The 55191-nt window shown below is 72.9% G+C and carries 55 protein-coding genes (2 of these 55 running past the window's edge); 33 read left to right on the top strand and 22 right to left on the bottom strand.

All coding sequences use genetic code 11. The annotated features are described in order from the left end of the window. Positions 1-493, top strand: the 3' portion of a protein-coding gene (locus IEZ20_RS11645) for a glycosyltransferase family protein (RefSeq protein ID WP_189297293.1). The gene continues 5 nt to the left of window position 1, outside the view; 493 of the gene's 498 nt are visible here — the last part of the coding sequence; the start codon falls outside the window, past its left edge; its stop codon occupies positions 491-493. 35 nt (positions 494-528) lie between these two features. Here IEZ20_RS11645 and IEZ20_RS11640 read toward each other — a convergent pair whose 3' ends face one another. After that, positions 529-2499 (bottom strand): N-acetylmuramoyl-L-alanine amidase, encoded by a 1971-nt coding sequence (locus tag IEZ20_RS11640; RefSeq protein WP_189297291.1) that lies wholly within the window; start codon positions 2497-2499, stop codon positions 529-531. Between the two features lie 264 nt (positions 2500-2763). After that, positions 2764-3909, bottom strand: a complete 1146-nt coding sequence (locus tag IEZ20_RS11635; RefSeq protein ID WP_189297289.1) for an aminoglycoside phosphotransferase family protein — start codon at positions 3907-3909, stop codon at positions 2764-2766. A 288-nt stretch (positions 3910-4197) separates the two neighbouring features. Here IEZ20_RS11635 and IEZ20_RS11630 point away from each other — a divergent pair, with 288 nt between their 5' ends. Then, entirely contained in the window at positions 4198-5694 is a 1497-nt protein-coding gene (locus tag IEZ20_RS11630; protein WP_189297286.1) for a DNA-binding protein NsdB, read from the top strand. A 39-nt stretch (positions 5695-5733) separates the two neighbouring features. On the opposite strand, the gene IEZ20_RS11625 is transcribed toward IEZ20_RS11630, so the two are convergent. Then, positions 5734-7176 (bottom strand): PP2C family protein-serine/threonine phosphatase, encoded by a 1443-nt coding sequence (locus IEZ20_RS11625; protein ID WP_189297284.1) that lies wholly within the window; start codon positions 7174-7176, stop codon positions 5734-5736. Positions 7177-7550: 374 nt separating this feature from the next. Here IEZ20_RS11625 and IEZ20_RS11620 point away from each other — a divergent pair, with 374 nt between their 5' ends. Further along, the gene (locus IEZ20_RS11620; RefSeq protein ID WP_189297282.1) at positions 7551-7964 is read left to right on the top strand and encodes an SsgA family sporulation/cell division regulator; all 414 of its coding nucleotides are present in this window, start codon (positions 7551-7553) and stop codon (positions 7962-7964) included. Positions 7965-7982: 18 nt separating this feature from the next. Here the strand turns inward: IEZ20_RS11620 and IEZ20_RS11615 are convergent, their stop codons facing one another. Further along, the gene (locus IEZ20_RS11615) at positions 7983-9008 is read right to left on the bottom strand and encodes a Gfo/Idh/MocA family protein (RefSeq protein ID WP_189297280.1); all 1026 of its coding nucleotides are present in this window, start codon (positions 9006-9008) and stop codon (positions 7983-7985) included. Positions 9009-9088: 80 nt separating this feature from the next. Then, positions 9089-10186, bottom strand: a complete 1098-nt coding sequence (locus IEZ20_RS11610; RefSeq protein ID WP_189297278.1) for a baeRF3 domain-containing protein — start codon at positions 10184-10186, stop codon at positions 9089-9091. A 167-nt stretch (positions 10187-10353) separates the two neighbouring features. On the opposite strand from IEZ20_RS11610, the gene IEZ20_RS11605 reads away from it, so the two are divergent. Together IEZ20_RS11605 and asnB are read left to right on the top strand one after the other, a co-directional pair. Then, entirely contained in the window at positions 10354-11133 is a 780-nt protein-coding gene (locus IEZ20_RS11605) for an alpha/beta fold hydrolase (protein WP_189297276.1), read from the top strand. A gap of 276 nt (positions 11134-11409) precedes the next feature. After that, positions 11410-13251 (top strand): asparagine synthase (glutamine-hydrolyzing), encoded by a 1842-nt coding sequence (gene asnB / locus IEZ20_RS11600; RefSeq protein WP_189297274.1) that lies wholly within the window; start codon positions 11410-11412, stop codon positions 13249-13251. Here asnB and IEZ20_RS11595 read toward each other — a convergent pair. Further along, entirely contained in the window at positions 13244-13768 is a 525-nt protein-coding gene (locus IEZ20_RS11595; protein WP_189297272.1) for a DUF4232 domain-containing protein, read from the bottom strand. The genes asnB and IEZ20_RS11595 overlap by 8 nt on opposite strands. Before the next feature lie 242 nt (positions 13769-14010). Then, positions 14011-15615 (bottom strand): alpha/beta hydrolase, encoded by a 1605-nt coding sequence (locus IEZ20_RS11590; RefSeq protein WP_189297270.1) that lies wholly within the window; start codon positions 15613-15615, stop codon positions 14011-14013. A gap of 267 nt (positions 15616-15882) precedes the next feature. Here IEZ20_RS11590 and IEZ20_RS40585 point away from each other — a divergent pair, with 267 nt between their 5' ends. Both IEZ20_RS40585 and IEZ20_RS11580 read left to right on the top strand, forming a co-directional pair. Then, on the top strand, positions 15883-16557 hold the full coding sequence (locus tag IEZ20_RS40585; RefSeq protein ID WP_189297269.1) for a chaplin: 675 nt from the start codon (positions 15883-15885) through the stop codon (positions 16555-16557). 211 nt (positions 16558-16768) lie between these two features. Beyond that, positions 16769-17623: a GNAT family N-acetyltransferase gene (locus tag IEZ20_RS11580; protein WP_189297267.1), complete on the top strand. Its 855-nt coding sequence runs from the start codon at positions 16769-16771 to the stop codon at positions 17621-17623. 122 nt (positions 17624-17745) lie between these two features. Here the strand turns inward: IEZ20_RS11580 and IEZ20_RS11575 are convergent, their stop codons facing one another. Beyond that, positions 17746-19020: an MFS transporter gene (locus tag IEZ20_RS11575; protein ID WP_189297265.1), complete on the bottom strand. Its 1275-nt coding sequence runs from the start codon at positions 19018-19020 to the stop codon at positions 17746-17748. Positions 19021-19104: 84 nt separating this feature from the next. Between IEZ20_RS11575 and IEZ20_RS11570 the strand changes: the two genes are divergently transcribed. Together IEZ20_RS11570 and IEZ20_RS11565 are read left to right on the top strand one after the other, a co-directional pair. After that, positions 19105-19476 carry a MerR family transcriptional regulator gene (locus IEZ20_RS11570; RefSeq protein ID WP_189297263.1) on the top strand — a complete coding sequence of 124 codons (372 nt, stop codon included), beginning with the start codon at positions 19105-19107 and terminating at the stop codon, positions 19474-19476. A gap of 79 nt (positions 19477-19555) precedes the next feature. Then, entirely contained in the window at positions 19556-20332 is a 777-nt protein-coding gene (locus IEZ20_RS11565) for a GNAT family N-acetyltransferase (RefSeq protein WP_189297261.1), read from the top strand. Position 20333: 1 nt separating this feature from the next. Here IEZ20_RS11565 and IEZ20_RS11560 read toward each other — a convergent pair whose 3' ends face one another. After that, the gene (locus tag IEZ20_RS11560) at positions 20334-20597 is read right to left on the bottom strand and encodes a GlsB/YeaQ/YmgE family stress response membrane protein (protein WP_189297259.1); all 264 of its coding nucleotides are present in this window, start codon (positions 20595-20597) and stop codon (positions 20334-20336) included. A gap of 228 nt (positions 20598-20825) precedes the next feature. On the opposite strand from IEZ20_RS11560, the gene IEZ20_RS11555 reads away from it, so the two are divergent. After that, positions 20826-22274: a M6 family metallopeptidase gene (locus tag IEZ20_RS11555; RefSeq protein WP_189297257.1), complete on the top strand. Its 1449-nt coding sequence runs from the start codon at positions 20826-20828 to the stop codon at positions 22272-22274. Positions 22275-22338: 64 nt separating this feature from the next. Here IEZ20_RS11555 and IEZ20_RS11550 read toward each other — a convergent pair whose 3' ends face one another. Together IEZ20_RS11550 and IEZ20_RS11545 are read right to left on the bottom strand one after the other, a co-directional pair. Next, positions 22339-25089, bottom strand: coding sequence for a glycoside hydrolase family 2 protein (locus IEZ20_RS11550; RefSeq protein ID WP_189297255.1), 2751 nt, complete (start codon positions 25087-25089; stop codon positions 22339-22341). 106 nt (positions 25090-25195) lie between these two features. Beyond that, complete coding sequence (locus IEZ20_RS11545) at positions 25196-26380, bottom strand: ROK family protein (protein WP_189297253.1); 1185 nt, start codon at positions 26378-26380, stop codon at positions 25196-25198. Positions 26381-26495: 115 nt separating this feature from the next. Here IEZ20_RS11545 and IEZ20_RS11540 point away from each other — a divergent pair, with 115 nt between their 5' ends. Then, positions 26496-27953 (top strand): APC family permease, encoded by a 1458-nt coding sequence (locus IEZ20_RS11540; RefSeq protein WP_189297251.1) that lies wholly within the window; start codon positions 26496-26498, stop codon positions 27951-27953. Between the two features lie 63 nt (positions 27954-28016). After that, a complete protein-coding gene (locus tag IEZ20_RS11535; protein WP_189297249.1) occupies positions 28017-28553 on the top strand; it encodes a GNAT family N-acetyltransferase in 537 nt (178 codons plus the stop codon). 82 nt (positions 28554-28635) lie between these two features. On the opposite strand, the gene IEZ20_RS11530 is transcribed toward IEZ20_RS11535, so the two are convergent. Next, positions 28636-29070, bottom strand: a complete 435-nt coding sequence (locus IEZ20_RS11530; protein WP_189297247.1) for an SPW repeat protein — start codon at positions 29068-29070, stop codon at positions 28636-28638. 232 nt (positions 29071-29302) lie between these two features. Between IEZ20_RS11530 and IEZ20_RS11525 the strand changes: the two genes are divergently transcribed. Then, positions 29303-29479: a DUF8839 family protein gene (locus tag IEZ20_RS11525; RefSeq protein WP_189297245.1), complete on the top strand. Its 177-nt coding sequence runs from the start codon at positions 29303-29305 to the stop codon at positions 29477-29479. 193 nt (positions 29480-29672) lie between these two features. On the opposite strand, the gene IEZ20_RS11520 is transcribed toward IEZ20_RS11525, so the two are convergent. Beyond that, positions 29673-30722, bottom strand: a complete 1050-nt coding sequence (locus IEZ20_RS11520; RefSeq protein ID WP_189297243.1) for an acyl-CoA dehydrogenase family protein — start codon at positions 30720-30722, stop codon at positions 29673-29675. Positions 30723-30907: 185 nt separating this feature from the next. Here IEZ20_RS11520 and IEZ20_RS11515 point away from each other — a divergent pair, with 185 nt between their 5' ends. The 7 genes from IEZ20_RS11515 to IEZ20_RS11485 all read left to right on the top strand — a co-directional run bounded on the left by IEZ20_RS11515 (position 30908) and on the right by IEZ20_RS11485 (position 36646). Then, the gene (locus IEZ20_RS11515) at positions 30908-32230 is read left to right on the top strand and encodes an aldehyde dehydrogenase family protein (protein ID WP_189297798.1); all 1323 of its coding nucleotides are present in this window, start codon (positions 30908-30910) and stop codon (positions 32228-32230) included. A 216-nt stretch (positions 32231-32446) separates the two neighbouring features. Then, positions 32447-33154, top strand: coding sequence for a chitinase (locus IEZ20_RS11510; RefSeq protein ID WP_373303925.1), 708 nt, complete (start codon positions 32447-32449; stop codon positions 33152-33154). A 40-nt stretch (positions 33155-33194) separates the two neighbouring features. Further along, entirely contained in the window at positions 33195-34115 is a 921-nt protein-coding gene (locus IEZ20_RS11505; RefSeq protein WP_189297239.1) for an aldo/keto reductase, read from the top strand. Between the two features lie 252 nt (positions 34116-34367). Next, the gene (locus IEZ20_RS11500; protein WP_189297237.1) at positions 34368-34748 is read left to right on the top strand and encodes a BlaI/MecI/CopY family transcriptional regulator; all 381 of its coding nucleotides are present in this window, start codon (positions 34368-34370) and stop codon (positions 34746-34748) included. Next, positions 34745-34894 (top strand): hypothetical protein, encoded by a 150-nt coding sequence (locus IEZ20_RS11495; protein WP_189297216.1) that lies wholly within the window; start codon positions 34745-34747, stop codon positions 34892-34894. Before IEZ20_RS11500 ends, IEZ20_RS11495 begins: the two co-directional genes overlap by 4 nt. A 230-nt stretch (positions 34895-35124) precedes the next feature. Next, the gene (locus IEZ20_RS11490) at positions 35125-35520 is read left to right on the top strand and encodes a VOC family protein (protein ID WP_189297213.1); all 396 of its coding nucleotides are present in this window, start codon (positions 35125-35127) and stop codon (positions 35518-35520) included. 46 nt (positions 35521-35566) lie between these two features. Further along, a complete protein-coding gene (locus IEZ20_RS11485) occupies positions 35567-36646 on the top strand; it encodes an adenosine deaminase (protein ID WP_189297211.1) in 1080 nt (359 codons plus the stop codon). Here IEZ20_RS11485 and IEZ20_RS11480 read toward each other — a convergent pair. Further along, a complete protein-coding gene (locus IEZ20_RS11480) occupies positions 36643-37143 on the bottom strand; it encodes a mycothiol transferase (protein WP_189297209.1) in 501 nt (166 codons plus the stop codon). The two genes, IEZ20_RS11485 and IEZ20_RS11480, sit on opposite strands and share 4 nt — an antisense overlap. Positions 37144-37211: 68 nt before the next feature. After that, positions 37212-38102: a LysR family transcriptional regulator gene (locus IEZ20_RS11475; protein WP_189297206.1), complete on the bottom strand. Its 891-nt coding sequence runs from the start codon at positions 38100-38102 to the stop codon at positions 37212-37214. A gap of 111 nt (positions 38103-38213) precedes the next feature. On the opposite strand from IEZ20_RS11475, the gene mgrA reads away from it, so the two are divergent. After that, positions 38214-39206: an L-glyceraldehyde 3-phosphate reductase gene (gene mgrA, locus IEZ20_RS11470; RefSeq protein ID WP_189297204.1), complete on the top strand. Its 993-nt coding sequence runs from the start codon at positions 38214-38216 to the stop codon at positions 39204-39206. 222 nt (positions 39207-39428) lie between these two features. Here the strand turns inward: mgrA and IEZ20_RS11465 are convergent, their stop codons facing one another. Next, positions 39429-39812, bottom strand: a complete 384-nt coding sequence (locus tag IEZ20_RS11465) for a nuclear transport factor 2 family protein (RefSeq protein ID WP_189297202.1) — start codon at positions 39810-39812, stop codon at positions 39429-39431. 331 nt (positions 39813-40143) lie between these two features. Between IEZ20_RS11465 and IEZ20_RS11460 the strand changes: the two genes are divergently transcribed. From IEZ20_RS11460 to IEZ20_RS11440, 5 genes are all read left to right on the top strand, one after another. Beyond that, complete coding sequence (locus tag IEZ20_RS11460) at positions 40144-40554, top strand: hypothetical protein (protein WP_189297200.1); 411 nt, start codon at positions 40144-40146, stop codon at positions 40552-40554. A 238-nt stretch (positions 40555-40792) separates the two neighbouring features. Beyond that, complete coding sequence (locus IEZ20_RS11455; protein ID WP_189297198.1) at positions 40793-41338, top strand: hypothetical protein; 546 nt, start codon at positions 40793-40795, stop codon at positions 41336-41338. Beyond that, the gene (locus IEZ20_RS11450; RefSeq protein WP_189297196.1) at positions 41338-42381 is read left to right on the top strand and encodes a serine/threonine-protein kinase; all 1044 of its coding nucleotides are present in this window, start codon (positions 41338-41340) and stop codon (positions 42379-42381) included. The genes IEZ20_RS11455 and IEZ20_RS11450 overlap by 1 nt, the downstream gene beginning before the upstream one ends. A gap of 274 nt (positions 42382-42655) precedes the next feature. Beyond that, positions 42656-44308 (top strand): DUF6777 domain-containing protein, encoded by a 1653-nt coding sequence (locus tag IEZ20_RS39605; protein WP_189297194.1) that lies wholly within the window; start codon positions 42656-42658, stop codon positions 44306-44308. Between the two features lie 169 nt (positions 44309-44477). Next, positions 44478-44933, top strand: coding sequence for an ATP-binding protein (locus IEZ20_RS11440; RefSeq protein WP_189297192.1), 456 nt, complete (start codon positions 44478-44480; stop codon positions 44931-44933). A gap of 39 nt (positions 44934-44972) precedes the next feature. Here IEZ20_RS11440 and IEZ20_RS11435 read toward each other — a convergent pair whose 3' ends face one another. Next, positions 44973-45863, bottom strand: a complete 891-nt coding sequence (locus IEZ20_RS11435) for an RNA polymerase sigma factor SigF (protein WP_189297796.1) — start codon at positions 45861-45863, stop codon at positions 44973-44975. Between the two features lie 265 nt (positions 45864-46128). Here IEZ20_RS11435 and IEZ20_RS11430 point away from each other — a divergent pair, with 265 nt between their 5' ends. The 4 genes from IEZ20_RS11430 (at position 46129) to IEZ20_RS11415 (ending at position 48932) form a co-directional block, all read left to right on the top strand. Beyond that, entirely contained in the window at positions 46129-46521 is a 393-nt protein-coding gene (locus IEZ20_RS11430; protein ID WP_189297190.1) for a helix-turn-helix domain-containing protein, read from the top strand. Positions 46522-46762: 241 nt separating this feature from the next. Beyond that, complete coding sequence (locus IEZ20_RS11425) at positions 46763-47245, top strand: VOC family protein (RefSeq protein ID WP_189297188.1); 483 nt, start codon at positions 46763-46765, stop codon at positions 47243-47245. Positions 47246-47383: 138 nt separating this feature from the next. Beyond that, positions 47384-48178 (top strand): VOC family protein, encoded by a 795-nt coding sequence (locus tag IEZ20_RS11420; protein ID WP_189297186.1) that lies wholly within the window; start codon positions 47384-47386, stop codon positions 48176-48178. A 34-nt stretch (positions 48179-48212) separates the two neighbouring features. Next, positions 48213-48932: a ribonuclease H family protein gene (locus IEZ20_RS11415; RefSeq protein ID WP_189297184.1), complete on the top strand. Its 720-nt coding sequence runs from the start codon at positions 48213-48215 to the stop codon at positions 48930-48932. Here IEZ20_RS11415 and melC2 read toward each other — a convergent pair whose 3' ends face one another. Further along, a complete protein-coding gene (gene melC2, locus IEZ20_RS11410) occupies positions 48933-49754 on the bottom strand; it encodes a tyrosinase MelC2 (RefSeq protein WP_189297182.1) in 822 nt (273 codons plus the stop codon). Between the two features lie 34 nt (positions 49755-49788). Further along, positions 49789-50166, bottom strand: a complete 378-nt coding sequence (gene melC1 / locus IEZ20_RS11405) for an apotyrosinase chaperone MelC1 (RefSeq protein ID WP_189297180.1) — start codon at positions 50164-50166, stop codon at positions 49789-49791. A 338-nt stretch (positions 50167-50504) separates the two neighbouring features. Between melC1 and IEZ20_RS11400 the strand changes: the two genes are divergently transcribed. From IEZ20_RS11400 to IEZ20_RS11390, 3 genes are all read left to right on the top strand, one after another. Next, entirely contained in the window at positions 50505-51701 is a 1197-nt protein-coding gene (locus tag IEZ20_RS11400) for an FAD-dependent monooxygenase (RefSeq protein ID WP_189297178.1), read from the top strand. 238 nt (positions 51702-51939) lie between these two features. Continuing rightward, entirely contained in the window at positions 51940-52923 is a 984-nt protein-coding gene (locus tag IEZ20_RS11395) for an aldo/keto reductase (RefSeq protein WP_189297176.1), read from the top strand. Between the two features lie 52 nt (positions 52924-52975). Continuing rightward, positions 52976-53506: a DUF6328 family protein gene (locus tag IEZ20_RS11390; protein ID WP_189297174.1), complete on the top strand. Its 531-nt coding sequence runs from the start codon at positions 52976-52978 to the stop codon at positions 53504-53506. An 82-nt stretch (positions 53507-53588) separates the two neighbouring features. Here the strand turns inward: IEZ20_RS11390 and IEZ20_RS11385 are convergent, their stop codons facing one another. The 3 genes from IEZ20_RS11385 to IEZ20_RS11375 all read right to left on the bottom strand — a co-directional run. Further along, positions 53589-54014 (bottom strand): VOC family protein, encoded by a 426-nt coding sequence (locus tag IEZ20_RS11385; protein WP_189297172.1) that lies wholly within the window; start codon positions 54012-54014, stop codon positions 53589-53591. 171 nt (positions 54015-54185) lie between these two features. Further along, entirely contained in the window at positions 54186-54809 is a 624-nt protein-coding gene (locus IEZ20_RS11380) for a DUF2238 domain-containing protein (protein WP_189297794.1), read from the bottom strand. 125 nt (positions 54810-54934) lie between these two features. After that, positions 54935-55191 carry the 3' portion of an SsgA family sporulation/cell division regulator gene (locus IEZ20_RS11375; RefSeq protein WP_189297170.1) on the bottom strand. The gene runs 172 nt beyond the window's last position, so the window shows 257 of its 429 coding nt (coding positions 173-429); the start codon falls outside the window, past its right edge — the gene reads right to left on this strand; it ends in the stop codon at positions 54935-54937.

Raw genomic sequence — 55191 nt, 5'->3', positions numbered from 1 at the left:
GTTCCTCCGCCGCCGCAGCGCGACCCCTGCCGGACCCGACTTCGACGTGCTGGCCATGGACCCGGGCGACTGGCCGGGCAACCTCGGCGCGGGCCTGCTGCCCGCCCCCGACGGCACCTGCCAGGGCGTCTTCCTGCGCTACGACCTGTTCGGCGGACGCGGCCCCGCCATGATCATCGGCAATCTGCCGGAGGGCTCCCCGGCCCGCGACGTCGCCGACGGGGAGATCCCCTTCGAGGTCGGCCAGCTGCTGCTGGCGCTGGAGAACGACGAGGAGGTCACCGTCGTCGGCGTCGAGGACACCCCGGTGCTCCAGGGCGACAACCTCCTGATCGTGCGGCGGCTGAAGCTCTCCGAGAGCCGGATCTCCTGCGTCCAGTTCGACCGCAGCGACGGCGTCCTGGTGACCATCGCCGCCTGGGACCGCCCCATCACCGACGACCTGTACGCCCTGCTGAAGCCGCTCCCGGCGGAGCTTTTCCAGCAGGGCTGAGAAGACACGGCAGGGCTGAGAAGCCGCGGCCCGGACTAGCGGGCGGCGGCTTCGAGCGTGACGTCCGCCGCCCGGACGAACCCGACCCGGTGGCCGTACTGGATCTCGTAGTACAGGTCCTCGCCCACCACGACCCGGTGTGAGTCGGGGGTGAAGGTGACCGCGTAGTAGTACTCGCCCGGCACCTCGTCACCGACCACGTACCGCTGCCCGGCGGGGATCGTGTACGGCAGCGGCACCACCGACTGCGCGGGGACGCCCGCCGGGTAGGCCTCCTTCTCCGGATAGGCGCGGCCGTAGACCGGGATGCTCGCCCGTCCCTCCCGAGGCGTCACCACGAGGCCCCGCGCGGGCACGGCGGCCGGATCCTTGAGCGGGTTGCGGAACCAGGCCTTCTGCCCCAGGTACCAGATGGCCGTCCAGTCGCCCCAGCGGTCGGCCACCGCGTAACTCTGGCCGGTGGAGACCCGCGAGGACAGATCGTTCACCCCGTCCGTCGGGTCCGTCCTCAGACCGATGTCCCTGACCAGCGGAGCGGTCTCGTCGTGGTCCGTGTACAGCCGCACCTCGCTGGAGCCGTGCGCCGCGCACGGCTCGCCCCTGGTGGTGCAGCCGGTGTAGACGGGCCGGTTGGAGGCGTAGTCCGGCAGCACCGTCACCACCCCGGAGCGGGGGCCGGCCGTGCGCCGGAACGGGTGGCCCAGCAGCTGGAAGTAGTGCCGCCAGTCCCAGTACGGGCCGGGGTCCGTGTGCATCCCCGGGACGGAGGACGCGGTCGGCCCGGGCACGTTGTCGTGGCCCAGGATGTGCTGCCGGTCCAGCGGGATGCCGTACGTCCGGGCCAGGTACCGCACCAGCCGGGCCGAGGACCGGTACATCGCCTCCGTGTACCAGGCGTCCGGTGCGGCGAGGAAGCCCTCGTGCTCGATGCCGACCGACTTGGCGTTGACGTACCAGTTGCCCGCGTGCCAGGCCACGTCCTTGGCCTTGACGTGCTGGGCGATCAAACCGTCGGTCGAGCGAATCGTGTAGTTCCACGACACATAGGTGGGGTCCTGGATCAGTTTCATGACCCCCTCCCAGGCGCCCTCCGTGTCATGGATGACGATGTACCTGATGCTCTGCGAGGCCGGGCGGTCGCCGAGGTCGTGGTTGCCGTAGTCGTTGTCGCCGAACTCCTCGTACGGCGCCGGGACCGACTCGCACGACACCGACTTCGGGCATTCGGTGCCGTCCGCCGGCAGCGTGCGCAGCCCGGCCCGCCGCAGCGGGGCGGTGTCGGCGGCCAGCTCCGGCTGCGCGGCCAGGGTCACCAGCTGACCGTCGTCCGTGGTGCGTTCCTCGCCGGTGCGCAGTACGTCGTACACGTCGTCGGCGTACGCGGCGGCGGTCGCCCTGTCGTCGGCGCCGGAGAAGGTGGCCACCGCGCCGTACCAGTCGGCCGGGTCGGTGCTCAGCGGCTCGCCCAGTTCCTTCTGCGCGGCGGCGAGCAGGGCGGCGCCGCCCGCCACGTTCGCCGCCGGGTCGGTGCGCAGTGCCCCGGCCGGGAGGCCGGACAGCTCCGCGGCCCTCGGCAGCGTCTTCAGCCGGGCCGGAAGCGCCGACTCGGCCGGCGCCTCGGCGGTGGGACGCAGCGCGGCCCGGGCGGAGTCGCCCCGGGCGTCCTCCGTCCCCTCGGCGAGGTGCTCCGTGGCGGCGATCGCGGTGCGGGCGTCGGTCAGGTGCATCGGGCCGTAGCCGCCGGTCACGCTCGGTGCGCCGCCATGGGCGTCCCAGCGGGACTGGAGGTAGGAGACGGCCAGCAGAACGCTCTGCGGGACGTGGTACTCGGCCGCCGCGGCGGCGAACGCCCGCTGCAGCCGGTGCGTGGAGGAGTCCGTGGCGGTGTGGGCCGGGGCCGCGCCGAGCAGGGGCAGCAGCAGGGCCGCGGAGGCGAGCGGGACGGCGGTTCGCCGCAGACGTCTGTGGCCGGGTGTGGATGTGGGGTCGGTGGCGGATCCTCGCAATGCGGCCTCCTGTGACGGGCGGAGCGTGGCGGGGCGTGCGGCGCCGAGCTGGGTCAGTGGTACCGGCTTGCCGACGATCCGTCAATGATGCCCACAGAGAGGTGATTTCCCACGTCACGGAGGGTTTCCGGCGAGTTTCGCGGTGGCGGTGCGCGGGCCTGCGGAGCGTCACTGGCATACACCAGTGGACACCCGCTCCGGCGGCGAACACGAAGGTCCGCGGTGCGCCGCCGCTCAGGGCGCACCGCGGAGCCGTCGTCCCCGTCAGCGAGTGCCGACCGCCGCGCGGACGGCCCTGCGGGCCATCTGGCAGTCGTCGTGCAGCCGCCTGAGCAGCAGCCGCTGTTCCTCGCCGGACGGCGCAGCACCCGGGTGGACCGCACCCGGTGCCGCCGGGGCCGCATCGTGCATCGAACGCTGCACGGCCGTCTCGTACGTACGGATCTCCCGGGTCAGCAGGAGCATCAGGTTCACCAGGAACGCGTCCCGGGAGGCCGGGCCCGCCGACTGGGCGATCTGGCTGATCTGCCGCCGGGCCACCGGCGCGTCCCCGAGGACCAGCCACAGCGTCGCCAGGTCGTACCCCGGCAGATACCAGCCCGCGTGCTCCCAGTCCACCAGCACTGGACCGGCCGGTGACAGAAGGATGTTCGAGAGCAGGGCGTCGCCGTGGCAGAACTGGAGCATGCCGTGCCGGCCCACCTCGTGGGCGATGCCGTGCAGCAGCTTCTGCAGGTCGCCGAGGTCCCGGTCGGTGAGCAGGCCCAGTTCGTGGTACCGGGAGATCCGTGCCGCGTAGTCCAGCGGCATGTCGAAGGTGCCCGCCGGGGGCCGCCAGGCGTTCACCCGGCAGATCGCGCCGAGCGCGGCCCGGATGTCCGCGCGGGGCGGCGCCTCGGTGGGGTGCCGCTGGAACGCCGCCGTCCGGCCCGGCATGCGCTCGATCACCAGCGTGCAGTTGTCCGGGTCCGCCGCGATCAGCCTCGGCACCCGGACCGGCGGCCGGTGCCGGACGAACGAGCGGTATGCGGCTATTTCCTGACGGCTCCGCTCCACCCAGGCCGGCGAGTGGTCCAGGAGACACTTGGCCACGGCCGTGCTGCGCCCCGTCGTCCCGACGAGAAGGACGGACCGTCCGCTGCGCCGCAGGACCTGCACCGGGGCGAACTCCGGGCAGATCCGGTGCACCGCGGCGAGCGCGGTGCGCAGCTGCGCGCCCTGGGGGCCGGACAGGTCCAGCCTCCCGCTGAGCGGCTGGGCCCCGGGCTGGCCGGGGATCCGCCGGGGGCGGCCCGCGACCGGTACGGGACCGCTCGGGCGCGCCGCCGGGTCGAGGTACGGCCCGCCGCCCGCCGGGCGGGGGCGCGGCGGACGGGGCGGGGCGGACACGGAGGACGATGCTGCGTACATGGGAAAACAGATCCCTTCGTGTGCCTGCGGTGCCTGCCTGTGCGTCTCACGCGCAACCCGTCCCGGCCGCCCGGGCACACCCTGGGGAATGTGCCCGGCAGATGCCGTCCTGTGCCGTCACGCGCCCTCGGGTGGAAGGCGGCGACCGGGTCGGGGTGGCGCGTTCCTACCTGACACCCGATGCCCAGTGGCACACCATCTGGCGGACCCTGGCGAACCCTGGCGAATAGTCGCCCGGCAACCTCCACCGGGCTACTGTCAACTCAGCCGAGAACCTGGGGGCTTGACGTGAGCGGACAACCCAACACCCGACTGGCGGACCTGTTCGGCCTGGCCGGCTGGTCGAAGGGCGAACTCGCGAGACTGGTCAACCGGCAGGCGGCGGCCATGGGCCACCCCCAGCTGGCGACCGACACCTCCCGGGTGCGGCGGTGGATCGACATGGGAGAGATCCCGCGCGATCCGGTGCCGCGGGTGCTGGCGGCTCTGTTCACCGAGCGTCTCGGCCGTGTCGTGACCATCGAGGACCTCGGTCTGGTGCGGCACGGGCGTGCGGGGAAGCGGCAGACCGACGGGATCGAGGAACATCCCGAAGGAGTGCCGTGGGCGCCCGAACGGACCGCCGCGGTCCTCACCGAATTCACGGGAATGGACCTCATGCTCAACCGACGCGGCTTGGTGGGCGCGGGCGCCGCGCTCGCCGCAGGATCCACACTCAGCAGCGCCATGTACGACTGGCTGCACACCGACCCGGCCCTGAAGGCCGACGCCCCTGTTCTCGACGACCCCCTGCACGCGGACCCCGCCGGGTTCGACCGCTACGAGGCCGCCCCCATCGGGTCTCAGGAGATCGAGGAACTGGAGCGCTCGGTCGAGGTGTTCCGCGCCTGGGACGCGGCCCGTGGCGGCGGGCTGCAGCGCAAGGCGGTCGTGGGACAGCTCAACGAGGTGGGCGGCATGCTCGCCTACCACCATCCACCCCATCTCCAGCGGCGCCTGTGGGGCGTCGCCGCCAACCTCGCCGTCCTCGCGGGCTGGATGTCGCACGACGTCGGCCTGGAGCCCACGGCGCAGAAGTACTTCGTCATCGCCGCCCACGCCGCCAGAGAGGGCGGGGACCGCCCACGCGCCGGTGAGGCGCTGTCGCGGGCGGCCCGGCAGATGGTGCACCTGGGCCGGCCGGACGACGCCCTGGACCTGATGAAGCTCGCCCAGTCCGGGGCCGGTGACCGCCTGCAGCCGCGGACGAAGGCGATGTTCCACACCATCGAGGCCTGGGCGCAGGCGTCGATGGGCAAGGGCCAGGCGATGCGGCGCACGCTCGGGCAGGCCGAGGACCTCTTCGTCTCCGACCGGCAGGACGTGGAACCGCCGGACTGGATGCAGACCTTCAAGGACGAGGACCTGTACGGCATGCAGGCGCTCGCCTACCGCACCCTGGCGGAGTTCGACCCGGGCGCGGCCGCGCACGCGCAGTACTACGCGGAGAAGGCCCTCGCCCTGCGCGTCGACGGCCGGGAGCGCTCGAAGATCTTCGACCATCTGTCCATGGCGTCGGCCTGCTTCATCGCCGACGACCCCGAACAGGCCGACCGCTACGCACGGCTGGCCCTGATGTCGATGGGGTCGAACTCCTCGCGCCGTACCTGGGACCGGCTGCGGCAGATGTACCGGCTGACCGCGGAGTACGCCGGCTATCCGAAGATCCACCAGCTGCGGGAGGAGATCAGGCTCGCCCTGCCCAAGCCGAGGCCCAGGACCGACGGCAACAGCGCACAGGCATAGGGGGCCTGTGCGCTGTCCGGCCCGACGGGTCGGCTGCCGTCACGCGGTGACCTTGGCGACGAGCACGCACGCGTCGTCCTCGCGCCCGGCCCCGCCGAACTCCTCGACGATCGTCCGCACACAGTCCTGCGCGGTGCGCGCCGTGCCGAACCGTGGGGCGAGGCCGAGCAGCCGGTCCTCAGCCGCTGTCCTGTCGTGGCCCGGCATCAGCCCGTCGGTGTACAGGAGGAGCAGGTCGCCCGGGTGCAGGGGGACGACGGACTGTCCGTAGACGGACCCCGAGGACGCGCCGAGGAGGACGCCGTCCGGTGCGCTCAGCGGGCGCCCCGTCCCGTCGCGGTACAGCAGCGGGGCGGGGTGTCCTGCCTGCGCCCACACCAGCGTGCGGTCCTCCGGCTGGTAGCGGCAGCAGACGGCGCTGCCGAGGGCGGGTTGCACGGTGGTGTCGAGTAACTGGTTGAGCAGGGTGAGCAGGTGACCGGGCTCCGCGCCGGACAGCGCCATGCCGCGTACGGCGCCGAGCAGCATGGCCATGCCGGAGGCGACGGCCACGCCCTGCCCGGTGAGGTCGCCGACGGTGAGCAGGGTCTGGCCGTCGGACAGCTCCAGCGCGTCGTACCAGTCCCCGCCGATCAGTGTGGGGGCGGCGGCCGGGAGACGGTGGGCGGCCAGGTCCAGCGCGGCCGGTCCCTGGTGCGGGAGCCGCAGGGAGCCGCGCCATGGCGGTAGCACGGCTTCCTGCAGCTCTGCCGCGATCCGGTGCTCGGTCTGCTCCTGCCGGCGGTGGCGGTGCAGCGAGTCACGGGTCTCGCACACCGTCCGCTGGCTGCGGCGCAGTTCGCTGACGTCGCGCAGCACGGCCCACATGGAGGTCGTGCCGCCGTCGGCGCCGAGCACCGGTTCGCCCATCATGTGCACGGTCCGCACGGAGGCGTCGGGCCGTACGACACGGAACTCGCCGTCGATCGGCTTGGCGTCGACCAGGCAGTCCGTGACCATCGCGGTCAGCTTGGGCCGGTCCTCCTCCAGGACCAGGCTGGGGAGCTCGTCCAGGGTGAGGGCGGGGCGGGCCGGGTCGAGGCCGAGGATCTGGTACAGCTCCCCGGACCAGGTGGCCTCGTCGGTCAGCAGGTTCCACTCGGCGCTGCCGACGCGGCTGAGCAGTGAGCCGCTCGGGGTGTCGGCCGGTGCGGTCCGTTCGCCGGCCGACCCGGCGGACGGACCGCCCGGTTCGGCGGGGGCGGGGGAGGGGCCGTCCCGCAACTGCGCCAAATGGGCGTCGAGGTCGTCCAGTTGGTGCGCGGCGAGGTCGTACAGGGCGCGCTGCCAGCGTTCCTCGGGGTCCGTTCCGTCGCTCCGGGTGTCCCGCCGTACGGCGTCCACGTCACCCTTGAGCCGCCGTGCCTGCGTTATCAGCGCCTCGACCGAGCCGCGCCCGGGCGGCTGGGCGGCTGGGCGGTCCGCGGAGACTGGGGACGGCATGACGCACTCCGATGGGGGACGAAACGGCGGGGACGAAACGGCGGGACGAAAGGGCGGGGACGGCGGGGGACCGCTACGACTGTTGCACAGCCCGCGACGCGCTGTAAGGGATTTGGCAACACACGATACGGTGGTGCTTCTGGCATATGCCAGAGTCTTCCCGGGGTGTTCCGAACGGACGAATGACGTACGCGCGACGGCGGCCAAGTCGTAGGCCGCTTACGCGAGTTGAGTCAGTCGGGCGGCCCACGGCCCGGTGCTCACGCGTGTGTTCGTCGCTTCTCTGTTCCATGATGCCGCGCGGCGGCCGGTACCCGTCGAACTCTGACCGGAATTGGCGCCATGCGCGCGGCCCTCGCGGACTCCTAAAGGGCATGGACATCACCGTCGAACAGCTCGCCGAAGCCCGGCTCGTCACCGCCCAGGACCGGGAGGTCACGGTGCCTGCCACGCTGCGCTACAACGCCGACGACCCCCTCGCCGTGTTCGTGGACTTTCCCGCCGAGGCCGCGCTGCACGGCGAGGAGGTCACCTGGACCTTCGCGCGCACCCTGCTCGACCAGGGGCTGCGGGCCCCCGCCGGCCACGGCGACGTGCAGATATGGCCGTACGGCCGGAACCGCACGGTCGTGGAGTTCCACTCGCCGCACGGCATGGCCCTGCTGCTCTTCCCGGCCTCGGCGCTGCGGTGCTTCCTGGTGCGCACGTACGCGGTGGTGGCGTGCGGGCAGGAGGACGTGGCCGGGGTGGTGGAGCGGGGGCTGAGCGCGCTGTTCGGCGGCGTGTGAGCGGCACGTGGAGGCGCGTCAGCGGCTGACGGACGCGTACAGCTCCGGGCGCGGCGCGAGGTCGACGGCCACCCGGCGGCCCGTTTCGAGTGACCGCACCCCCGCCTCCGCGACGGCGGAGGCCGCGTAGCCGTCCCAGACGTCCGGGCCGGTGACCTCGCCGCGGCGGGCCGCGTCGACCCACGCCTGCACCTCACGGTCGTAGGCGTCGGCGAAGCGGACGAGATAGTCCTGGGCCACCTCCTCGCGGGCGGTGCCCGCGGTGGTGACCACCATGGTGTGCCCGTCGCCGATCCGGGCGCTGCCCGCCTCGCACACGGCCTCGCAGCGCACCTGGTAGCCGAAACCGCAGTTGACGAAGACCTCCACGTCCACCAGGGCGCCCCGCTCGGTCTCGAACAGCACGAACTGCGGGTCCAGCAGGCCCTCGGGCGCGCCCGGGGACGGTGTGGGCCGCAGCACGGTGACCGCCGTCAGCTCCTGCCCGAGCAGCCAGCGGGCCGCGTCGATCTCGTGCGAGACCGAGCTGTTGACCAGCATGGCGCTGGTGAAGCCGGCGGGGGAGGAGACGTTGCGGTGCGTGCAGTGCAGCATCAGGGGCCGGCCGAGGCCGCCGCCGTCCAGCAGGGCCTTCAGCCGCCGGTACTCGGCGTCGTAGCGGCGCATGAAGCCGATCTGGGCCAGCCGGCGGCCGACGCGTGCCTCGGCCTCCACGACCCGCAGCGCACCCGCGGAGTCCGGAACCATGGGCTTCTCGCACAGCACCGGCAGCCGGCGGGCGAAGGCGGCGAGCAGCGCCTCCTCGTGCGCGGGTCCCGGGGAGGCGATCAGGACCGCCGCGACACCGGGCGCGTCCAGCGCGGCCACGGGGTCCGTGTGCACGGCGACCCCGGCCAGGCCGGCCGCGGCCTGCTCCGCCCGGTCGGGGTCGGGATCGGCCACCGCGGCGACCCTGGCTCCGCTGACCACTCGGTCGAGACGCCGTATGTGATCGGCCCCCATGTGTCCGGCACCCAGCACCGCCACACCCAGCAGGTCACCCATGTACGCGCTCCCTCACGCCGACGATCACGCCGTAGCGTACGCCGACGCGAGGGAGCCGCCGGGGCGGTGTTCCCCCGGGGTCAGTACCGCAGCACTCCGGCGATCCCGGCCGCGTCGCCGAGCGCGCCGTCGGGCACGAAGCGGACCTCGGCACCGGTCTCCAGGCACTGCTCGACGATCTCGTCCACGATGTCGTCGCGGGCGTCCAGGTCACCGGGGTCGGCCGGCACCAGGTGCTCGCCCAGCTCGCGGACCGTGGTCCGGAAGTTCTCCTCCACGGCCAGCAGCCGGACCCGGCCCTCGCGGGCGCTCTGCCACAGTTCGTCCAGCCCGGCCGCGTACGTCCGGTGACCGCGCGCCGAGGTCAGCTCCTCGACCACGGCCGTGGTGTCCTTGCGGGACTCCTCCGCGAGCACCGGCCGCAGCGCCTGCCAGACGGCTTCGGGGCCGGCGTGTCCGAGTCCGCCGTGCGGGACGTGGACGGCCGCCTTGGCGACGCTGCCGACCTCGTCCAGCAGGGACAGGGCCGCCTGGTCGCCCATGACGTACAGCGGCCGGGGCTGCTCGCGCAGGACCGTGCTCATGGCGCTGTCCGCCTCGCGCAGGAACTGGCGGGTGCTCTCGTCGCTGAACGTGCTCGGCAGGCCGCCCGTGCGCATCTGGCGCTCGGGGTCGAAGTTCACCTGCCGGCGCTCCAGCGGGAAGCCGCCCGAGCGGTCCAGCACGACGCGCTCCTCGCCGCCGCCGCTCCACAGGGTGACGCGGTCGGCGGAGACCGACAGCACCCAGAAGGGCCGCTCGGCGGCCTGCGCGGCCACCAGGTTGCGGGTGAGGAAGGTATCGGACAGCACCACCCGCTCGGGGACGGCGCGCGCCAGGGACCAGACCTGGTGCTCACCGGGGGCGGCGAAGATGACCAGGCCGTCCTCGGCATGCGCCAGGTCCACCTCCGCCAGCGCCCGGTCGAGCTGCGCGACCACCTCGTTGCGCCGCTCGCGGGTGATGGCGGGATCGGCCTCCAGACGTCGGCGGGCCTCGGTGACCACGTTGCGCAGCCGGACGGGATCCTGGCCGTTCTCGGGTTCCCGGCGGTGCGTCGGGGTCAGCACGGACACCGCGGGATACGGGCGCGGGCGCCGCAGTTCGGCGAGGGTCGCGGGACTCAGTGCGTGCTCCATGACACGACGATAGGGCCGATTCACCTGTACGGCATTCGGGGTAATCCGGGCCCCGGTCACGCCGCTGCCCCCGCCGAAGTCACCGTCCGGTCGCCGGTGACGCGGGGCCCGGCGGCCGGTTACCGTACCGGTCAGTAACCGGACCGTGCCGCACCCCAGGAGGCCCCATGCCCCAGCTCGACGTCGACGGAGCGAGACTGGCGTACGACGACGAGGGTCCCCGCGACGCGGCGGACGCACCCCTGGTGTTCGTGCACGGCTGGACCGCGAACCGGCACCGCTGGGACCACCAGACGGCGCACTTCTCCGCACGGCGCCGGGTGATCCGGCTGGACCTGCGCGGGCACGGCGAGAGCACCGGGGCGGGGGTGCCCACCATCGCCCACCTCGCGGCGGACGTCGTCGCCCTCCTCGACCACCTCGGGGTGGAGCGGTGTGCCCTCGTCGGCCACTCGATGGGCGGGATGGTCGCGCAGACCGTCACCCTCGCGCACCCGGAGCGGGTGGAGCGGATGGTGCTGGTCAACTCCATCGGCCGGATGACCTACAGCCGCGGCCGGGGCCTGCTGATGGCCGCCTCCACCCTGGTGCCCTTCAGGCTGTTCGTGGCCGCCAACATCCAGCGGGCCTTCGCCCCGGGCTACCCGCGCGAGGAGATCCGGAAGCACGTCCGGGCCTCCGCCGCCACCCCACGCGAGGTCGTCATGACGCTCTACGGAGCGATGCGGGCCTTCGACGTCCTGGACCGGGCCGGGGAGATCTCCGTGCCGACCCTGATGGTGCACGGCTACCACGACGTCCAGCTGCCGGTGCGGCAGATGCTCCGGCTGGCCAAGGCCTGTCCCGACGCGGTCGTCCGCGTCCTGGACGCGGGCCACGAGCTGCCACTGGAGAAGCCGGCCGAACTCACCGGGGCGCTCGACTCGTTTCTGACCGCGAAGCCGTAACACACCCGTAACTTGAGGAAGTCTTTGCCCGTGGCCGGTTCCTGTCGCCCTCGGCGCGTCAGCAGGCCGGTCCGGGGATTTTGCTGAGGCAAAAAGAGGCCGAAATCGTGGGGCGGCCGCCCGGAGCGTGTTGCGGCCGCGTTGACGCGCCAGGGTGCCTGACGGAGGCTCGTCATATAGGTGCTCGATACAACTGGTTTGCCGGCCGGTCTTCCGTCACCACGAAACCGCAGGTGGGGGAGGGCTCACCGGGCAGCCGGAGGCAGGAGGTAGCGCATGTGCGGCATCACCGGATGGGTCTCCTTCGACCGCGACCTGACGACCGAGGCCACCACCTTGCATGCGATGACCGAGACGATGGCCTGCCGGGGCCCGGACGACCGCGGCACCTGGGCCGAGGGCCCCGCCGCCCTGGGCCACCGCCGGCTCGCCATCATCGACCTGCCCGGCGGCCGGCAGCCGATGACCGTGGGCACCCCCGAGGGCACCGTCGCCCTCGTCTACTCCGGGGAGGCCTACAACTTCACCGAGCTGCGCCGCGAACTGACCGACCGGGGACACCGGTTCACCACCGACTCCGACACCGAGGTCGTCCTGCACGGCTATCTGGAGTGGGGGGACGCGGTCGCCGAACGGCTCAACGGCATGTACGCGTTCGCCGTGTGGGACGGCCGGTACGACAAACTGGTGATGATCCGCGACCGCATGGGCATCAAGCCCTTCTACTACTACCCGACAGCCGACGGCGTCCTGTTCGGCTCCGAACCGAAGGCGATCCTCGCCAACCCGCTGGCCCGGCCCCGCGTCACCCTGGACGGCCTGCGCGAACTGTTCGTCATGGTCAAGACGCCCGGACACGCCGTCTGGGACGGCATGCGCGAGGTGGAGCCCGGCACGGTCGTCACCGTCGACCGGTCCGGCCTGTCCACCCGGGTCTACTGGCGCCTGGAGACCCGCCCGCACACCGACGACCGCGACACCACCATCGCCACCGTGCGTACGCTCCTCGACGACATCGTGCGCCGCCAGCTCGTCGCCGACGTGCCGCGCTGCACCCTGCTCTCCGGCGGGCTCGACTCCTCCGCCATGACCGCGCTCGCCGCCCGCCAGCTCGCCGTGCACGGCGAGAAGGTACGCAGCTTCGCCGTCGACTTCGCCGGGCAGGCCGAGAACTTCGTCGCCGACGAACTCCGCGGCACCCCCGACACCCCCTTCGTGCACGACGTCGCCCGGCTCGCCGGCACCGACCACCAGGACATCGTGCTCGACGCCGAGGCCCTCGCCGACCCCGCCGTGCGCGCCCAGGTGATCCGGGCCCGCGACCTGCCCTCGGGCCTCGGCGACATGGACAGCTCGCTGCTGCTGCTCTTCCGCGCCATCCGGGAGAAGTCCACGGTGGCCCTGTCCGGCGAGTCCGCCGACGAGGTCTTCGGCGGCTACCTCCAGTTCTTCGACGAGGAGGCGCGCCGCGCCGACACCTTCCCGTGGCTGGCGATGATGGGCCGCCACTTCGGCGAGGACGCCGGTGTGGTGCGCGCCGACCTCGCCAAGTCCCTCGACCTGGAGGCCTACATCGCCGACGGCTACCGCACCGCCGTCGCCGGCATCGACCGGCTGGACGGCGAGAGCGACTTCGAGTACCGGATGCGCCGGATCAGCCACCTGCACCTGACCCGCTTCGTGCGCATGCTGCTCGACCGCAAGGACCGGATGAGCATGGCCGTCGGCCTGGAGGTCCGGGTGCCGTTCTGCGACCACCGGCTGGTCGAGTACGTCTACAACGCCCCGTGGGCGCTGAAGTCGTTCGACGGCCGGGAGAAGAGCCTGCTGCGGGAGGCGGCGGCGGACGTCCTGCCGCGCTCGGTGTACGACCGCGTCAAGAGCCCCTACCCGTCCACGCAGGATCCGCGGTACGCACGCGCCCTCCAGGAGCAGACCAGGGAGCTGCTCGCCAGGCCCGCCCACCCCGTCTTCGACCTGGTCGACCGGGACCGGGTGCGCGCCGCCGCCGAGCGCGAGACGCCGGTCAGCACCCAGGCGGCCCGGCGCGATCTGGAACGCACCCTGGACCTGGCGGGGTGGCTGGACCTCTACTCGCCCGAGCTGGTCCTCAGCTGAGCCCGATGGCGCGGTCCGCGGCCGCCGCGGACCGCTGCCACCACGTCGTCACCGGTTCCCACACCAGGACCCGCCGGCCGGCGCCGAGCCGCGCGGCGGTGAAGGAGCGGCCCCAGTGCGCGGCCGAGGCCGCCACGGTGACCGCGTCGACCCGGCGGGCCTCGGGGTCGCGCGGGTCCTTGATGGTCCGGACGGCGGCGTAGGCGGTGCCGCGCACCGCGAGCCGGTACGTCCCCGTGCCGCCCTCCGGCACGGGCAGCGCCGCCCCGTCCAGGTCCCCGAAGGTGACCGTGGGCACGCGGTCGACGACGCACGCGCGCGTGCCGTGGTTGGTGACGCTGACCCGCAGCACGGCCGGGTGGCCGGGCACGGCCTTCGCCCGCACCGTCAGCGCCTTCTCGGCGCAGCGGGCGGTCCGGTCGGGCCCGGCGGCGGCCTGGCTCTGCGGCGCGGTGAGCAGCAGGCCCGCCACGGCGGCGGAGGCGGCGGGTACGGCGATGGTGGCGCGGATGCGCATGACGGGGTCCCCCTGTCGCGGTCACGTACGGGATACGGCGGCCTGGGCGCGCCGTGCCCAGTCTGACGACCGGGGTGACCGGAAGGTTGCCCCGGTTCGCGGCTGTTACCCGGTTGCGTCAGTCCTGTCGCCATCCGGCGGACACGTGGTCGTCGGCCGCAGGAGGACGCTGTCACCCGGCTGCGCCCCTCCTGCCACCGGCCGGCGGGGCACGCGGCTGCCGGCCGGTGACAGAAGGGGCCTCAGCCGGTGCTGTCCGAGGTGGCGTGCTCACGCGGCTCATCCGCCGGGCAGGAGCTGCCGCTCGCGGGCAGGGAGCCGTACAGCAGGAAATCGTTGACCTTGCGGTGCACGCACTTGGACGAGGAGTACCCGGTGTGGCCCTCGCCCTTGTTGTCGAGCACCACCGCCGACGGGCCGAGCCGGCGGGCCGTCTCCACGGTCCACCGGTACGGGGTCGCCGGGTCGCCGCGCGTGCCGATGAGCAGCATCTTCGCGGAGTGCACGTTCTTCACCCGGTCGCGGATGAAGTCGGTGCCGCGGGGCCGGCCGTAGCACATGAGTAACTGGGTCAGCCGGTAGCGGCCGAACACCGGCGAGGCCTGGTCGTACGCGGTCCGCAGCTCCGTCAGGTCCTTGGTGATCCGGGCCGCGGTGGGCCGGTCGGGGTCGTCCGCGCAGTTGATCGCCATCAGCGCGGCCGGCAGGTTGTCCGCCGGGACCTCGGACGCGTCGACCAGCCCGCCGTCCCCGCGGTGCAGGCCCGCGGGCCGTGCGATGCCGCCCGTGGAGAAGGCGAGGACACGCCGGGTGTCGCCGTCCTCGATCAGCGAGGCCAGCGCGCGCTCCAGCGAGGGCCACAGCTCCCTGCTGTACAGGGCCTGTCCGATGGCGCCCACCAGGTCCTGGCCGGAGAAGGAGCCGCCGAAGTCGGTGGGTACCGGGTTCTCGTCGAGCGAGCGCACCAGCCGCAGCACCTGGGCACCGGCCGTCCGCTGGTCCTGCCCGAACGGACAGCCGAGGTCCGTCGTGCACCAGTCCAGGAAGTCGTCCAGAGCCGTCTGCTGTCCCTCGGCGCCCGCGATCCCCTGTTGCGCCAGCGGCTCGGTCAGCGTGTCCACGCCGTCCAGGGCGAGCCGGCCGACCTTGCCCGGGAACTGCGCCGCGTACACCGCGCCGAGCCGGGTGCCGTAGGAGAAGCCGAGGTAGTTGAGCCGCTGGTCGCCGAGCGACTGGCGGATGACGTCGAGGTCGCGGGAGGCGTTCACGGTGCCGATGTGCGGCAGCACCGGGCCGGAGTGCCGGGCGCACTGGGCGGCGGCCGACCGCAGCCGCCTGAGCAGTTCCTGCGGGCGGCCGAGGTCGGCGTCCTTCTCCGTCACGGCCGAGGCCACGTCGGTGCCCTCGCCGCAGCTGACGGGGGAGGACCGGCCGACGCCGCGGGGGTCGAAGGTGACCACGTCGTAGCCGTTGGTCAGCTCCATGAACTGCTTGCCCTCGGCGGCCAGCTCGGGGATGCCGGCGCCGCCCGGGCCGCCGAAGTTCAGCACCACCGAGCCGCGCGAGTCCCCCGTGGCGCGGTACCGGGCCAGCGCGATGGCGAGGGTGCCCGCCCGCGGCCGGGCGTAGTCGAGCGGGACGGTGACCTTCGCGCACTGGAGGTCCTTCGGCATGTCCGGGCCCTCGCAGGCACCCCAGACCGGCTTCTGCCGGTAGAAGCGGGACAGGTCCGGCTGCGGCCGGTCGGCGGCAGCCGCGGGCAGCCCGGCTCCGAGCAGCGCCAGGGCGAGGGCCGAGGCACCCGCGCAGCGCCGCACGGCGGGCCGTGTGGACAGCTTGGCCAGCATGGATCGCCTCCCGGGCGCCCGCCGGCGCCCTCGGATCACCATAAGCGGGCCCCGGACGGGCCGCCTCCCGGCGAGCGGGACGCCGGCTCCCGCCGTACACTCCGCCCGTCATGCCCCAGTGGTGATCATTTTGTGGCTTTGGGCCCTGTTCGATAACAGTGACGCTCGATGGGGTGAAAGGCCGATAAGCCATAACTCCGATGGTTCTCCTGCGTTTTACGAGGTGCGGGTGACTGCCCGCGACGACGTCAGGAAGGCAGGGAACCTATGAGACGGGCTACCCGAAACGGTGTGATCGCCGTCGCCGCCGCGTCCGGCGCGATGGCCGTGGCGCTGCCGGTGTCCGCCGCCTTCGCGGCCGGCGGGGCCGACGCCGACGGCACGGCGGCCGGCTCGCCCGGACTGGTCTCCGGCAACGGCATCCAGCTCCCGGTGCACGTGCCGGTCAACGTCTGCGGCAACACGGTGAACGTCGTGGGCCTGCTCAACCCGGCCGCGGGCAACGCGTGCGCGAACCGGAGCGGCGCGGGGCAGGGCGGCGCGACGGCCGCGTCCGGCGGGGCCTCCGCTCACGGCCGTACGACCGACTCGCCCGGCGTGATCTCCGGCAACGGCATCCAGCTCCCCGTCGACGTGCCGGTCAACGTCACCGGCAACAGCGTCGACGTGGTCGGCGTCGGCAACCCGGCCACCGGCAACCACGCGGCCAACGAGCCCGGCGACAGCCCCCGGACCCCGAAGCCGACCACCGCGACGCCCCGGGCCCCGAAGCCCCCGGCCCCCGCCCGCTCCCACCCCGCCCCCCACACCCCGCGCCCGGAGGCGTCCTCGCTGGCCCGCACCGGAGCGGACCTGGCGGCCCCGGCCGCCGCCGGCAGCGCCGCGCTCCTCGTCGCGGGCGCCGTCCTGTACCGCCGCTTCCGCCCGGACCGCCCCTGCTGACCCGCCGCGCACGGCCCCACCGGACGCCGGCCCGGTGGGGCGGTGACACCGGCGGGCGGCGGCGACGTCCACCGGGACGCCCGCGGCCCGCCCTGCCATGGGCCGAACGCCCCGTGGCGCGGCTGTGCGTCGATCCGCGAGGATGCTGCGGGCGGCGCGGCCGAGCCCCGTGCCGTCCGACAGCAGACCCCGACGGAAACGGAGCGCACCGATGACCTCTGCGGCCCCCCACGACCTCGTCGTCACGCAGGCCACCCTCGCCGACTGGCCGGTGATCAGCGGGTGGGCGGCGGCGGAGGGCTGGAACCCGGGGCTGTCCGACGGGCCCGCGTTCTTCGCCCAGGACCCGGAGGGGTTCTTCCTGGGCCGGATCGACGGGGAACCGGTGTCGGCCGTCTCCGTCGTCAACCACGGCCCCGACTTCTCCTTCCTCGGCTGCTACCTCGTCCGCGAGGACCTGCGCGGCCACGGACACGGACTCACCACCTGGAAGACCGCCCTGGCCCACGCGGGGAACCGGACCGTCGGCCTGGACGGAGTCGTCGCCCAGCAGGACAACTACCGGCAGTCCGGCTTCCGGCTCGCCCACCGCACCGTCCGGTTCACCGGCCCCGCCCCCGAGAGCGCCACGCCCGCCGGCGTGCGCCCGGCCGGGCCCGCCGACCTGGCCGCGCTCACCGCCTACGACAGCGCCTGCCACCCGGCCGACCGCCCCCGCTTCCTCGCCGAGTGGCTCACCACCCCCGGCCACCGTGCCGTCGTCCGCGAGGACGGCGGGCGCCCCACCGGCTACGGCGTGATCCGCCCCGGCCACGACACCCTGCGCATCGGCCCCCTCTTCGCCGACACCGCCGACGACGCCCGGGCCCTGTTCGCCGCCCTCACCGACGGCGTGGCCGGCCGCGACATCGCGATCGACGTGCCCGAACCGAACACGGCCGGCGTCGCCCTCGCCGAAGCGGCGGGCCTGCGGCCCTCGTTCGAGACCGCCCGCATGTACACCGGCCCGGTGCGCGACCACGCCCGGGAGCGGGTCTTCGGCGTCACCACGCTCGAACTCGGCTGAGCCCCGGGCCGGGGGCGGGCATCCGGCCCGGCCCCCGCGCCCGGCCCACCGCCCCGCGTACCGGCCCCTCCCCGGCCGCCTCGGCTCACCCGCCCGGGCGGCCCCGCCCCGGCGCCCCCGGCTCACCGGCCGCCGCCCTCGGCGCACTCGCTCACCGCACGGCCCGCGGGGCGGTCGCCGGTCACCGCGGCCGGTGCCTTCGTCTGCGGGGCGAGCGCGGGGCGCCGGGCCGGGAAGGCGTACCGGTGCCCCGTCGCGACCGTCGCGAGCGCCGCCAGCACCGGCGGCAGCGCCGTCCAGGGCAGCGCGGCGGCGCCCGCCGCGTCCAGCGCCAGACCGCCGGTGAGGGAACCGGCGGCGATGCCCGCGTTGTACACCGTGGTCTGCAACGAGGTCGCCACGTCGGCGTCGGCCGGCCCCGACACGTCGACCAGCGCGGTCTGGATCAGCGTCGGCGCCCCGCCGAAGGCCACGCCCCACAGCGCCACCGCACCGACCAGCAGCGCGGGCACCCCGGCGCCCGGGCCCAGGACCGTCAGCACGGCCGCGATCACCGCGAGCGCACCGAGGAGCGCGGGCCTCAGCCACCGGTCGACCAGCACACCGGTGAGCCAGATCCCGGCCACCGTGGCGGTCCCGAACACCCCGAGCAGCACGCCCGTACGGCCGTACCCGGCCCGCGCGGCGAACGGGGCCATGTACGTGTACATCACCTGGTGCCCCAGCAGCAGGAACAGCGTCACGCACAGCACCGGACGGATCCCGGGGCGTACGGCGACCCGGAGCAGGGGCACGCGCGCGTGCGGCGGTTCGCCGGGGAAGCCGGGCACCCGGAGCCGTACCCAGCCCACGAGCAGGACGGCCAGTACGGCCAGCGTCCCGAACGCGGCCCGCCAGCCGACCGCACCGGCCAGGGCGGTACCGGCGGGCACCCCCAGCGCCAGGGCGAGCGTGATCCCGGCCAGTACCACCGCGATGGCCCGGCCCCGCCGCCCGGCCGGCACCATCCGGGCCGCGTAGCCGGCGAGCATCGCCCACAGCGTGCCGCCCATCGTCCCGGCCAGCAGCCGGGCCGCGACGGTCAGCGGGTACGACGACGACAGCGCGACCAGCGTGTTGGCCGCCGCGAACCCCAGCAGCGTGCCGGACAGCACCGCCCGCCGGGGCAGTCCGCGCAGCGCCGCGGTGACCGGGACCGCGGCCACGAAGGAGGCGGCGGCGTACGCGGTGACGAGGAAGCCGATCCGGGACTCGGCGACCCCCAACGCGGGGGCCATCGCGGGCAGCAGGCCCGCCGGGAGCAGTTCGGTCAGTACGGCGGTGAACGCGGCACAGGACAGGGCCAGCAGCCCCGACCACGGCAGGCGACCGCCCTTGACCTGGGAGGACAGGGTCATGCGACCATGGTCGAAGTCTGACACCAGTGTGAAGGTCAAGCCCGGACGCACGGACGGCACGGACCCGGGAGGCGAGGAGGCCGCATGCGGATCGGTGAACTCTCCCGCCGTACCGGCGTGCCCGCCCGGCTGCTGCGCTACTACGAGGAGCAGCACCTGCTCCACCCGGAGCGCACCGGCAACGGCTACCGCAGCTATCCGGATTCCGCGGTCGCGCAGGTGCGGCAGATCCGCGGCCTGCTGGACTCCGGTCTCACCACCGAGATGATCCGGGCCGTCCTGCCGTACCTCTGCGGCCCCGGCCGTCTCGTGCCGGCCCCCGAGAGCGTGCCGCCGGAGACGGCCGCCCTGCTGCAGGGGCACATCGACCGCATCCAGGCCCGCATCGACTGCCTGGCCCGCAACCGCGACCGGCTCACCGCCTACCTGGCGGCGGTACGGCCGGAAGGCCGGTGACGTCCTCGGCTTCCGAGGCCGCTGCCGCGGTGCTGCTAATTCGTTTGGCCCGTCCGGCCGTCCGTGCTGGAGTGGGGCCATGGATCACGCAGTGGTGCTCGCCCGGTACGACCGGGAGTTGCGCGAAGGCGCCCGGCCCGACGGGCCCGGGGCCCGGATCGAGCGGGCCGGCGGGGTGGTGCGGCAGGTCGCGGACGCGTCCGCCTGGAACGGCGTCCTGTGGTCCGCCCTGGACACGGCGGGCGCGGACCGGGCGATCCAGGACCAGATCGCCCGCTTCACCGGCCTCGGCCGGGAGTTCGAGTGGAAGCTCTACTCCCACGACGAGCCGGCGGACCTGGCCGCCCGGCTGCTCGCCGCCGGGTTCCGGGCCGAGCCCGCGGAGACGCTGATGGCCGCCGAGGTCGCCGAACTCGCCCTGGACACCGCGCCCCCGGCCGGTGTCCGCTTCGTACAGGCCACCGATCCGGCCGGCGTCGACCTCGTCGTGGACGTGCACGAGAAGGCCTTCGGCACCGACGGCACCCGGCTGCGGCACCAGTTGCTCGCCCGGCTGGCCGCCGACCCCGGCACGGTCGTCGCCGTGGCCGCCCTCGCCGACGGCGAACCCGTCGCCGCCGCCCGCATGGAGCTGGCGCCGGGCACCGCGTTCGCCGGACTGTGGGGCGGCGGCACCGTCCCGCAGTGGCGGGGCCGGGGTCTCTACCAGGCCCTCGTCGCCCACCGCGCCCGTGCCGCCGCCGCGCACGGCTACCGCTACCTCCACGTCGACGCCCTGCCCACGAGCCGCCCGATCCTGGAGCGCCTCGGCTTCCACGCGCTGAGCACCACCACGCCGTACGTCTACGGGAACTGACTCAGCGCAGCGCCCGGACCCGGCCCAGCGCGGCCACGCCCGCCGCCGCCAGCGCTGTCTGGACGAGCCACTCGATCCAGTCGGGACCCTTGGTGTCGGCGACCCCGAGCGCGGCGGCGATCGCCGAGCCCAGCAGCGCGGCCGCGATGCCGACGACGAGCGTCCACAGGACACCGATGTGCTGCCGCCCGGGGACGACCAGCCGGCCCAGCACTCCGATGACGAGGCCGATCACGATGGCGCTGAGGATGCCTGAGATCTCCATGGCCGTCCCTCCTTGGGGTTTCCGGTCGTTGCACCCGCTGATGGGGCATGTGCCCGTCGGCGGCGGCGCCACGCCGTCCCGGTCGCCGCCGGACGCCTCTGTTCACCGGCCCTTCATGCCATGTACCTTTCAACCAATCGACGCGTGTAGAAGCCTCAAGCAGGTTCTACGCGCGCAGACTTGGGCGCCCGCACCGCCTCTTCCCCACCCCTCATGGAGGTTCGACGGATGCTTGGATCCAGGAGATCCCGCCACAGATGCACCACCGCCCTGGCCGGCTTCGGGCTGCTGCTCACCGGAGCCGCACTCCAGGTCGGCACCGGCACCCCCGCCCACGCGGCGACCACCCACCGCATCCTGTTCGACAACGCCCATGCCGAGACGGCCGGCAACGCCGACTGGATCATCTCCACCAGCCAGCCCGACCCCCTCGGCCAGGACTCCTCCCCGTCCGCCGAGACGGACTGGACCGGCGCCCTCTCCTCCTGGGGCGTCGCGCTGCAGAAGACCGGGAACTACAGCCAGAAGACACTGCCGTCGGGATCGAGCCTCAGTTACGGGGGCACCTCCGCGACGGACCTGTCGAACTTCGACACACTGGTCCTCCCCGAGCCCAACACGATGTTCAGCAGCGCGGAGAAGACCGCCATCATGACGTTCGTCAAGAACGGCGGCGGTCTGTTCATGATCTCCGACCACACCGGAGCCGACCGCAACAACGACGGCTACGACGCGGTCGAGATCTTCAACGACCTGATGACGAACAACAGCGTCGACTCCACCGACCCGTTCGGCTTCTCCATCGACTCGCTGAGCATCAGCTCCGACCACCCGGCCGCGATCAGTGACAGCACCGACCCGGTGCTGCACGGATCCTTCGGCACCGTCAGCAAGAGCCTCATCGCCAGCGGTACGACCGCGACGCTGAAGCCCGCCGACAACTCCGGCGTCAAGGGGCTCCTGTACCGCACGGGTTACTCCGGCAACACCGGCGCCTTCTTCGCCACCAGCACCTTCGGCAGCGGCCGGGTCGCCTTCTGGGGCGACAGCTCCCCGGTCGACGACGGCACCGGCCAGTCCGGCAACACCCTGTACGACGGGTGGAACGACTCCAGCGCCACCAACGCGGCCCTCGCCCTCAACGCCACCGCATGGCTGGCCGGCGCGAGCGGCGGCAGCGGGGGCACCGGCGGCGGCGGCACCTGCACGGCCGGGCAGCTGCTGGCCAACCCCGGCTTCGAGTCCGGCTCCACCTCCTGGACCACGTCCAGCGGCGTCATCACCAACGACACCGGCGAGGCCGCCCGTACCGGCTCCTACAAGGCCTGGCTGAACGGCTACGGCTCGGCCCACACCGACACCCTGGCCCAGTCGGTGACCATCCCCGCCGGGTGCACGAGCGCCACCCTGAGCTTCTACCTCCACGTCGACACCGCCGAGACGACCACCTCGACGGCCTACGACACCCTGAAGGCGCAGGTCCTCAACAGCAGCGGAACGGTGCTGTCCACGTTGGCGACCTACTCGAACCTGAACGCGGCGAGCGGCTACACCCAGCGCAGCTTCGACCTCGCGGGCTACGCGGGCCAGACGGTGACGATCAAGTTCACCGGCACCGAGGGCTCGACCCTCCAGACGTCGTTCGTCGTCGACGACACCGCGCTCAACGTGAGCTGAGCCGACGGAGACAGAGGGGGTGGACCGCCGTGGTCCACCCCCTCTTCCTCTTCCTGCGGGCGCGTCAGTCCGCCGGCACCGTCCGCTCCGGAGTGTTCCACCCCGAGACCCGGACGCTCGGTGCCGAGCCGTGCAGGTCGGCCGTGCGGTAGGTGGCGGTCAGCGTCACCGATTCGCCCGGCCACAGGCTCACCTGGTTGTCCGACCAGCGCACCGGCAGCACCGGCCTGCCCTGCGCGTCCACGAGGTGGACGTCCGTCAGCAGCGCCGGAGTGGTTCCGCTCCCGGTGCGGCGCAGGGTCACCGTCGTGGTCGACGTGCCGTCCGACGCCCGGGTGGCCGCCGACGCCGAGACGGGCACCCGGTCCATCGAGGCGAGGCCCCGGAGGTCGGCGTACCGCGTCGTCGGCGTGTAGTACCAGGTGGTGCCGCTCCAGTCGAGGGTGTCGGACCTGGTGGAGAGCCAGTACACGTTCCGGCTCACCTCCGTGCCGTCCGCGTCCGTCAGCACCAGCCGCAGCAGATACGTCCGCGCCAGTCCGCTCACCGAGGACGGCAGGGTGAGCGCGGTGCCGTGCGCCCCGTCCCCGTCCACCGTCACACCGCCGACGGCCTTGTCGTACATCCGGGTGCCGTCGGGATTGAACAGCGTCGCCCGGGCGGTGAGCCCCTCCTTGGGGGTGTGCCGGTTGTTGACCACCACGACCGAGCGGTCGTCGTACGAGTACTGGATGTGCAGCGGCTCGTTCGCCTTCTTCGCGCCGAAGTAGGCGCCGTTCTGGTCGAGGTAGCGGTCGGTCAGCTGCCAGTGCAGGGAGGTCCAGCCGCTGTTGAACATCCAGTGGATCACCCCGGTGGCGGGCCGGTCCGTGTCGGACGCGTTGCGCCCGTACGCCTCGAACTGGGCGCGGACGTTCTCGTACTGGGCCAGCTGGGCCTTGCGCACGTAGTCGGTGAGGCTCGTGGGGGCGCCGTAGCGGCCGGTGAGGGCGTTGTCGTAGATCCTGAGCGTGCCGAAGACGGAGGACGGCGAGCGGTGGTACTGCCGGGCTTCGGGGTCCTTCCACAGGGTGTCGAGTTCCGCCGGCGTCATCATGCGGCGCAGGGTGTCGAGCGTGGGGATGCTCGGGCCCGCGCTGGTCTCGGAGTTGAAGCCGGTGGCCCCGCCCTCGCGCTTGGCGTACCAGTAGCCGGGCGGCACCCAGTCGTAGGGTCCGGTCATCTTCATGCCGGAGGCGCCCAGCTGCGGCGCGGACGCCTCGGAGGCGGCGGGGACCACGGGGACGGGCCAGTCGGCCGCCCTCAGGGCGTCCAGGTAGCCCCGCTCGATCGTCGCGTCGGGGGCGGAGTCGCTGCCGATCAGGAAGGACAGCACGCTCGGATGACCGCGCAGGCGGGCGGCCTCGGCGGCCATGGACGCCTTCGCGACGGCATGGTCGCCGTCGCTCCACTTCTCCCCGGAGCCGCTCGGGTTGACCTCGCCCTCCCACTTGTCGCAGCACTCCCAGCCCGGCAGGGTGAGCAGGCCGTGGCGGTCGGCCAGGTCGAAGAACTCGTCCGGTTCCAGGTGGCCTTCCAGCCGCAGGGTGTTCAGGCCCAGGTCGCGGGCGTACGCCAGCCGGTCCTCGACGTAGGCGCGGTCCCAGCGCAGGAACTCGTCCGGGGACCAGCCGCCGCCCTTGACCAGCAGCTTGCGGCCGTTGATCCGGAACTGGCGGGCGCCGTCGGAGTTCAGCGGGGCCTGGACGTCCCGGATGCCGAAGGTCTGGTGCGCGGTGTCCGACACCGTGCCGGCCACGGTCGCGGTGAGGTCCAGGTCGTACAGCGGCTGCCCGCCCATCCCGGCCGGCCACCACACCTTCGGCTCGGTGAGGTGCAGGCCGGGGACGTCGGCGGGGGAGAAGACGACGGTCCTCGTCTCGTGCGCGGCGAGCGAGACGGTCGTGCGGAACTCCGTCCCGCCGACGCTGCCGGCGACGTCCGCCGTGACCGGCGCGTCCGTGTCGTTGCGGGCCCGGGCCCGCACCGTCAGGTCGGCGGCGGCGAGCGAGGGCACGGCCAGTTTCGTGACCACGTGCGCGTCGCGCAGGGCGACCGGGCCGCCCCGGCGGACCAGGACGTCCCGGACGAGGCCCATGTTCCGGTCGGGCGGCGGCTGGAGCCAGTCGAGCCAGCCCATGGTGAGGTGCTTGTCCGGGTCGTTGGGCCGCACCCGGAAGGCGACCGTGTTCGTGCCCCGCCGGACCAGGGGGGTGATGTCCAGCTCGTGGTGGGTGTAGGCGCCGGCGACCTCCGAGGCCGGCGCCACCCGGCGGCCGTTGACGTACACGTCGGCCGCCGAGACCACGCCGCTGAAGTCGAGGGCGGTGCGCGGGCCGGTGTCCTCGACCGTGAAGTCCGCGCGGTACCACCACGGGACCTTGAAGTCGGCCGGCGAGATCTTCTGCAGGTTCGTGGAGTGGAACGGGTCGGCGTACACGCCGTCGGCCAGGAGCGCCGCGAGGACCGTCGAGCGCGGGCCCGCCGGATACCAGCCGGTCGTCGGATAGCCGGGGGAGGAGACGGCGGCGGTCGAGTCGCCGACCTCGGCCGTGGACCGGATGGCGAAGCCGGAGAGCGGGGTGCTCGATCCGGCGGTGCCGGGGACCCGGGTGGGCTCGACCCGGGCGGTCGCGGCCCTGGCGCCTTGGGCGTGCCCCTGCGGTGCGGCCGGGCGCCGGTCCCCGGCCCAGGCGCCGGAGGTGAGTCCACCGAGCAGTCCGAGGACCAGGGCGGCCGTGGTGTACCGGCGTGCGAGGGCGGGGCGAGGGAACACGGCGGTCTCCAGCCTCGTAAAGTTAGGAAACTTTACTAACCAGGGTCACGGTAGGGCGCGGGGTGGGGGGTGTCAACGAGCCGCGCCGAGGTGGCCGTCGCACGGGTCAGGTTCCGGCCGTCCGGCGTGCGAACACCAGGTCCCGGGCCGTGTCCAGGGCCGTGGCCACCGCGCCCAGCAGGACGGCGTCCTCGCCGAGCCGGCCGGGCGCGATCCGGGGGCGCAGCGGGGTGAGGGCCCGCAAGCGCTCCCGTACGGGCCGCAGCAGCAGGTCGACGCTGTGACCGACCCCGCCGCCCAGCACCACGAGATCCGGGTCGAGCACGGCGGCGGCCGCCGCCACGGTGTGCGCGATCCGCTCGCCCTCCAGCTCCACCGCCCGCACGGCGGCCGGATCCCCCTGCCGCGCCGCGTCGAACACGGCCTTCGCGGTGAGCTGCCCACGCATCCCCAGCTCCCGGGCCGACTCCACCACCGCCCCTCCCGACACCGCGTCCTCCAGCCGCTCCTGCTTCTGCCGGCCGTGCCACGGCAGGAACCCGATCTCCCCGGCCAGGCCGTGCGCACCCGTGAACAGCCGCCCCTCGCTCACCACGCCCATCCCGAGACCGGTGCCTATCAGGATGTACGCGAAGAGCCGGCTGCCCGCGCCGACGCCGTACGTGTACTCGCCGAGCGCCGCCAGGTTGGCGTCGTTGTGCACCTCCAGCGGCACGCCCAGCTCCGCCCGCAGACGGTCCACGAGCCCGGCCCGCCCCCAGCCCGGCAGGTGCATCGCGTACCGCACCCGCCGCTGCCTCTCGTCGTACACCCCGGGCGTGCCGACCACCCCGTGCACCACCTCCGCCGGGTCCACGCCCGAGGTGGCGACCGCCTGGCGGGCCGTGGTCACGACCAGGTCGGCCAGGGCGGCGGAGGCGCGGGCCCGGTTGCGTACGTCGGTCCGGGCGACGACCGCGCCGTCCAGGTCGGCCACCGCCACCCGCAGCCAGCCCCGGCCGATGTCCACGCCGAGCGCGTACCCGGCGGCCGGGTCCGGGGCGTACAGCACGGCGGTGCGCCCGCGCTCCGGGGCCTGGGTGCCCGCCTCGCGCACCAGGCCGGCCGCCGCCAGCGAGGCCAGCGCGCTGGAGACCGTCGGCTTCGACAGGCCCGTCTCGCGGGCGAGCTGGGCGCGGGACGCGCCGCCGAGTGCGCGCAGCCGGTCCAGGAGCAACCGCTCGTTGTTGCTGCGCAGGCGACGGCGGCTCCAGGGCTGTTCCTGCTGCTCTTCGGCTTCGCTGGCGGGCATCGCACCATTCTCGGGCATGCGTGTCGCACACTTGACGCCGATAGTAAGGCTCCTTAACTTTGTCGGCCTGTCCGCCCCCGCCGGGCGCGTCGCGCCCGCCGCGTCAGGAGTCCCCATGTCCGGTAGCCCGCCGCCCCCGGGTGGTTTCGTCCGCCGTGTCGGCCTGTTCCAGGCCACCGCGATCAACATGAGCCAGATGTGCGGCATCGGGCCGTTCGTGACGATCCCGCTGATGGTGGCCGCGTTCGGCGGTCCGCAGGCGGTCGTCGGGTTCGTCGCGGGCGCGGTGCTCGCGCTGTGCGACGGGCTGGTCTGGGCGGAGCTGGGGGCCTCGATGCCCGGCTCCGGCGGCAGTTACGTCTATCTGCGCCAGGCATTCCGCCACCGCACCGGCCGTCTGATGCCGTTCCTGTTCGTGTGGACGGCGATGCTGTTCGTCCCGCTGATCATGTCCACGGGCGTGGTCGGCTTCGTGCAGTACCTGGGCTATCTCGCGCCCGGCCTGGGGCGGACCGCCGGCGACCTGATCGGGCTCGGTGTCATCGCGCTGGTGGTGATCCTGCTGTGGCGCGGCATCGAGCACATCGCCCGGATCACCGCCGTGATGTGGGCCGTGATGATCGCCTCCGTGCTGCTGGTGATCGCCGCCGCCGCGACCGACTTCAGCCCCCACATGGCCTTCACCTATCCGGCAGGCGCCTTCGATGTGTTGAGCGGCCACTACTGGCCGGGTTTCGCCGCCGGGCTGACCATCGGCATCTACGACTACCTCGGCTACAACACGACGGCCTACATGGGCGCCGAGATCAAGGACCCCGGCCGCACGCTCCCGCGCTCCATCGTCTTCTCGATCCTCGGCATCATGGCGATCTACCTGCTGCTGCAGATCGGCACCCTCGGCGTCGTCGACTGGCACCGGATGACCGACCCGCACGACATCGCCTCCTCCTCGGTCGCCTCCGCGGTGCTGGAGGAGACCTGGGGCAGGGGCGCGGCCGACGCGGTGACCGTGCTGATCCTGGTCACCGCGTTCGCCTCCGTCTTCGCCGGTCTGCTCGGCGGCTCCCGGGTGCCCTGCGACGCCGCCCGGGACCGGGTCTTCTTCCGTCCGTACGCGAAGCTGCACCCGAAGCACCGGTTCCCGGTGTTCGGGCTCGCGACCATGGGCGCGATCACCGCCGTCGGTTTCCTGATCGGCCGCCACACCGACCTCACGACCCTGATCCAGCTGCTCACCACGGTGATGGTCATCGTGCAGGCGCTGGCCCAGATCGTCGCGCTGACGGTACTGCGCAGACGCCGGCCGGACCTGCCCCGGCCGTACCGGATGTGGCTGTACCCCCTGCCGGGCGTCGTCGCGTTCGCCGGCTGGTGCGTGATCTACGGGTACGCCGACGACAACTCCCCGGGCCGGCGTCCCGTGGAGTGGTCCCTGGCCTGGCTCGCCCTCGGCTGCGTGGCCTTCCTGGGGTGGGCGCGCCGGGAGAAGGTGTGGCCGTTCGGACCGAAGGAGACCGGCGGCGGCAGCGGCGACGACGTGGGCGAGGACCGCAACGCCCTTGAAGTGGGGTAGAGTTACGCACCTCGAAGCGAACCTCCCCGGCCGGACCGCGATCCGCCGGGGACGCTTTCGTTCATGACCGACATCATCACCGCGGACGTCACCGTCCGCCCCGCGACCCCCGAGGACCGGCCCGCCGTGGAACGGCTGTGGCTGATGTTCCATCACGACCTGTCCGAGTTCGGGGGCGCCCTGCCCGCCGCCGACGGCACCTTCCGCAGCGAGCGCGTGGAGTCCGCCTTCACCCGGCCCGGCTGGGCGCCGTACCTGCTGGCCTGCGGCGAGCGCCTCGCCGGGCTCGCCTTCGTGCGCGGGCTCGACGGCCCGGTGCGGGTACTGAACAGCTTCTTCGTGGTGCGCGGGGCCCGGCGCCGGGGTATCGGGCTGCGGGCCGCGCGCGAGGTGCTCACCCGGCACCCCGGGCCGTGGGAGATCGCCTTCCAGCAGGACAACCCGGCCGCGGTGCGCTTCTGGCCGCGCGTCGCCGAGGAACTGGCCGGCGACGCCTGGACCCGGGAGCCGCGACCGGTGCCGGACCGGCCGGAGCTGCCGCCGGACGTGTGGATCTCCTTCACGGTGACGGGCGCCGAGGGGGCGCACCGCTCCCGCTGACGGGCCGCGGCGCACAGCGAGGCCGGTCCGCCCGGGCGAACCGGCCTCGCCGTTTCCCCCTTCCTCTTCTCGATCTCCTCTTCTACGGCCTGGGGGTGCTCTTCGCCGCCGTACCGGCGCATATCAGTCCGAGGACGAGGGCCAGGGCCCCGATGACGATGTTGTTGACGATGACGCCCGTGTCCGGACCGCTGCCCACGATCCACGGGGCGATGATCATCCAGATGCCCATGGCGCACATGGCCCAGCTGAGGCCGTACATCCGTTCGGGTGCCCGGCTGAACCCCAGTGCCAGCAGGCCGATCGCCACGCCCAGGATCAGGTTGTGGGCCCCGAGGGCGGGCTGGCTCGCCGCGTAGTGCACGATCCACGGGGAGGCGGCGCAGTAGAGGCCGAGCAGGAAGACCGGGCCGTCCACGAGCGCCACATCGCGACCGCCGAGCATGCGGGCGTAGCGTTCCCGCATTTCGGAGACATCGGGGTGGCTCGCTATGTCACCTCTGTGCAAGTTGGCCATGAGTCGTCTCCTTTGACTGTGCAGGCCAGACCGCTTCTGGTGCAGTGTGCGTGCGGTAAGCGCCGCATAGTTCAGTTTGTCCTTATTTCCCCTTTATGTGTAGGGGTGGGGGCGGGCCGGTCCGGCGCCCGCGTCCGGGTGGTGGTGACATGCTCGCGCCTATCGGGGGCAGGCGGGTCAGTACAACACGTACATTCCGTCCGGGTCAGCGACGCAGGAGGTGGCCGCCGTCATGAGTGCGAGGGTGCTGGAGCGATTTCCCGCCGGGGCTCCGCGTGGTTCCTGGCCCGCGGAGGAGTACGCGGCCGCCCGACGTGCCGAGGGCGAGCCGGCGACCGTGGTCATGGACCTGAGGTCGGACGCCTTCCTCGTCGTGGTCGAGCGGCAGGAGGAGGACGGCGGCTCCTGAGGGCTGCCGCTGTTGCGCCTCCGTGAAACCAGGCTTCCTGACGCGGGACCGGCCGGGGTCCCCTCGACTCGTCTCGCCGGCCGCTGCCGCGAGCGGCGGCATGACGGCGGTGCGGTGGGCGGGGTGAGCGGGGCCGAGGGTCGGCAGTCTCGCCGGGGCCCACCGCCTGGTGCACCGGGCGCCGGCGGGGCGGTCAGCGGGGCTCTCCCGGAGGGGTGGCCAGGGCTCGCAGATGTGCCGCGCGGGACTCGGCCGTCTGGCCCTGGACCAGCAGGAACAGCCCCTCCCGGGCGAGGCGCTGGGCGCGGCTCGTCAGCGCCATCGACCGGCCGCCGCCGGCCACCACCGCCGCCGTGGTGGCCGTCCGCAGCACCTCGTACGCCTCCGCCCGCACCGCCAGCCGCTCCCCGGCCCCCGCCTCGGACGCCGGGCGGTCGGCCAGGGCGTAGGCCCGGTCACGGACGTCGGCGAGGCGGGAGCGGAGCGGGGCGGCCGTGCCCTCGTCCAGGAGGGACAGGGCGGCCTCGGCCACGCCGAAGACCGCCGGGTTGGTGTGCAGCGTCTTGAGCCGGTCCCCGGCGGCCCACCGCGCGTACGGCGTGTGCAGCGCCACCGCCTCCGCGGGCAGCCACAGGCCGTCCACCTCCAGCGACACCGTGCGCGCGGCGGTGAGGGCCGCCAGCCGCATCGGCGCCGACGCCCGCAGCCCCGGCTGCTCGCGCGCCTCGGCGAACGCGAACAGCACCTCGTCGGAGTCGGTCACCCCGGCCAGCAGCATCACGTCGTTCAGCCCCCACCCGGTGTACCAGGGGACGGTCCCGTCGAACCGCCACCCCTCACCCTGCCGGCTGACCCGCACCAGGCGGCGCGGATACGACCGCAGGTGCGCGTACGCCACCCCGGACAGCAGCTCACCGCGGGAGAGCGGCCCGAGGAGCCGCTCCCGGGCGGGAAACCCGCTCCGCGCCAGGGTCTGCACCGGCGTGTGGTGCTGGGTCTGCACGAACCAGGTCGCGCAGCACGCCCCGGCGAGGATCTCCGCCGTCTCGCGGAGCACGGCGGGCGGCGCCCCCGCCCCGCCGTGCTCCGCGGGAGCGGCCACCCCGAGCAGCCCCGACCGCTTCACCGCCTCGATGTGCCCCGCGGGCACCCCCTCCTGGTCGACCCGCTCGGCCGCGGGCGCGAGCAGGTCCGTGGCGAGGCGGCGGGCGCGGACGACGAGCGGGTGCGGGGTGAGGTCCATGCGGACGATTGTTCCGGGCGGTGCGGGGCGTCCGGACCGGGCGGCGTGGAGGACACCCCCGTCGAGTGACCCTCGTCACGGCCCGGCGGCCACGGAATGAACTTGAGGACATGAAAGGTTGGTATTTGCATCTGACCTACCAGCAGACCCGGGCCGGACCGTCCGGGCATCCCAGCGAGGCACCCGTGAACCACTCCCTGCCCGAGCAGCCCGCCGACGTCGTGGCCCGGCTGCGCGCCACCTTCGCCACCGGCCGCACCAAGCCCGTCGAGTGGCGCACCGGCCAGCTGCGCCGGCTCCGCGCGCTCCTCACGGAACGCGGCGCCGACCTCGCCGCCGCCCTCCACGCCGACCTCGGCAAGAGCAGCACCGAGGCCTATCGCACCGAGATCGACTTCACCGTCCGCGAGATCGACCACACCCTGGAGCACCTGGCCGACTGGCTGCGCCCCGAGCCCGCACCCGTCCCGGCGCACCTCGGTGCCGACGCCACGGCCTGGACGCAGTACGACCCCCTGGGCGTCGTCCTCGTCATCGCCCCCTGGAACTACCCGGCGCAGCTGCTGCTCGCCCCCCTGGTCGGCGCGCTGGCCTCGGGCAACGCGGTCGTCGCCAAGCCGAGCGAGCTGGCCCCCGCCACCTCGGCCGCGCTGGCCGAGCTGATCCCGGCCTACCTGGACACGGACGCCGTCGCCGTCGTCGAGGGCGGCGTCCCGGAGACCACGGCCCTGCTGGCCGAGCGCTTCGACCACATCTTCTACACCGGCAACGGCACGGTAGGCCGTATCGTCATGCGGGCCGCCGCCGAGCACCTCACCCCGGTCACCCTGGAACTGGGCGGCAAGTCGCCGGTGTTCGTGGACCGCGGCACCGACCTGGACGTGGTCGCGGACCGGCTGGCCCGCGGCAAGTTCCTCAACGCCGGCCAGACCTGTGTCGCCCCCGACTACGTCCTGACCGATCCGGAGACCGCGCCCGCCCTGGAGGCGGCGCTGGTCCGTGCCGTCGAGGGCCTGTTCGGCAGCGACCCGGCACACGCGCCGGAGTACGGCCGGATCGTCAACGAGCGGCACTTCGACCGGCTCTCCGCCCTGCTCGGCTCGGGCCGCGTCGCCGTCGGCGGCACCGGCGACCGGGCGGCCAGGTACCTCGCGCCCACCGTCCTCGCGGGCGTCGACCCGGCCTCGCCCGTCATGCAGGAGGAGATCTTCGGACCGATCCTGCCGATCGTCACCGTGCCCGGTCTGGACGAGGCGATCGACTTCATCAACGAGCGCGACAAGCCCCTTGCGCTGTACGTGTTCAGCGAGTCCGACGAGACCCGCGCACGCATCGCCGCCGAGACGTCTTCGGGCGGCCTCGGCCACGGCCTGCCCCTCGCCCATCTCACCGTCTCGGACCTGCCGTTCGGCGGGGTGGGGGAGAGCGGCATGGGCAACTACCACGGACGCTACTCCATCGAGACGTTCAGCCACCGCAAGGCGGTCCTGGCGAAGCCGCTGCGCTGACCCTCCGCCACCACTCTCGGGCCCGGCCGCCGACGCGGCCGGGCCCGACTCGTGCGTGTGCGCCTCACCGGAGTCGGCCCACACCGCCCGCGTCCGAATGACTGGTCTACACCCTTGACTGGTACAGACCAAGGCGGTTGAGTAGGCCCAACCCCCCACCACGCCGTTCCCGTCGCTTCCGGGTGCGGCCGTGCTGCGCAAAGGAGTTGGTTCGTGTTGAAGCACCGCATCGCCGCCCTGCTGACCTCGCTCGCCCTGGGCGCTTCCGCCCTGGTGCTCCAGGCGGCCCCCACGGCCTCCGCCGCCGGCTTCGTGGTCAGCGAGACTCAGTTCAACCAGATGTTCCCGAACCGGAATTCCTTCTACACCTACAGCGGCCTGACCGCCGCCCTCGCCGCCTATCCCGGTTTCGCGAACACCGGCAGCGACACCGTGAAGAAGCAGGAGGCCGCCGCCTTCCTGGCCAATGTCAGCCACGAGACCGGCGGCCTGGTGTACGTGGTCGAGCAGAACACCGCCAACTACCCGCACTACTGCGACTGGAGCCAACCGTACGGCTGTCCGGCGGGACAGGCGGCGTACTACGGGCGCGGCCCCATCCAGCTCTCCTGGAACTTCAACTACAAGACCGCCGGTGACGCGCTCGGCATCGACCTGCTCAACAACCCGAACCTGGTGCAGAACAACGCGTCCGTCGCCTGGAAGACCGGCCTGTGGTACTGGAACACCCAGACCGGACCCGGCACCATGACCCCGCACAACGCCATGGTGAACGGCGCCGGCTTCGGCCAGACCATACGCAGCATCAACGGCTCCCTGGAATGCGACGGCAAGAACCCCGCGCAGGTGCAGAGCCGCGTCTCCTCCTACCAGCGCTTCACCCAGATCCTCGGCGTCTCGCCCGGCGCCAACCTGTACTGCTGACACCGCCCGGAGGCCGGGGGCCGTGTGCGAGACTCCGCCGATGACCGCAGAAACGATCACCGCGGAAACGATCACCGCGGAAACCTCCGGCACCTGGAAGCTCGGCGACCTGCCCGTCCACCGCATCGGCCTCGGCGCGATGCGGCTGACGGGCAGCGCCGCCTTCCACAACGGCACCCCGAGCGACCGGGAACGCTCACTCGCCGTGCTGCGCAAGGCCGTTGAACTGGGCGTCAACCACATCGACACGGCGGCCTTCTACTTCTCCTCGCTGCGCAGCGCGAACGAACTCATCAACACCGCGCTGTCCCCGTACGGCGACGACCTGGTCATCGCCGCCAAGGTCGGCCCCTACCGCGACTACCGCGGCGAGTGGGGCACCTCCGCCCGCCCCGACGAACTGCGCGGACACGTCGAGGAGAACCTGCGCCAGCTCGGGCGCGACCACCTCGACCTCGTCTACCTCCGCCGGATGAGCCAGGACTCCGTCGCCGAACACTTCGGCGCCCTCGCCGAGTTGCGCGAGGCGGGGCTGATCCGGCACCTCGGGATCTCCGGGGTCGAACCCCGGCACCTCGCCGAGGCCCTGGAGATCGCGCCGGTGGTGAGCGTGCAGAACCGGTACGCCGTGGACCGGCCCGACCCGGTCGGCGACGAGGTCCTGCGGCTGTGCGGCGCGCACGGCATCGCCTTCGTCCCCTTCTACGCCGTGGCCGGAGCGGCCGGGGAGCACGGCGCGACCACCGCTCACGACGACGCGGTGCTCTCCGCCGCCCGGGCCCACGGCGTCAGCCCCGCCCAGGTCCGCATCGCCTGGACGCTGCACCAGGGCCCGCACGTCCTCGCCATCCCCGGCACCGGCGACCCCGGCCACCTGGCCGAGAACGTCGCCGCGGGCGCGCTGCGGCTCACCGGGGAGGAACTGGCGCGGCTCGGCGCGGCCCGCGACCGGGCGAGCTGAGGCCGACGGCCGGACGGTCCCTGCCGCGCCGGGTGCGTACGGTCGTACCACCGTGTCCATGCCCGCGCCAGGTGCGTACGGTCGTACCACCGTGTCCATGCCCGCCCCCGGTGCATACGGCGGTACCACCGTGTCCGTACCCGCTCCCGGTGCGTACGGTCGTACGACCGTGGGGCGGCCCCGGCTGACTACCATCGGGTGGACGGAGACGGGCCCGGGCCACCGGACCAGGACGGGGTGAGGAACCTTCCCATGAGCGACGCCAAGGACGAACGCCGGCCGGCCGGCGAACTCGAAGCGAGCGTCATGGCCGTGCTCTGGGCCGCCGACGCGCCCCGGACGCCCGGCCAGGTCCAGCAGAGCCTCGGCCTGGACCTCGCCCGTACGACGGTGACGACGATCCTCACCCGGCTGCACGAGAAGGGGGTCGTGGACCGGCGGCGCCAGGGCCGCGGCTACGCCTACTCGCCCGCGCGGGACGTCCAGGACGCCCACGGTCTCACCGCCCGCCGGATGCACAGCGAACTGGACCGGGGCAGCGACCGAGAGACGGTGCTCGCCCGCTTCGTCGCCCAGCTCGGCCCCGACGACGAACGCGTTCTGCGCGACCTGCTCGAACCCGACGGCCGATGAGCGTGATGACCGTACCGCTGCCGCTCCCGCTTCCCCTGCTGCTGCCGTGCGCCCTGCCGGTCCCGGCCCGCCGGGCCCTCGGCCGGCCGGACCCGGTCGCGGCGCCGGCGCCACGCCCGGCGGCGGGACCCGCGCAGAGCGCCTGAGAGGAGCGGGAGTACCTCCCTCAGCCCCCGCCGGCCCCCCGGTACACCTCCCTCGGCCGGGCACCCCCGGACACGGAGACGCCCGTCGCGGGACCACGCCGTTACCCCGTCTCCACTGCCCCTCCCCACCCCGCGTGGCACCGTTTCCGTGACGCGCGTAGAACCAGACTGGCGCGCCGTAGGTTTTACGTATAACCTCACCGGCTAACCCATCCCACCGGAAGGTCGCCATGCGCCGCGTCGCCCTGGTCACCCTCGTCGTGCACGACTACGACGAGGCCATCCGCTTCTACACCGAGGCCCTCGGGTTCCGTCTCGCCGAGGACGCCCCGCGTCCCGACGGCTCGCGCTGGGTCGTGGTCGAGCCCGGCGGCGACGGCGCCGCCACCGGACTGCTCCTGGCCCGGGCCAAGGACGAGGACCAGCGGACCCGCGTCGGCGACCAGACCGGCGGCCGCGTCGGCTTCTTCCTGCACACCGACGACTTCGCCCGCGACCACGCCCGGATGACCGCCGCCGGCGTGACCTTCCTGGAGGAGCCGCGCCACGAGCCGTACGGCACGGTCGCCGTCTTCCAGGACCTGTACGGCAACCGCTGGGACCTGCTCCAGCCCGCCGGCCACTGATCCACCCCGCACCACCTGCCCGAGGACCTGAGGAAACGAAACGCCCATGACCGCGTCCCGCATCGACACCGAGACCCTCCGCCGGCTCCCCAAGGCCGTCCTGCACGACCACCTCGACGGCGGCCTGCGCCCCGCCACCGTCGTCGAACTCGCGGACGCGGTCGGCCACACCCTGCCCACCACCGACCCGGACGAGCTGGCCGCCTGGTACTTCGAGGCCGCCAACTCCGGCGACCTGGTCCGCTACATCGCCACCTTCGAGCACACCCTCGCCGTCATGCAGACCCGCGAGGGCCTGCTGCGCACCGCCGAGGAGTACGTCCTCGACCTCGCCGCCGACGGCGTCGTCTACGCCGAGGTCCGCTACGCCCCCGAGCTGAACACCAAGGGCGGCCTGGCGATGAGCGAGGTCGTGGAGACCGTCCAGGAGGGTCTCGCGGCCGGCATGGCCAAGGCGGCCGCCGCCGGCACCCCCGTCCGCGTCGGCACCCTGCTGTGCGGAATGCGGATGTTCGACCGGGTCCGCGAGGCCGCCGACCTGGCCGTGGCCTACCGTGACGCCGGTGTCGTCGGCTTCGACATCGCGGGTGCCGAGGACGGCTTCCCGCCCGCCGACCACCTGGCCGCCTTCGAGCACCTGCGCCGCGAGAACGTGCCCTTCACCATCCACGCCGGTGAGGCCCACGGGCTGCCCAGCATCCACCAGGCCCTCCAGGTGTGCGGTGCCCAGCGCATCGGCCACGGTGTGCGCCTCACCGAGGACATCCCGGACCTCGCGGCCGGCAAGCTCGGCCGCCTCGCCTCCTGGGTGCGTGACCGCCGTATCGCCCTGGAGATGTGCCCCACCTCCAACCTCCAGACCGGCTGCGCCACCTCCATCGCCGAGCACCCCATCACCGCTCTGAAGGACCTCGGCTTCCGGGTCACCCTCAACACCGACAACCGTCTGGTCTCGGGGACGACGATGACCCGGGAGATGTCCCTGCTGGTCGAGGAGGCCGGCTGGACGGTCGAGGACCTGCGCACGGTGACCGTGAACGCCCTCAAGAGCGCGTTCATCCCGTTCGACGAGCGCAAGGCCCTCATCGAGGACGTGGTCCTGCCGGGGTACGCGAGCGCGCTCTAGACGAGGCCCCTGAGGTAGGCGGCCTGTCCGACGTGCTGAAGGTCGTCGGACAGGACGCTCACCAGGCGGACGCCGAGGGAGACCGGGGGGTCCCAGCGTTCGTCCACGATGCGTTCGAGATCCTTGGCGGCCAGCGTGCGCAGGACGCCGAGGGTCTGCTCGTGCACGGCGTCGTAGTACCCGGTCAGCAGGTCGGCCGACGCCACCCGCACCTTCGCGACCTTGGCCGGAGTGTGCCCGTAACCCGTGTCGTGCCGGGGCAGGTCGAGGCCGAACCGTTTCTCCCAGTCCTGGGAGAGCCACACCTGGTCGAGGTCGAAGGCGTCCGCGACGTGGTCGTCCTGCACGCGCGTCAGGTGCCAGACCAGCCAGGCGATGGAGTTGGCCTCGGGGGACGGGCGGTGGTGCAGCTGGTCCGGGCCGAGGCCGTCGAGGGCGGCGTGGACTTCTTCCTGGATGCGGCCGTAGCCGTCGATGAGGATGTCCTTTGCATGCATACCGTCCACCATCGCAAACCGGCGCCGCTCGCGCGCCCCGTCGGCCGAACGGCGGCCGCCGGTCCTCGTCACGCGTCCAGGGCGCCCGTTTCGAGCAGCGTGACCAGCGCCCGTGCGGCCGGGCTCGTGGCCCGCTCCGGCGGCAGCAGGGCGACCGTCTCGTACTCCGCCTCGCCCACGCCCTTCAGCGGGAGCGCCGCGAGCGCCGGCCGCTTGTGCCGGAAGTGCCGGGGTACGACGGCGATCCCCAGGTTCTCGTCCACCAGGTCCAGCAGGCTGTGCACGTCGTTGACCTCCAGGGCGACCGTGCGCCGGACGCCGGCCCCGGTGAACGCGGCGTCGGTGGTGCGGCGCGGACCCCAGTCGGGGTGGAAGTCCACGAAGACCTCCCCGGCGAGGTCGTCCGGGCCCAGCACGGCCGGGGCGGAGGCCAGACGGTGGCTCGGATGGCACAGCACCGTCATCGGCTCGCTGGTCAGCGACACCGAGCGCAGCTGGTCGGTGTCCGCCTGGGTGCGGTAGGCGAACGCCAGGTCGAGCCGCCCGGCCGCGACCTCCTCCGCCAGCGCCCCCGAACCCGCCTGCCGCAGCCGGATCTCCACATCCGGGTGCCGGCCCCGGAAGGCCGCCAGCAGCCGGGCCACCTGCACCCCGGCGATGCACTGCTCGGTGCCGAGGGCCAGGGTCCCCCGCAGCACGCCCTGCACCGCCGCCACCGCCTCGTGCGCCGAGCGCACCTGCGCCAGGATCCGCTCGGCCTCCACCAGAAGCGCCCGCCCCGCCTCGGTGAGCGTCACCCGCCGCGTGGTCCGCACGAACAGCGGCGCCCGCAGCTCCCTCTCCAGCGCGCGGATGGAGGCCGACAGGCCCGACTGGGACACCATCAGGCGTTCGGCGGCCCGGGTGAAGTGCTGGTCCTCGGCGACCGCGACGAAGTGCTGGAGATGGCGCAGTTCCATGATTGAGAAGCCTAGCCGCTGAATCCCATCGGATTCTTCTGTTGGACCGCTGCCCGCCGGCCGGGGAAGAGTGGCACCGGTAGATCGTGTGCCAACCCCTCTGGAGTCGCGTTGTACACCGCACACCCCGACCGCTACGCCGACATGCCCTACCGGCGCACCGGACGCAGCGGACTGAAGCTCCCCGCCCTGTCGCTGGGCCTGTGGCACAACTTCGGGCCGGACCGGCCCGTCGAGACCCAGCGGGCCATCCTGCGCCGCGCGTTCGACCTCGGCGTCACCCACTTCGACCTCGCGAACAACTACGGCCCGCCGCCCGGCGCCGCCGAGTCCGCCCTCGGCGAGGCGCTGAAGGCGGACTTCGCCGGATACCGCGACGAGCTGGTGATCTCCACCAAGGCCGGCTATCTGATGTGGCCCGGCCCGTACGGCGAGTGGGGCTCGCGCAAGTACGTGCTGTCCTCGCTCGACCAGAGCCTGAAGCGGATGGGCCTGGAGTACGTCGACGTCTTCTACTCGCACCGCTTCGACCCGGACACTCCCCTGGAGGAGACGATGGGCGCCCTGCACTCGGCGGTGCAGCAGGGCAAGGCCCTCTACGTCGGCGTCTCCAACTACTCCGCCGAGCAGACCCGCGAGGCCGCCCGCATCCTCGGCGAGCTGGGCACCCCGCTCCTCATCCACCAGCCGCGCTACTCGATGCTCGACCGGCGCCCCGAGGACGAGGGCCTGCTCGACACCCTGGACGAACTCCGGATCGGCTCCATCGCGTACTCCCCGCTGGAGCAGGGCCTGCTCACCGGCCGCTACCTCGATGGCATCCCGGAGGACTCCCGAGCCGCGAGCGACAGCCCGTTCCTGAACTCGGACGCGGTCACCGAGGACCTCGTCGCCCGGTTGCGGGCGCTGAACGAGATCGCGGGGTCCCGCGGCCAGACGCTGGCCCAGCTCGCCCTGGCCTGGGTGCTGCGCGGCGGCCGGGTGACCTCCGCCCTGGTCGGCGCGAGCAGCGCGCGGCAGATCGAGGACAGCGTCGCGGCCGTCCGCAACCTGGACTTCGACGCTGAGGAGCTGGCGCGCATCGACGCGATCGTCCGGCCGTAGCACCGGACGGACGGCCCGGGGAGGGCTACGACCGTCCGTGCCACGACCGTCCGTGCCACGGCCGTCCGTGCCACGACCGTCCGTGCCGACGGCCGTCCGGCGGCGCGACTGTCCGGTGTCGTGGCCGTCCCGCGTCGCGATTCGACCGTCCGGTGTCGCGACTGTCCGGTGCTACGCCCGACCGGTGCCGCGGCCGTCCGGGGCGTGTTCCCGGCGGTGCCGTCAGGCGTCCGCCGGGACGCGGTCCAGGAACCCCAGGACCTGCTGGATGCGGCCCTCGGCGTCCAGTGTGATCACGTCGAACCCGGCCACCGGCGCCGAACCGTCAGCCTCGTTCACCAGCTCCCAGCCGAAACGCGCGGTGTCGTGGTGGCCGTCGACCGCGCCGAGCGGGCGGAACACGAAGCCCGGGAACTGCTCGTGGGCCGCCGTGATGACGGCCGCGATCTGCTCGTGGCCGCGGACGTCCGCGAGGGGGTCGGTGTAGCCGCCGTCCGGGGCCCACGCGGCGGCGACGGCCTTCGCCACGGCCTCCGGTCCGGTGGCGTTCCAGGCCTCGAAGTAACGGGCGGCGGCGTTCTCGTGACGTTCGGTGCGCACGGCCATGGCGAAGCTCCTCCATCGAGGTCGTCTCTGCTGGTCAGGATCCGGGTCGGGGTTCCGCCGACCCGGTGTGACCACCATGCGGCAGGGGCGGCGGCCGGGTCGATTACCTCGAAGGTCATGCGCGGGACGCCGTGCGGACGCCTCATTCCGGCCAGAACGGGCGAGGAATATGTCAAGAGACTGGCCGGAAAGTCATGGTGACAGTGGTTCAGCAGTGAACATACTCGACTGTACGGACTTCACTTCCCGCGAGGTTCCGATCACGCACCGCACATGACCCGCACCGAAGGCGAGGCCGTTCGCAGGCGAACGACGCGACGGGGGAGCGCGCATGCACGACGAATTCCTGTGCCATGTCACCGCGTACGGCGTCTGCGGCGGACAGCGCATCGGAGTGCCCCTCGGGACCTACCGCGCACCCACCCTGGCCCTCGCCCTGTGGTGGCTGCGCGACCGCGCCAACTGGATCGCCGACCGCCTCGACCCCCGCCCCGAGGTGGGGCACTTCCCGGCCGGCTCGCTCGTGCCGGTCGCCGACACGGTGCCCGACGTGCCCTTCGTGCTGCGCGCCTGGTGCGGTGACCCGGCCCAGCAGGAGAGCGTCGCCGACGAACTGGCCGCCGGCCGGCTGGTGCGGATCGCGACCGGCGACGAGACCACCGAGTACGAACTGCTCGCGGAGTCCGTCGACGCGCTGCGCATGCAGCGGACGGTCCCCGGCCTCGTCGTACCGGTCGCCTGACCGACGCCCCCTCCGGCCCCGCCCCCTCCGTGCCCGCCCCCGGTCTCCCACTTCTCCCTCTCCCCCTCCGTCGTCTCCTCACAGTGCCCTTCTCGCCTCTCGCGCGGGGGGTGCACATCTGCACGAATCGATAGAATTCCGGCATGGCTGAGTGGCCGGTCGTCCCGACCGCACCCGCACTCGTCCTGGCGACCGAGACGGGCCCCGCGGTGATCCCCGGTGCGGAAGCGGGCCGGCGATGAAGACCCCCGGGTTCCGGCCCACACACGTCGTCCCGCCGCACGGACTGCCCGCCTGGGAGGCCCCGGACCCGGCGCGCCCCACCGTGCCCCTGGATCCGCTGCTGCCGGTGCAGCTCGTGGAGCGGCGCGGCGACTGGGGGTACATCTGCTGCGCCAACGGCTGGGCCGCCTGGGTCGACGGCCGGCTCCTCGTCGCCGTACCCGAAGACCCCCCCGCCGCCGACGGCGAGCCCGAGGCCGCCACCGATCCGCGGCCCCTGCTCGCCCGGGTGGAGCAGGCCCTGGCCGACTACCGGGCCGCCGTGGAGGACCTGGCGGCCGGCGGCCTGGACGGGGAGGCCTTCGACATGCGCACCGAGGGCCTGCGGATCGGGCTCGTCGTCGACGGCGCCTCCATGTGGCTGTACGACGCGCAGGAGGAGCGGTGGGTGTACGGCGACGGGCGGCGGCTGAGCACCTACGCCACCGACGCCTCGGTCGCCGGGGAGGACGACACCGGCGGTGCCTCCGCCCGGCTGGTCGCGCCCGAAGGTGAGCGCTGATGTCGAGCGAGACCAGCCTGTTCGCCGGCCGCCCCTCGGAACTGATCGGCCGGCAGGTGGCGAGCTACCTGATCGAGAGCGAGGTCGGGCGCGGCGGGATGGCGGTCGTCTACCGCGCCCGCGACCTGCGCCTGGGCCGTACCGTCGCGCTGAAACTGCTCGCCCCTGAGCTGGCCCGCAACGACACCTTCCGCAAGCGTTTCACCCACGAGTCCCAGGTCGCCGCGGCGATCGACCACCCGCACATCGTGCCCGTCTTCGAGGCCGGCGAGACCGACGGGGTGCTCTACATCGCCATGCGGTACGTCTCCGGCAGCGACCTGCGCCACCTCCTCGACACGCGCGGACCGCTGCCGCCGGCGGACGCGGTGCGCATCGCCGTCCAGGTGGCCTCCGCCCTGGACGCCGCCCATGACCACGGCCTGGTCCACCGGGACGTCAAGCCCGGCAACATCCTGGTCGCCGAGGGGACCGACAGCGACCATCCCGAATACGTGTACCTGACCGACTTCGGGCTCACCAAGAAGTCCCTCTCGCTGACCGGGTTCACCAGCGTCGGCCAGTTCGTCGGCACCCTCGACTACGTCGCCCCCGAGCAGATCTCCGGCCGCCCGGTCGACGGCCGCTGCGACGTCTACGGCCTCGCCTGCGTGGTCTACGAGACCCTCACCGGCCGCCCGCCGTTCCAGCGCGAGGACGACATGGCCCTGCTGTGGGCCCACCAGTACGACGAGCCGCCCGCGCCGAGCTCCGTCAGCGCCGGTCTCTCCCCGGCCGTCGACTCCGTGTTCGCCCGGGCCCTGGCCAAGAGCCCGGACGCCCGCCACGACACCTGCCTGGACTTCATCACCGCCCTGCGCGCGGCCGCGACCGCCGCGACCGCCGCGCCGCCGGACGGCCGCGCGGTCCCCGAGCGGGCTCCGGCGCCGCCGCCCGAGCCCGCCCCCTGGCCCCCGCACTGGGCGGCACCGGTGTTCGGCGCCGGCCCGGACCAGGTGCCGGCCCCGACTGGAGGCCGCCCGCCGCGCGGGTCCTCGGCTTGAGCGGCCCGGTACTCCGTCACACAATGGTGTCAGTGTGCAGCCAAATGACCCAAAAAGGGTTTGACGGAAACTGACGGATTTATCTGAGCAAAGCCGCGCATCGCGACGGGAAGTAGGGCTCGTGAGCGTCGAACCTCCGTCCTCCGGCCGTCCCACAGGTCCGCCCTCCGGTCCGCTGTCGGGCTCGTCCCGACCGCCCGCCGGTCCGCCGCCCTCGCCGCCGCCGGCCGGTGGCGGGGGGCACAAGGAGCCGCACGGTCACTGGTGGAAATCGGTGCCCCGGGTCGCGGCGCTCACCGCGGCCCTGATCGCCGCCGCGGCCCTCGCGGTGGTCTTCACGCGTCCGGGCGGCGGCGGGACCTCCGCCCAGCGCGGCGAGGTCTTCCTGGAGGCCGCCAACAGCACCGGCCAGGACCCGTTCACGGAGTCGACCGCGACGCAGGGCACCGCCACCACCCCGGGCAAGTCCACCGAGCCCGGGAAGTCCAGCGAGCCCGGCAAGTCCACCGAGCCCGGGAAGTCCACCGCGCCGGGGAAGTCCAGCGAGCCCGGGAAGTCCACCGCGCCGGGCAAATCCAGCGCGCCGGGGAAGTCCACGGCACCCCGGAGCACCGTCTCCCTGCCCGTCAGCACCCCGCAGGGCGGGGTCGCCGAGGTCCGTGGTGTGCAGGGCGGGGCGCCCGGCCTCTACGGCGGCACCCGGAAGACGCCCAGCTGTGACGTCGAGCGGCAGATCAGGGCCCTGCAGGCCGACGCGAGCAGGAACCGGGCGTTCGCCACGTCGATCGGCGTCCAGCCCGGCGGTGTCCCCGGCTACCTCCGCTCCCTCACCTCCGTGCAGTTGCGCGCCGACACCCGCGTCACCAACCACGGCTACCGCAACGGCACCGCCACCAGCTACCAGTCCGTCCTGCAGAGCGGTACCGCCGTCCTGGTCGACGCGCACGGCGTGCCCCGGCTGCGCTGCGCCTGCGGCAACCCGCTGAAGGAACCGGTCGCCCAGCGCACCGCCCCCCGGCTGGTGGGCCGGCAGTGGTCCTCGTACCGGTCCACGAACGTCGTCGTGGTGCAGCCCGCCCCGGTGGTCGTCAAGGTCTTCGTGATCTACGACACCCACCACCACGTGTGGGTGAACCGCCACCGCGGCTACGCGAACGTCCGGTACGACGCGCACGGCAAGCCGCCGAAGTATCCGGACCCGTGGACGTCCCCGCTGCCGTGCGCGCCGGGTACGACCAGCAGGCCGGGCTCCAGGTGTCCGCCGGCCTCGTCCGGGATCACCACATCACCGGTCTCGCCGTCGCCCTCGAACTCGCCCGGTTCGACACCGCCGTCGACTTCCACATCCCCGACATCCCCGACATCGTCGACATCTTCGTCGTCTTCGTCGTCCTCGTCGTCCTCGTCGTCCTCGAAGTCGACGTCACCGTCGTCGGAATCGTCGTCGCCGTCGTCGGAATCGTCGTCGCCATCGGAGAAGTCGTCTTCGCCGTCCGAGAAGTCCTCCTCGCCCTCGGAGTCCGAATCCAAGTCCTCCTCGCCTTCGGAGTCCAAGTCGCCGTCGAGCGAGAAGAGCTCGGCGACCGAGTCCCCGTCCAAGGAGTCCCCGTCCAAGGAGTCCCCGTCCAAGGAGTCACCCTCCAAGGAGTCACCCTCCAAGGAGTCACCCTCCAAGGAGTCCCCGGCCCAGAGCCAGTCCGGCGAGTCGTCGGCTCCGTCGGCCGGATCGCCGTCGACCGAGCGGTCCGGTGCCTCCCCTGAGTCCCCGGCCCCCTCCGCGAGCCGGCAGCAGACACAGGAGCAGCAGACCCAGCAGCAGACGCAGGAGCAGCAGACGCAGGAGCAGCAGACCCAACAGCAACAGCAGCAGGACCAGCAACAGAACCAGCAGGAGAACCAGCAACAGAACCAGCAGCAGGGACAGTAGTGCCCTACCGGGGCGTGAGCCGTGACGGCGGCCCGCCCCGGACGCATGCCGTGACCTTCGCCACTGTGCGCGCTGGGCGAACGCATCGGGTGGACTGGGGGGCCGGACTCGGGGTACGAGGACTGGTGCACCATCGACCGGCCGGACCGGGTTTTCCTAGAGGGACAGAATGACCGAGCACCTGGGCGGGGCAGTGATACCGACTGGTTTCGACGTACCCGTGGAACCGCTGCGCAGCGCGGCGCACTACACCGGCGAGCCCGGATGCATCGCCGAGGCTCGCGCCTTGGCGTCCCGGTTCCTCGAGCAGCTGCGCACCGAGTGGTGCGCCACCGCCGACGGCCGGGCCGACGGCGAGCTGCTCCTGCTGGTGAGCGAGCTGGTCACCAACGCCGACCGGCACAGCAACGGCCCCTACATCCTGGAGCTGGAGGGCACGGACACCTCGGTCATCGTGTCCGTGTACGACAGCAGCACCGCCCTGCCCCGCCGGTTCCCGAAGAACCCCGAGCGCGTCGGGCGGCACGGCCTGGAGATCGTGCACGCCCTCGCCTCGGAGCTGACCGTCGAACGCGTGCCCGTGGGCAAGCGGGTGCGGGCCGTCTTCGAGCTGCGGCGGGACTGAGCCGCGGCGGGGCCGAGCGGTGTGTCAGGCGCGGCGGTCTCAGGCGCAGCCCAGCTCGCCGAGCATGCCCTGCCGCAGCCGGGTGATGATCCGCTTGATCAGGCGGGAGACGTGCATCTGGGAGCAGCCGAGCCGCTCACCGATCTCCGCCTGGGTCGCCTCCTCCACGAACCTCAGGTGGATGATCTGCCGGTCACGGTCGCTCAGCTCCGCCATCAGCGGGGCGAGCGCGTGGAAGTCCTCGACGAGCCGCAGCCCCTCCTCCTCGACACCGATGAAGTCGGCGAGCACCGCCTCGCCGTCCTCCGGGCCGTCGCCGGTGAGTGCCGCGTCGAGGGAGGCCGAGTTGTAGCCGTTCGAGGCCAGCTGCGCCTCGACCACCTGGTCCGCGGGGATGTTCATCAGCGTGGCCAGCTCGGCGACCGTCGGGTCCCGGTCCAGTCGGCTGGACAGCTCCTCGCGGGCCTTGGCCAGCTCCACCCGCAGCTCCTGGAGCCGGCGCGGAACGTGCACGGCCCAGGTGGTGTCCCGGAAGAACCGCTTGATCTCACCGACGATGTACGGCAGCGCGAAGGAGGTGAACTCGACCTCGCGCGCCAGTTCGAACCGGTCGATGGCCTTGATCAGGCCGATCATGCCGGTCTGGACGATGTCCTCCATGTCGTCGCCGCGGCCCCGGAAGCGTCCGGCCGCGAACCGCACCAGCGACATGTTCATCTCGATGAGGGTGTTGCGCGCGTACTGGTACTCGTGCGTCCCTTCCTCCAGCTCGGTCAGCCGGCGGAAGAACTGGCGGGACAGCTCCCGTGCGTCCCGCGGGGCGACGGACGCCGGGTCCGCGATGCCAGGAAGTGACCCCTCGCCCGTCCTGTCCTGCTCGGTCTGCTCGACGACCTCTGCTTCCGAGCGGATCCCGGCGGCGGTGTTCATTACCTCTCCCACGAAAGTCACGGTTCCGACGTCTCCCTGTGCGGTCTCTCTGCCGGCTTCCCGCACAGAGCGTCCTGTGCGGGTACCCCTTCTGCGGGAGTTCAAGCAGGTCCGCAGAGCCGCTTACGGCGCGGGTACCCACGGTGACCCCGCGCATGCACCCCTCCTTCCGGCTTGGCGGGAAACGGCCGGTGGCCGCGAGGATTTCCCTCAGAGCGCAATCCCGCTCCCTTGTCGCCGGCGGTACCGCTCCTAGGCTGACGGGATGAGCGACCCGGTGAGCGAAGAAGCCCGCGTAATCCCCCTGCGACCGGCGCCCGCCCGCCCGGCCGCGCCGGAGACCGAGCCCGCCCCCAGGGAGCCGCTGTGGCGGGATCTCGTCGGTGAGGTGCTGCGCAGGGAGCGGCAGGCGCAGGACCGCACGCTCAAGGACGTGGCCGACGCCGCCCGGATCTCGCTGCCCTACCTGTCCGAGGTCGAGCGGGGCCGCAAGGAGGCCTCGTCCGAGGTGCTCGCGGCCGCGGCCCACGCGCTCGGCCTCGGCCTCGGGGACCTGCTGTCGCTGGTGCACGGCGAACTGACCCGGCGCACCGCGCCGCGGCGCTCGCCCGCCGCCGCACCGCGCCGGCCGTACCGGGGACTCTGCCTGGCGGCCTGATCCGTCACGCCTCCCGCAGCCGCCGGAAGAACGCCCGGACGCCGCCGACCGGCGGTCCGGCGGTCGGCGGCGTCCCGGTCCACCGTCTCCTTGGGCAGCTCCCGCTCCGCGGGACCGGCACGCGGAACGGGCGGGTGCCCACCTCAGGGGTCGCGGCCGTGATCGGGATGCCGGGCCGATGAGTTTCGGCGCGTGCGGGAGTCGACAGACATGACCGCGTTCCACGCCCCAGGAGGTGCTCATGTCCACCGACGGATTCATCACGTGTCTCTGGTTCGACGGCCAGGCGGAGGAGGCCGCGCACCACTACGTCTCGATCTTCAAGGACGCCCGCGTCGACGGCGTCGTCCGGTGGCCGAAGTCCGGTCCCGGCCCGGCCGGCTCCGTGCTGACCGTGGAGTTCACGGCCAACGGCCAGCGGTTCGTCGCGCTCAACGGCGGCCCCGAGTTCACCTTCAACGAGGCCGTCTCCTTCCAGATCCTCTGCTCCGGCCAGGAGGAGATCGACCACTACTGGACGAGGCTCACCGAGAACGGCGGCGAGGGCGGCCGGTGCGGCTGGCTCAAGGACAGGTACGGCGTCTCCTGGCAGGTCGTCTACGCCCCCCTCCTCGACATGATCGCCGGCCCGGACCAGGCGAAGGCCGCCCGCGCCCTCAGGGTCATGATGGGCATGACCAAGCTGGACGCGGCGGCCCTGGACAGGGCGTTCGCGGGCGAGTAGCGGAAGCCGGGCGTGGACCGGCCGGGGGTGTGCGGGAGGGCTCCGCGCGCCGTACGGGCGGTCGGCCCGGCGCGCGGGGCGGATCCCGCATGGCTAGCGTGAACAGACGGGACAGACCACGTCAGGAGGGCTGGCAGCATGGCCGTGCAACCGGAAGGAACGCCCTGTTGGGCCGATGCGATGTTCAGTGACGTCGAGGGAGCCAAGCGGTTCTACGGCGACGTCCTCGGCTGGACCTTCGGCGAGTCGTCGTCGGAGTACGGCAACTACACCCAGGCCTACGCCGACGGCAGGGCCGTGGCCGCCGTCGTCCCGCCCATGCCCGGCCAGGAGGGCCAGTCCCAGTGGTGCCTGTACCTCGCCTCACCGGATGCCGCGGCCACCGCGGAGAAGATCCGGGAGAACGGCGGCGAGGTGCTGATGGAGCCGATGCGGGTCGGCGAGTTCGGCACCATGTGCCTGGCCCGGGAGCCCAGCGGGGCCGTGTTCGGCGTGTGGCAGGCGGGCACCCACGAGGGCTTCGAGGCGACGGCCACCCCCGGCGCCTACTGCTGGGCCGAGGTCTTCACCAGGGAGCCGGAGCAGACGGACGCCTTCCTCTCCGCGGTCTTCCCGTACCGGATGAAGGAGATCGAGGACGACGCGGTGGACTTCCGGATGTTCGACATCGGCGAGGACACCGTCCTCGGCCGGATGCGGATGACCGACGACTTCCCGCCGGAGGTGCCGTCGTACATCAACGTCTACTTCACCGTCGACGACTGCGACGCGGCCGTCGACCGGGCCGTCAAGCTCGGCGGGGTCCTCCGCTTCGGGCCGATGAGCAGCCCCTTCGGCCGGTTCGCGGCGGTGAGCGATCCGCAGGGCGCGAACTTCTCGGTGATCGACATCACCACCACCGAGGGCGAGATGCCGAGGATCAGGGACGTCTGACCGGTCCCGGGACGGCGCCGCCCGCGGCCATGGCATGATCGGGCACATGCGTGAACGTGTGGTGGCCGCGTGCGACGGGGCTTCGAAGGGAAACCCCGGACCGGCCGGATGGGCGTGGGTGGTCTCGGACGGCGATGAGCGGACCCCCGCCCGCTGGGAGGCGGGCCCGCTCGGCCGGGCCACCAACAACGTCGCCGAGCTGACGGCCCTGGAGCGGCTGCTCACCGCCGTCGACCCGGACGTCGAGCTGGAGATCCGGATGGACTCCCAGTACGCGATGAAGGCCGTCACCACCTGGCTGCCCGGCTGGAAGCGCAACGGCTGGAAGACCGCCGCCGGCAAGCCCGTCGCCAACCAGGACCTGGTGGTCCGCATCGACGAGCTCCTCGGCGGCCGGTCCGTCGAGTTCCGCTACGTCCCCGCACACCAGGTCGACGGAGACCCGCTGAACGACTTCGCCGACCGCGCGGCCAGCCAGGCGGCCTCCGTCCAGGAGCCGGCCGGCAGCGCGCTCGGCTCGCCCGAGCCCCCTCCGTCGTCCGGCACCCCGGCGGCCGGGGCGCCGCGCGGGAAGGCACCCCGCCGCACCGGTGGCGCCGCTTCCGCGCGCAGCGGCGGGGCCGCGTCCGCCCGCACCATCAAGGCGAAGTTCCCGGGCCGCTGCCTGTGCGGCCGGTCCTACGCGGCCGGCGAGAAGATCGCCAAGAACGCGCAGGGCTGGGGCCACCCGGAGTGCCGTACCGCCGAGGTCTGATCAGACGTCGAAGGTGTAGTGCTTGGTGTGGTCCAGCAGGTCCGCCGGGCGCACGGTGTTCCACGGCTTCATGGTGTCGTTCAGGTCCACCACGTCCGGGGTGCCGCCCGCCGGCACATAGGCGGAGTCCGGGTGCCGGCGCTGCCACTCGGCCCACAGCTTGTCGATGTAGGCGTGGTGCAGCCAGAACACCGGGTCGTTGGGGGAGACGCCGGTGGCCATCTGCCCGCCGACCCACACGTGCACCCTGTTGTGCAGGTTGACCCCGCGCCAGCCCTCCAGGTGGTTGCGGAAGCCGTCCGAGGAGCTGTTGTACGGCGCCATGTCGTACGTCGCCATCGACAGCACGGACTCCACCTCGGCCCGCGTCGGCAGTTCCCGCACGCCGGTGCCGAGCGAGCGGCGCAGGAACGTACGGCCGTCGACGCGCACGTTGACCGGCCAGTTCCCGGTGGACGCGGCGAACGGGCCGTCCATCACCCGGCCGTCGGTGCTGCGCCCGGTGCCGCCGAGGAAGTCCGGCGCCCACAGCGAGGCCCGCACCGTGCGGTCGGTGCTCCAGTCCCAGTAGGGCAGCGCGACCGAGGAGTCCACCGACTGCAGCGCCTGCTCGAAGTCGAGCAGGAATCTGCGGTGCCAGGGCAGGAAGGAGGGGGAGCGGTGGCCGGTCCGCTCGCCGTTGTCGGTGTCCGACATGATGAACTCGTTGTGCGTGCGGACGAAGTCGTCGTAGCGTCCGCTGCGCTTGAGTTCGAGGACGGCGTTCACGAACCGCTTCTTCTCGTCGGCGGTCAGGGTGGCCTGGTTCTTGCGTACGGTCATGGTGCGGGTGCTCCGGAAGTCCTTGCGGGGGCGGTCAGTTGGAGGGGAACGGCAGCAGCTGCGCGCCCTGCAGCTCGTCCACCGCGGCACGGGCGGCGGCGCGCGGGGTGGACACCGGGTCGTAGTGGCTGACGACGCTGATCCAGGTGCCGTCGGCGTTCTGCATCACGTGCAGCTGCACGCCGTCGACGAACACCGCGTAGCCGCCGCCGTGTTCGTGGTGGTGTCCGCCGCCGCCGGCCGGACGGCCCTGTATCCGGCGGCCCTTGTAGACCTCGTCGAAGGAATCGGGTGTGGTGGGCATGGGGTGGCCGGCGGCCGACGCGGCGGGTGCGGCGACGGCGGCGACCGAGGCCGTCGCGGCGACGGCGGCTGCCGCGGTGAGCGCGCGGCGCCGGGTGATGTCGGGCATGCGGATCCTCCTGAAGAGTGGTTCGGTGGTGACGACGCATGCCTATCGGGACCTCGCGGAGCGGAAGAAATCGGCCGGAACCGGTTGGCTACGATCCGGACAATTAGCCACATGTCGTAGAGAGTTGAACTAAGATGATCTTGCTGTGGCGGTAGGCCGATCCACCCCGGAACGGGGAATTCCTTGCCGTACCGCCCTACTTCCCGATGATCTTTGCCGAACGCCACCCGTCCGAGTGGTGCGGCTCACCACGCCAAACTGACGCGATCGGGCGGCTTGCGGCCCTGCTACCCTCCGGTGCCGTTCCAGCACGTCAAGTGACGGTCAGGGGAGTGCGTGTGAAGGTCGTCTGTGTCGGAGGCGGGCCCGCCGGCCTGTACCTCGCCATCCTGCTCAAGCTGCAGGACCCCGCCCACGACGTCACCGTCCACGAACGCAACCCCCAGGGCCGCACCTACGGCTGGGGCGTGACCTACTGGCGCGGACTCCTCGACCGGCTCCGGGCGCACGACCCCGAGACCGCCGCGGCGATCGAGGAGCACTCCGTCCGGTGGAGCGAGGGCATCGCCCACGTCCGCGACCTGACGACCCGGCACCACGGCGACGAGGGGTTCGGCATCGGCCGGCACCGGCTGCTCGACCTGCTCGCCGGCCGGGCCCGCGCCCTGGGGGTCCGCCTGGAGTACGAGAGCGAGGTGACGCACCCACCCGCCGGCGCGGACCTCGTCGTCGCGGCCGACGGAGTGCACAGCACCCTGCGCTCCGGCGCCGCCCACGACTTCGGCACCCGCGTCACCTCCGGCCGCAACCCCTACGTCTGGCTCGGCACCACCAAGGTCTTCGACGCCTTCACCTTCGCCTTCACCGAGACCGAGCACGGCTGGATCTGGGCCTACGGCTACGGCTACAGCGGCGATCGCAGCACCTGCGTCGTCGAGTGCTCCCCGAAGACCCTCACCGGCCTCGGCCTGGACCGCGCCGACCAGGGCGAGGGCCTCGCCCTGCTGGAGAAGCTCTTCGCCGGCATCCTCGAAGGCCACCCCCTGACCGCCCGCCCCGGCGCCTCCTGGCAGACCTTCCGCACCCTCACCAACCGCACCTGGCACCACGGCAACCTGGTCCTGCTCGGCGACGCGGCCCACACCACCCACTACTCCATCGGCGCCGGCACCACCCTCGCCCTGGAGGACGCCATGTGCCTCGCCGACGCCCTGCGCGCCCACGCCGGCCTGCCCCAGGCCCTCGCCGCCTACGAGCGCCGTCGCCGGGCCGCGCTGCTGTCCGCGCAGAGCGCGGCCCGCTACAGCGCCCAGTGGTACGAGAACCTGCCCCGCTACATCGGCCTGCCCCCGCACCGGATGTTCGCCCTGCTCGGCCAGCGCCACTCACCGCTGCTGCCGTACGTCCCGCCGCAGCTGTACTACGGCCTGGACCAGGCGGCCGGACGCCTGGAGGCGCTGCGCAGACTCAAGCGCTGGCTCGGCCCCCGCGCCGCCCGCGCCCTGCACGCCCGCTCCACGGCCCACGGGGACTAGGGGTGCTGTCCCGGGACGTTGGTGACACGCGTGCTGGGTGCTTGAACAGGTGAGGGCCTTCTGGGTTCGGTGTGGATTGCGACAAACGGCGGTTCACTGGACGATCATTCACGCGGTCACGCCAAGGGCCGCCCGCGCCCCGTCAGCGGTCCACCGTCGCGCCTCACCCGTACGGGTGAAATCCGCGTGTGGAGGCGTCCGTTCCGCGAGACGCCGTACCGGATGACAGACTGACGCCATGGACGAACGCGTAATCGGCAGGTCGGGTCAGTGGGCGTCGGTGGTCGGCCTCGGCACATGGCAGCTGGGCGCCGACTGGGGCGCCGTGGACGACAAGGAGGCCCTGTCCGTCCTGGAGGCGGCGGCCGAGGCCGGGGTCACCTTCTTCGACACGGCCGACGTGTACGGCGACGGGCGGAGCGAGTCGACCATCGCCTCGTTCCTGCGCGGCCGGCCCGATCTGCACGTGCTCGTGGCCACCAAGATGGGCCGCCGGGTGGAGCAGGTCCCCGAGAACTACGTCCTGGACAACTTCCGCGCCTGGAACGACCGCTCGCGCCGCAACCTCGGTGTCGACCGGATCGACCTGGTGCAGCTGCACTGTCCGCCCACCCCGGTCTACTCCTCGGACGCGGTGTTCGACGCCCTGGAGACCCTGGTCGAGGAGGAGCGCGTCGCCGCGTACGGGGTGAGCGTGGAGACCTGCGCGCAGGCGCTCACCGCGATCGCCCGGCCGAACGTGGCGAGCGTGCAGATCATCCTCAACCCGTTCCGGATGAAGCCCCTGCGGGAGGTGCTGCCCGCCGCCCGCGAGGCCGGCGTCGGCATCATCGCGCGCGTGCCGCTCGCCTCCGGCCTGCTGTCGGGCAAGTACACCAAGGACACCGTGTTCGCGCCCGACGACCACCGCACCTTCAACCGCCACGGCGAGGCCTTCGACCAGGGCGAGACCTTCTCCGGTGTGGACTACACCACCGGAGTCGAGGCCGCAGCCGAGTTCGCCGCGCTCGCCCCGGAGGGGTACAGCCCGGCCCAGCTGGCGCTGCGCTGGATCATCGAGCAGGACGGCGTGACCACGGTGATCCCCGGCGCCCGCAACCCGGAGCAGGCCCGCGCCAACGCCGCGGCGGCCAAGCTGCCCCCGCTGCCGCAGGAAACGTTCACCGCGGTCCGCGAGCTGTACGAGCGGCGGATCAGGGACCAGGTCGAGTCCCGCTGGTAGGCGCCGGGCCGCCGATCGTTTGAACGAACGGGCGGGCGGTTACACGCACCGCATGACGGCGGAAGCACAGCGCAGGGGGCGCAACGAGACCGAGGAGGAGCGGGCCGACCGGATGTGGGGTGAACTCATCCAGGAGGTCCGGGTGGCCCAGACGGGCGTGCAGATCCTGTTCGGCTTTCTGCTGACCGTGGTCTTCCAGCCCAAGTACGGGCAGCTCGCCCCCACGGACCGGGCCATCTACATCGTCACCGTGGTCCTCGGCGCCTGCGCGACCGGCGCCCTCATCGGCCCGGTCTCCCTGCACCGCCTGGTCTCGGGCCGCCGGGTCAAGCCGCAGGCGGTGCGGCTGGCCTCCCGGATGACCCTGGTCGGCCTGGCCCTGCTGCTCGCCACGATGACGTCGTCGCTGCTGCTGATCCTCCGGGTGGCCACGCACGACGGCTATGTGCCCTACCTGGTGGCGGCCGTCGTCGCCTGGTACCTGCTGGGCTGGTACGGCCTGCCCCTGTGGGCCCGCCGCAGGTACTCCTCCCGGCCGGACGACCGGTCAGGGGACCCGCGGCTGCCGCACTCGCCCGACTAGGGCCTCTCTTCCGGACCATGCCGGGGCCGGGTCGGGCGAGAGGCACCGTCGCCAGCGGCCGGCCTGATCCGAAGGAGAGGCCCTACGGGCGGACGTAGGGCCGTGTCATGACCTCCATGTTGTGCCCGGAGGGGTCGGTGAAGTAGGCGCCGCGGCCCCCGAAGAGGCGGTTGATCCGGCCGGGTTCGGTCAGGTGCGGGTCGGCGTAGTAGGTGACGTCGAGCGCCTCCAGCCGGGCGATCACGCCGTCGAAGCCCTCCTCGGGCACGAGGAACGCGTAGTGCTGCGGCTGGATCGGCTCCTCGCGCTGCTCGTAGAAGTCGAGCGTCACGCCGTTGCCGAGGTCGACGGGCAGGAACGGCCCGAACGGGGCGGCGACCGTCAGGCCCAGGACGGCGGCGAGGAACTCCGCCGACAGCCGCCGGTCCCGGGCGAGGACGGCGGTGTGGTCGAGCCGGACGGCGGCGGCCGGGGTGCGGGTCGGGGTGTGCTGTGCGGTGGACTGCATGGGCGGGTGTGTCTCCGGTTCTGAGGTCCGTGGGAAGAGGCGCCCGAAGCGGGCGCCGAGGCTGGAACTCGGAGACGACGGCGGGCCTCTCGCCCGCCTCGCGCTCACGCCGAGGCCGGGAACCTCACTCGTGTGTGGCCCATGGCCGACCCGGCAGTCACCCGGATGACCTTACTGATCATCGCGGGCCGGTGCAACGCCCGTCAGCGCGCGCAGCCGGCGGTCGTGCACCCGGCTGAGCAGCAGCAGGGACAGCACCGCCCCGATCAGGGCGCAGAACATGTCCCACTGGGTGTCCCACACATCGCCCTGGGTGGCGAGGAAGGCGTCCGCGCCGTGCCCGCCGATCTCCGCCGCCAGCCACTCCAGCAGCTCGAAGCAGGCGCTGAAGGCCAGGCAGGCGCACACCGTGAGCGGCGCCAGCCAGCGGCTGCCGCGCAACGGGGAGGTACGGCTGAGCAGTTCGCGGACCAGCACGGCCGGGACGAAGCCCTGCACCAGGTGCCCGAAGCGGTCGTACGGATTGCGGTCCAGGCCGAAGGTGTCGCGCACCCAGTCGCCCGCCGGGACCTCGGCGTAGGTGTAGTGCCCGCCGAGCGCCAGGACCAGCGCGTGCGCGGTCAGCAGCCCGCACAGCAGCCCGGTCAGCGGGAAGCGCCGCCAGGCCAGCACCACCAGCGGCAGTCCCACCAGCGCCCACACCGTCTCCAGGAACCAGGTGGCGCGGTCGCGGGCACCCCACGCCGACACGGCCAGTCCGACGGCCACCACGCCGGCGAAGAGGGCGGGCGGCACGCGGCGTGGCGCGCGGAGCGGGGCGGGGTGCGCTGCGGTCACGGCGGGCTCCTTGAGGGCGGTGTCGAGGGTGTCGTAGGAGCCCCCATCGTGGTGCCCGGCCCGGCCGGCGGGCATGAGTACGGCTACTCAGCCGTGGAGAGGATCTCCGCCAGCAGTTCGTCCACCGGGAGCCGTTCGCGTCCCGGCGGGACGATGCGCTGGGTCTCGCGCAGGAACGCGGCGACCGCCGGTGCCCAGGCGAGCACCACCGCGTGGTGCCGGCCGCCGTCCGGCCGGGCGTCCCCCAGGAACTCCAGGCGCAGCTCCTGCCACAGGCCGGTGGCCTCCGGCCGCATCCGCACGTCGCCGACGCCGACCGGCCGTTCCAGGCCGTCGCAGA

Source organism: Streptomyces cinerochromogenes, assembly GCF_014648635.1.
GTDB lineage: Bacteria > Actinomycetota > Actinomycetes > Streptomycetales > Streptomycetaceae > Streptomyces > Streptomyces cinerochromogenes.
The sequence above is the reverse complement of the archived record's forward strand: the minus strand, read 5'-3'. Positions and strand labels throughout refer to the sequence as shown.

Bases quoted from the DNA above. Each gene is read 5' to 3' on its own strand.
- IEZ20_RS11605 (WP_189297276.1), top strand. From the start codon at position 10,354: ATGCCCCAGCTCGACGTCGACGGAGCGAGACTGGCGTACGACGACGAG.
- IEZ20_RS11570 (WP_189297263.1), top strand. From the start codon at position 19,105: ATGCGGATCGGTGAACTCTCCCGCCGTACCGGCGTGCCCGCCCGGCTG.
- IEZ20_RS11475 (WP_189297206.1), bottom strand. From the start codon at position 38,102: ATGGAACTGCGCCATCTCCAGCACTTCGTCGCGGTCGCCGAGGACCAG.
- IEZ20_RS11635 (WP_189297289.1), bottom strand. From the start codon at position 3,909: ATGTACGCAGCATCGTCCTCCGTGTCCGCCCCGCCCCGTCCGCCGCGC.
- IEZ20_RS11390 (WP_189297174.1), top strand. From the start codon at position 52,976: ATGACGGCGGAAGCACAGCGCAGGGGGCGCAACGAGACCGAGGAGGAG.
- IEZ20_RS11535 (WP_189297249.1), top strand. From the start codon at position 28,017: ATGACCGACATCATCACCGCGGACGTCACCGTCCGCCCCGCGACCCCC.
- IEZ20_RS11440 (WP_189297192.1), top strand. From the start codon at position 44,478: ATGACCGAGCACCTGGGCGGGGCAGTGATACCGACTGGTTTCGACGTA.
- IEZ20_RS11395 (WP_189297176.1), top strand. From the start codon at position 51,940: ATGGACGAACGCGTAATCGGCAGGTCGGGTCAGTGGGCGTCGGTGGTC.
- IEZ20_RS11415 (WP_189297184.1), top strand. From the start codon at position 48,213: ATGATCGGGCACATGCGTGAACGTGTGGTGGCCGCGTGCGACGGGGCT.
- IEZ20_RS11490 (WP_189297213.1), top strand. From the start codon at position 35,125: ATGCGCCGCGTCGCCCTGGTCACCCTCGTCGTGCACGACTACGACGAG.
- IEZ20_RS11540 (WP_189297251.1), top strand. From the start codon at position 26,496: ATGTCCGGTAGCCCGCCGCCCCCGGGTGGTTTCGTCCGCCGTGTCGGC.
- IEZ20_RS11500 (WP_189297237.1), top strand. From the start codon at position 34,368: ATGAGCGACGCCAAGGACGAACGCCGGCCGGCCGGCGAACTCGAAGCG.
- IEZ20_RS11480 (WP_189297209.1), bottom strand. From the start codon at position 37,143: ATGCATGCAAAGGACATCCTCATCGACGGCTACGGCCGCATCCAGGAA.
- IEZ20_RS11530 (WP_189297247.1), bottom strand. From the start codon at position 29,070: ATGGCCAACTTGCACAGAGGTGACATAGCGAGCCACCCCGATGTCTCC.
- IEZ20_RS11565 (WP_189297261.1), top strand. From the start codon at position 19,556: ATGGATCACGCAGTGGTGCTCGCCCGGTACGACCGGGAGTTGCGCGAA.
- IEZ20_RS11460 (WP_189297200.1), top strand. From the start codon at position 40,144: ATGCACGACGAATTCCTGTGCCATGTCACCGCGTACGGCGTCTGCGGC.
- IEZ20_RS11615 (WP_189297280.1), bottom strand. From the start codon at position 9,008: ATGGGTGACCTGCTGGGTGTGGCGGTGCTGGGTGCCGGACACATGGGG.
- IEZ20_RS11385 (WP_189297172.1), bottom strand. From the start codon at position 54,014: ATGCAGTCCACCGCACAGCACACCCCGACCCGCACCCCGGCCGCCGCC.
- IEZ20_RS11545 (WP_189297253.1), bottom strand. From the start codon at position 26,380: ATGCCCGCCAGCGAAGCCGAAGAGCAGCAGGAACAGCCCTGGAGCCGC.
- IEZ20_RS11465 (WP_189297202.1), bottom strand. From the start codon at position 39,812: ATGGCCGTGCGCACCGAACGTCACGAGAACGCCGCCGCCCGTTACTTC.
- IEZ20_RS11610 (WP_189297278.1), bottom strand. From the start codon at position 10,186: ATGGAGCACGCACTGAGTCCCGCGACCCTCGCCGAACTGCGGCGCCCG.
- IEZ20_RS11420 (WP_189297186.1), top strand. From the start codon at position 47,384: ATGGCCGTGCAACCGGAAGGAACGCCCTGTTGGGCCGATGCGATGTTC.
- IEZ20_RS11505 (WP_189297239.1), top strand. From the start codon at position 33,195: ATGACCGCAGAAACGATCACCGCGGAAACGATCACCGCGGAAACCTCC.
- IEZ20_RS11595 (WP_189297272.1), bottom strand. From the start codon at position 13,768: ATGCGCATCCGCGCCACCATCGCCGTACCCGCCGCCTCCGCCGCCGTG.
- melC2 (WP_189297182.1), bottom strand. From the start codon at position 49,754: ATGACCGTACGCAAGAACCAGGCCACCCTGACCGCCGACGAGAAGAAG.
- IEZ20_RS11580 (WP_189297267.1), top strand. From the start codon at position 16,769: ATGACCTCTGCGGCCCCCCACGACCTCGTCGTCACGCAGGCCACCCTC.
- IEZ20_RS11525 (WP_189297245.1), top strand. From the start codon at position 29,303: ATGAGTGCGAGGGTGCTGGAGCGATTTCCCGCCGGGGCTCCGCGTGGT.
- IEZ20_RS11575 (WP_189297265.1), bottom strand. From the start codon at position 19,020: ATGACCCTGTCCTCCCAGGTCAAGGGCGGTCGCCTGCCGTGGTCGGGG.
- IEZ20_RS11435 (WP_189297796.1), bottom strand. From the start codon at position 45,863: ATGAACACCGCCGCCGGGATCCGCTCGGAAGCAGAGGTCGTCGAGCAG.
- IEZ20_RS11555 (WP_189297257.1), top strand. From the start codon at position 20,826: ATGCTTGGATCCAGGAGATCCCGCCACAGATGCACCACCGCCCTGGCC.
- IEZ20_RS11625 (WP_189297284.1), bottom strand. From the start codon at position 7,176: ATGCCGTCCCCAGTCTCCGCGGACCGCCCAGCCGCCCAGCCGCCCGGG.
- IEZ20_RS11560 (WP_189297259.1), bottom strand. From the start codon at position 20,597: ATGGAGATCTCAGGCATCCTCAGCGCCATCGTGATCGGCCTCGTCATC.
- IEZ20_RS11455 (WP_189297198.1), top strand. From the start codon at position 40,793: ATGAAGACCCCCGGGTTCCGGCCCACACACGTCGTCCCGCCGCACGGA.
- IEZ20_RS11450 (WP_189297196.1), top strand. From the start codon at position 41,338: ATGTCGAGCGAGACCAGCCTGTTCGCCGGCCGCCCCTCGGAACTGATC.
- IEZ20_RS11620 (WP_189297282.1), top strand. From the start codon at position 7,551: ATGGACATCACCGTCGAACAGCTCGCCGAAGCCCGGCTCGTCACCGCC.
- IEZ20_RS11430 (WP_189297190.1), top strand. From the start codon at position 46,129: ATGAGCGACCCGGTGAGCGAAGAAGCCCGCGTAATCCCCCTGCGACCG.
- IEZ20_RS11485 (WP_189297211.1), top strand. From the start codon at position 35,567: ATGACCGCGTCCCGCATCGACACCGAGACCCTCCGCCGGCTCCCCAAG.
- IEZ20_RS11425 (WP_189297188.1), top strand. From the start codon at position 46,763: ATGTCCACCGACGGATTCATCACGTGTCTCTGGTTCGACGGCCAGGCG.
- IEZ20_RS11495 (WP_189297216.1), top strand. From the start codon at position 34,745: ATGAGCGTGATGACCGTACCGCTGCCGCTCCCGCTTCCCCTGCTGCTG.
- asnB (WP_189297274.1), top strand. From the start codon at position 11,410: ATGTGCGGCATCACCGGATGGGTCTCCTTCGACCGCGACCTGACGACC.
- IEZ20_RS11520 (WP_189297243.1), bottom strand. From the start codon at position 30,722: ATGGACCTCACCCCGCACCCGCTCGTCGTCCGCGCCCGCCGCCTCGCC.
- IEZ20_RS40585 (WP_189297269.1), top strand. From the start codon at position 15,883: ATGAGACGGGCTACCCGAAACGGTGTGATCGCCGTCGCCGCCGCGTCC.
- IEZ20_RS11590 (WP_189297270.1), bottom strand. From the start codon at position 15,615: ATGCTGGCCAAGCTGTCCACACGGCCCGCCGTGCGGCGCTGCGCGGGT.
- melC1 (WP_189297180.1), bottom strand. From the start codon at position 50,166: ATGCCCGACATCACCCGGCGCCGCGCGCTCACCGCGGCAGCCGCCGTC.